The organism is Duganella sp. CF402 (genome assembly GCF_900109645.1).
Lineage (GTDB): Bacteria > Pseudomonadota > Gammaproteobacteria > Burkholderiales > Burkholderiaceae_D > Rugamonas.
Genome location: NZ_FOBG01000002.1, coordinates 849,657 through 906,122, shown reverse-complemented (window position 1 = coordinate 906,122; position 56,466 = coordinate 849,657). Strand labels below are relative to the sequence as shown.

General features: G+C 63.5%; 54 protein-coding genes and 1 pseudogene (2 of these 55 running past the window's edge). 32 read left to right on the top strand and 23 right to left on the bottom strand.

Features of this window, described 5'->3' with window-relative positions; genetic code table 11:
- From gshA to BMZ70_RS22065, 10 genes are all read left to right on the top strand, one after another.
- Positions 1-622: the 3' portion of a glutamate--cysteine ligase gene (gene gshA / locus BMZ70_RS22110; protein ID WP_092279470.1), read on the top strand. The gene continues 680 nt to the left of window position 1, outside the view; the window shows 622 of its 1,302 coding nt (coding positions 681-1,302); the start codon falls outside the window, past its left edge; its stop codon occupies positions 620-622.
- 29 nt (positions 623-651) lie between these two features.
- Positions 652-1,602, top strand: a complete 951-nt coding sequence (gene gshB / locus BMZ70_RS22105) for a glutathione synthase (RefSeq protein ID WP_092279468.1) — start codon at positions 652-654, stop codon at positions 1,600-1,602.
- A gap of 36 nt (positions 1,603-1,638) precedes the next feature.
- Positions 1,639-2,040: a PTS sugar transporter subunit IIA gene (locus BMZ70_RS22100; RefSeq protein WP_092279466.1), complete on the top strand. Its 402-nt coding sequence runs from the start codon at positions 1,639-1,641 to the stop codon at positions 2,038-2,040.
- 51 nt (positions 2,041-2,091) lie between these two features.
- Entirely contained in the window at positions 2,092-2,361 is a 270-nt protein-coding gene (locus BMZ70_RS22095) for an HPr family phosphocarrier protein (protein WP_092279464.1), read from the top strand.
- A 44-nt stretch (positions 2,362-2,405) separates the two neighbouring features.
- Entirely contained in the window at positions 2,406-4,151 is a 1,746-nt protein-coding gene (ptsP, locus tag BMZ70_RS22090; protein WP_092279585.1) for a phosphoenolpyruvate--protein phosphotransferase, read from the top strand.
- 109 nt (positions 4,152-4,260) lie between these two features.
- Positions 4,261-5,376 carry a homoserine O-succinyltransferase MetX gene (locus BMZ70_RS22085; RefSeq protein WP_229205539.1) on the top strand — a complete coding sequence of 372 codons (1,116 nt, stop codon included), beginning with the start codon at positions 4,261-4,263 and terminating at the stop codon, positions 5,374-5,376.
- Entirely contained in the window at positions 5,373-5,975 is a 603-nt protein-coding gene (gene metW, locus BMZ70_RS22080) for a methionine biosynthesis protein MetW (RefSeq protein ID WP_092279460.1), read from the top strand. The genes BMZ70_RS22085 and metW overlap by 4 nt, the downstream gene beginning before the upstream one ends.
- A complete protein-coding gene (locus BMZ70_RS22075) occupies positions 5,975-7,231 on the top strand; it encodes an AmpG family muropeptide MFS transporter (RefSeq protein ID WP_092279458.1) in 1,257 nt (418 codons plus the stop codon). Before metW ends, BMZ70_RS22075 begins: the two co-directional genes overlap by 1 nt.
- Positions 7,218-8,093, top strand: coding sequence for a M48 family metallopeptidase (locus BMZ70_RS22070; protein WP_092279583.1), 876 nt, complete (start codon positions 7,218-7,220; stop codon positions 8,091-8,093). Before BMZ70_RS22075 ends, BMZ70_RS22070 begins: the two co-directional genes overlap by 14 nt.
- A 1-nt stretch (position 8,094) precedes the next feature.
- A complete protein-coding gene (locus tag BMZ70_RS22065) occupies positions 8,095-8,997 on the top strand; it encodes a pseudouridine synthase (protein ID WP_373922539.1) in 903 nt (300 codons plus the stop codon).
- Positions 8,998-9,000: 3 nt separating this feature from the next.
- Here the strand turns inward: BMZ70_RS22065 and BMZ70_RS29240 are convergent, their stop codons facing one another.
- Entirely contained in the window at positions 9,001-11,997 is a 2,997-nt protein-coding gene (locus tag BMZ70_RS29240) for a beta strand repeat-containing protein (protein ID WP_092279456.1), read from the bottom strand.
- Between the two features lie 147 nt (positions 11,998-12,144).
- Positions 12,145-12,918: an exodeoxyribonuclease III gene (locus BMZ70_RS22055; RefSeq protein WP_092279454.1), complete on the bottom strand. Its 774-nt coding sequence runs from the start codon at positions 12,916-12,918 to the stop codon at positions 12,145-12,147.
- Positions 12,919-12,994: 76 nt separating this feature from the next.
- On the opposite strand from BMZ70_RS22055, the gene pyrE reads away from it, so the two are divergent.
- The 3 genes from pyrE (at position 12,995) to BMZ70_RS22040 (ending at position 14,961) form a co-directional block, all read left to right on the top strand.
- Positions 12,995-13,672, top strand: a complete 678-nt coding sequence (gene pyrE / locus BMZ70_RS22050) for an orotate phosphoribosyltransferase (RefSeq protein WP_373922538.1) — start codon at positions 12,995-12,997, stop codon at positions 13,670-13,672.
- A 75-nt stretch (positions 13,673-13,747) separates the two neighbouring features.
- Positions 13,748-14,119, top strand: a complete 372-nt coding sequence (locus tag BMZ70_RS22045) for a hypothetical protein (protein WP_092279450.1) — start codon at positions 13,748-13,750, stop codon at positions 14,117-14,119.
- Complete coding sequence (locus BMZ70_RS22040; RefSeq protein WP_092279448.1) at positions 14,119-14,961, top strand: alpha/beta fold hydrolase; 843 nt, start codon at positions 14,119-14,121, stop codon at positions 14,959-14,961. The genes BMZ70_RS22045 and BMZ70_RS22040 overlap by 1 nt, the downstream gene beginning before the upstream one ends.
- On the opposite strand, the gene BMZ70_RS22035 is transcribed toward BMZ70_RS22040, so the two are convergent.
- Together BMZ70_RS22035 and BMZ70_RS22030 are read right to left on the bottom strand one after the other, a co-directional pair.
- The gene (locus BMZ70_RS22035; protein ID WP_092279446.1) at positions 14,915-16,234 is read right to left on the bottom strand and encodes an ATP-binding protein; all 1,320 of its coding nucleotides are present in this window, start codon (positions 16,232-16,234) and stop codon (positions 14,915-14,917) included. The two genes, BMZ70_RS22040 and BMZ70_RS22035, sit on opposite strands and share 47 nt — an antisense overlap.
- The gene (locus BMZ70_RS22030) at positions 16,231-16,908 is read right to left on the bottom strand and encodes a response regulator (protein WP_092279444.1); all 678 of its coding nucleotides are present in this window, start codon (positions 16,906-16,908) and stop codon (positions 16,231-16,233) included. The genes BMZ70_RS22035 and BMZ70_RS22030 overlap by 4 nt, the downstream gene beginning before the upstream one ends.
- A 193-nt stretch (positions 16,909-17,101) precedes the next feature.
- Between BMZ70_RS22030 and BMZ70_RS22025 the strand changes: the two genes are divergently transcribed.
- From BMZ70_RS22025 to BMZ70_RS22015, 3 genes are read left to right on the top strand one after another with little or no spacing between them, the layout of a single operon-like run.
- Positions 17,102-17,680 (top strand): outer membrane beta-barrel protein, encoded by a 579-nt coding sequence (locus BMZ70_RS22025; protein WP_092279442.1) that lies wholly within the window; start codon positions 17,102-17,104, stop codon positions 17,678-17,680.
- A gap of 7 nt (positions 17,681-17,687) precedes the next feature.
- A complete protein-coding gene (locus BMZ70_RS22020) occupies positions 17,688-18,449 on the top strand; it encodes a MipA/OmpV family protein (RefSeq protein ID WP_092279440.1) in 762 nt (253 codons plus the stop codon).
- A gap of 1 nt (position 18,450) precedes the next feature.
- Positions 18,451-19,134 (top strand): hypothetical protein, encoded by a 684-nt coding sequence (locus BMZ70_RS22015; RefSeq protein WP_092279438.1) that lies wholly within the window; start codon positions 18,451-18,453, stop codon positions 19,132-19,134.
- Positions 19,135-19,206: 72 nt separating this feature from the next.
- Here the strand turns inward: BMZ70_RS22015 and BMZ70_RS22010 are convergent, their stop codons facing one another.
- The 3 genes from BMZ70_RS22010 to BMZ70_RS22000 form a co-directional block, all read right to left on the bottom strand.
- Positions 19,207-20,463, bottom strand: coding sequence for a M56 family metallopeptidase (locus BMZ70_RS22010; protein WP_092279436.1), 1,257 nt, complete (start codon positions 20,461-20,463; stop codon positions 19,207-19,209).
- Positions 20,460-20,831, bottom strand: coding sequence for a BlaI/MecI/CopY family transcriptional regulator (locus BMZ70_RS22005; RefSeq protein WP_092279434.1), 372 nt, complete (start codon positions 20,829-20,831; stop codon positions 20,460-20,462). Before BMZ70_RS22005 ends, BMZ70_RS22010 begins: the two co-directional genes overlap by 4 nt.
- A gap of 63 nt (positions 20,832-20,894) precedes the next feature.
- Positions 20,895-22,469 carry an alpha-amylase family glycosyl hydrolase gene (locus tag BMZ70_RS22000; RefSeq protein ID WP_092279432.1) on the bottom strand — a complete coding sequence of 525 codons (1,575 nt, stop codon included), beginning with the start codon at positions 22,467-22,469 and terminating at the stop codon, positions 20,895-20,897.
- A gap of 62 nt (positions 22,470-22,531) precedes the next feature.
- On the opposite strand from BMZ70_RS22000, the gene BMZ70_RS21995 reads away from it, so the two are divergent.
- Positions 22,532-23,359, top strand: coding sequence for a hypothetical protein (locus BMZ70_RS21995; RefSeq protein ID WP_130301083.1), 828 nt, complete (start codon positions 22,532-22,534; stop codon positions 23,357-23,359).
- Between the two features lie 29 nt (positions 23,360-23,388).
- Here the strand turns inward: BMZ70_RS21995 and gatB are convergent, their stop codons facing one another.
- The 3 genes from gatB to gatC form a co-directional block, all read right to left on the bottom strand.
- Positions 23,389-24,849: an Asp-tRNA(Asn)/Glu-tRNA(Gln) amidotransferase subunit GatB gene (gene gatB / locus BMZ70_RS21990; protein ID WP_092279428.1), complete on the bottom strand. Its 1,461-nt coding sequence runs from the start codon at positions 24,847-24,849 to the stop codon at positions 23,389-23,391.
- Positions 24,850-24,871: 22 nt separating this feature from the next.
- Positions 24,872-26,344, bottom strand: coding sequence for an Asp-tRNA(Asn)/Glu-tRNA(Gln) amidotransferase subunit GatA (gene gatA, locus BMZ70_RS21985; RefSeq protein ID WP_092279426.1), 1,473 nt, complete (start codon positions 26,342-26,344; stop codon positions 24,872-24,874).
- A 118-nt stretch (positions 26,345-26,462) separates the two neighbouring features.
- Positions 26,463-26,765 carry an Asp-tRNA(Asn)/Glu-tRNA(Gln) amidotransferase subunit GatC gene (gene gatC, locus BMZ70_RS21980; protein WP_092279424.1) on the bottom strand — a complete coding sequence of 101 codons (303 nt, stop codon included), beginning with the start codon at positions 26,763-26,765 and terminating at the stop codon, positions 26,463-26,465.
- A gap of 256 nt (positions 26,766-27,021) precedes the next feature.
- Here gatC and BMZ70_RS21975 point away from each other — a divergent pair, with 256 nt between their 5' ends.
- From BMZ70_RS21975 to BMZ70_RS21945, 7 genes are read left to right on the top strand one after another with little or no spacing between them, the layout of a single operon-like run.
- The gene (locus BMZ70_RS21975; protein WP_072789105.1) at positions 27,022-28,065 is read left to right on the top strand and encodes a rod shape-determining protein; all 1,044 of its coding nucleotides are present in this window, start codon (positions 27,022-27,024) and stop codon (positions 28,063-28,065) included.
- Positions 28,066-28,115: 50 nt separating this feature from the next.
- Entirely contained in the window at positions 28,116-29,228 is a 1,113-nt protein-coding gene (gene mreC, locus BMZ70_RS21970; protein ID WP_092279422.1) for a rod shape-determining protein MreC, read from the top strand.
- Entirely contained in the window at positions 29,225-29,737 is a 513-nt protein-coding gene (mreD, locus tag BMZ70_RS21965; protein ID WP_092279420.1) for a rod shape-determining protein MreD, read from the top strand. Before mreC ends, mreD begins: the two co-directional genes overlap by 4 nt.
- Before the next feature lie 12 nt (positions 29,738-29,749).
- A complete protein-coding gene (gene mrdA, locus BMZ70_RS21960; protein WP_092279418.1) occupies positions 29,750-31,798 on the top strand; it encodes a penicillin-binding protein 2 in 2,049 nt (682 codons plus the stop codon).
- Positions 31,799-31,810: 12 nt separating this feature from the next.
- Positions 31,811-32,926, top strand: coding sequence for a rod shape-determining protein RodA (gene rodA, locus BMZ70_RS21955; RefSeq protein WP_092279416.1), 1,116 nt, complete (start codon positions 31,811-31,813; stop codon positions 32,924-32,926).
- Positions 32,926-34,023: a rod shape-determining protein RodA gene (gene rodA / locus BMZ70_RS21950; protein ID WP_092279414.1), complete on the top strand. Its 1,098-nt coding sequence runs from the start codon at positions 32,926-32,928 to the stop codon at positions 34,021-34,023. The genes rodA (BMZ70_RS21955) and rodA (BMZ70_RS21950) overlap by 1 nt, the downstream gene beginning before the upstream one ends.
- A gap of 14 nt (positions 34,024-34,037) precedes the next feature.
- Entirely contained in the window at positions 34,038-35,069 is a 1,032-nt protein-coding gene (locus BMZ70_RS21945) for a septal ring lytic transglycosylase RlpA family protein (RefSeq protein WP_092279412.1), read from the top strand.
- Between the two features lie 13 nt (positions 35,070-35,082).
- Here BMZ70_RS21945 and BMZ70_RS21940 read toward each other — a convergent pair whose 3' ends face one another.
- From BMZ70_RS21940 to argS, 7 genes are read right to left on the bottom strand one after another with little or no spacing between them, the layout of a single operon-like run.
- Positions 35,083-35,757 (bottom strand): SPOR domain-containing protein, encoded by a 675-nt coding sequence (locus tag BMZ70_RS21940; protein ID WP_092279410.1) that lies wholly within the window; start codon positions 35,755-35,757, stop codon positions 35,083-35,085.
- Positions 35,758-35,769: 12 nt separating this feature from the next.
- Positions 35,770-36,522 carry a type III pantothenate kinase gene (locus tag BMZ70_RS21935; protein ID WP_092279408.1) on the bottom strand — a complete coding sequence of 251 codons (753 nt, stop codon included), beginning with the start codon at positions 36,520-36,522 and terminating at the stop codon, positions 35,770-35,772.
- A complete protein-coding gene (locus tag BMZ70_RS21930; RefSeq protein ID WP_092279406.1) occupies positions 36,519-37,307 on the bottom strand; it encodes a biotin--[acetyl-CoA-carboxylase] ligase in 789 nt (262 codons plus the stop codon). The genes BMZ70_RS21935 and BMZ70_RS21930 overlap by 4 nt, the downstream gene beginning before the upstream one ends.
- Positions 37,300-38,082 (bottom strand): SDR family oxidoreductase, encoded by a 783-nt coding sequence (locus BMZ70_RS21925; RefSeq protein WP_092279404.1) that lies wholly within the window; start codon positions 38,080-38,082, stop codon positions 37,300-37,302. Before BMZ70_RS21925 ends, BMZ70_RS21930 begins: the two co-directional genes overlap by 8 nt.
- A 2-nt stretch (positions 38,083-38,084) precedes the next feature.
- A complete protein-coding gene (locus tag BMZ70_RS21920) occupies positions 38,085-38,768 on the bottom strand; it encodes a thiol:disulfide interchange protein DsbA/DsbL (protein WP_092279402.1) in 684 nt (227 codons plus the stop codon).
- A 9-nt stretch (positions 38,769-38,777) separates the two neighbouring features.
- Positions 38,778-39,470 (bottom strand): SPOR domain-containing protein, encoded by a 693-nt coding sequence (locus tag BMZ70_RS21915; RefSeq protein ID WP_092279400.1) that lies wholly within the window; start codon positions 39,468-39,470, stop codon positions 38,778-38,780.
- 21 nt (positions 39,471-39,491) lie between these two features.
- A complete protein-coding gene (gene argS / locus BMZ70_RS21910; RefSeq protein WP_092279399.1) occupies positions 39,492-41,201 on the bottom strand; it encodes an arginine--tRNA ligase in 1,710 nt (569 codons plus the stop codon).
- Between the two features lie 191 nt (positions 41,202-41,392).
- Between argS and rsmB the strand changes: the two genes are divergently transcribed.
- The 8 genes from rsmB to BMZ70_RS21870 all read left to right on the top strand — a co-directional run bounded on the left by rsmB (position 41,393) and on the right by BMZ70_RS21870 (position 49,386).
- Positions 41,393-42,802, top strand: a complete 1,410-nt coding sequence (gene rsmB / locus BMZ70_RS21905; protein WP_092279397.1) for a 16S rRNA (cytosine(967)-C(5))-methyltransferase RsmB — start codon at positions 41,393-41,395, stop codon at positions 42,800-42,802.
- Positions 42,795-43,394, top strand: coding sequence for a DUF4390 domain-containing protein (locus BMZ70_RS21900; protein ID WP_092279396.1), 600 nt, complete (start codon positions 42,795-42,797; stop codon positions 43,392-43,394). Before rsmB ends, BMZ70_RS21900 begins: the two co-directional genes overlap by 8 nt.
- Positions 43,395-45,686, top strand: a complete 2,292-nt coding sequence (locus BMZ70_RS21895) for a sensor histidine kinase (RefSeq protein ID WP_092279394.1) — start codon at positions 43,395-43,397, stop codon at positions 45,684-45,686.
- 60 nt (positions 45,687-45,746) lie between these two features.
- Positions 45,747-46,460, top strand: a complete 714-nt coding sequence (locus BMZ70_RS21890) for a response regulator (protein ID WP_092279392.1) — start codon at positions 45,747-45,749, stop codon at positions 46,458-46,460.
- A 4-nt stretch (positions 46,461-46,464) separates the two neighbouring features.
- The gene (locus tag BMZ70_RS21885) at positions 46,465-46,896 is read left to right on the top strand and encodes a GTPase (protein ID WP_229205538.1); all 432 of its coding nucleotides are present in this window, start codon (positions 46,465-46,467) and stop codon (positions 46,894-46,896) included.
- A gap of 100 nt (positions 46,897-46,996) precedes the next feature.
- The gene (locus BMZ70_RS21880) at positions 46,997-47,254 is read left to right on the top strand and encodes a BTH_I0359 family protein (protein ID WP_092279390.1); all 258 of its coding nucleotides are present in this window, start codon (positions 46,997-46,999) and stop codon (positions 47,252-47,254) included.
- Positions 47,255-47,295: 41 nt separating this feature from the next.
- A complete protein-coding gene (locus tag BMZ70_RS21875) occupies positions 47,296-48,063 on the top strand; it encodes a class II glutamine amidotransferase (RefSeq protein WP_092279388.1) in 768 nt (255 codons plus the stop codon).
- A 42-nt stretch (positions 48,064-48,105) separates the two neighbouring features.
- Complete coding sequence (locus BMZ70_RS21870; RefSeq protein WP_092279386.1) at positions 48,106-49,386, top strand: EAL and HDOD domain-containing protein; 1,281 nt, start codon at positions 48,106-48,108, stop codon at positions 49,384-49,386.
- A 95-nt stretch (positions 49,387-49,481) separates the two neighbouring features.
- On the opposite strand, the gene BMZ70_RS21865 is transcribed toward BMZ70_RS21870, so the two are convergent.
- From BMZ70_RS21865 to BMZ70_RS28935, 6 genes and pseudogenes are all read right to left on the bottom strand, one after another.
- Positions 49,482-49,859, bottom strand: a complete 378-nt coding sequence (locus BMZ70_RS21865; protein ID WP_092279384.1) for an SPW repeat protein — start codon at positions 49,857-49,859, stop codon at positions 49,482-49,484.
- Between the two features lie 82 nt (positions 49,860-49,941).
- Positions 49,942-53,703, bottom strand: a complete 3,762-nt coding sequence (gene metH, locus BMZ70_RS21860; protein WP_092279577.1) for a methionine synthase — start codon at positions 53,701-53,703, stop codon at positions 49,942-49,944.
- Between the two features lie 359 nt (positions 53,704-54,062).
- Positions 54,063-54,650, bottom strand: a complete 588-nt coding sequence (locus tag BMZ70_RS21855; RefSeq protein WP_092279382.1) for a 2-hydroxychromene-2-carboxylate isomerase — start codon at positions 54,648-54,650, stop codon at positions 54,063-54,065.
- A complete protein-coding gene (locus BMZ70_RS29235) occupies positions 54,650-55,513 on the bottom strand; it encodes a methyl-accepting chemotaxis protein (protein WP_373922542.1) in 864 nt (287 codons plus the stop codon). Before BMZ70_RS29235 ends, BMZ70_RS21855 begins: the two co-directional genes overlap by 1 nt.
- Positions 55,508-56,380 (bottom strand): annotated as a pseudogene (locus BMZ70_RS29230) (nitrate- and nitrite sensing domain-containing protein); the annotation flags it as partial. The gene BMZ70_RS29235 and the pseudogene BMZ70_RS29230, both read right to left, overlap by 6 nt.
- Positions 56,381-56,413: 33 nt before the next feature.
- A protein-coding gene (locus BMZ70_RS28935) for a hypothetical protein (protein ID WP_229205536.1) crosses the window boundary here: on the bottom strand, positions 56,414-56,466 show its final stretch. Its footprint extends 196 nt past the window's final position; 53 of the gene's 249 nt are visible here — the last part of the coding sequence; its start codon lies beyond the right edge, outside the window; the stop codon is at positions 56,414-56,416.

Here is a 56,466-nt window from a genome sequence, read left to right as displayed (position 1 = left end):
CGGTGTTGATCCGTGGATGCTGAACCCGTTCCACGCCAAGTGCGATGCGGTGAATTTCCGTACCGGCGAAGGCTACGAATGCCTGGCCGCCAACGTTGACGCGTTGCTGGCCAAGATCAAGAAGAAATACAAGGAATACGGCATCAAGGACCAGAAGCCATTCGTGATCGTCAAGCCGGACGCCGGCACTTACGGCACCAGCATCCTGACCATCAAGGACTCGGCCGAGATCAAGGACCTGACGCAAGCCCAGCGCGACAAGATGACCGTCATCAAGGACGGCAAGGAAGTGACTGACTTCATCATCCAGGAGGGCGTGCCGACCTTCGAAAGCATCGAGCATGCGGTGGCCGAGCCGGTGGTCTACATGATCGACCGCTATGTGGTGGGCGGTTTCTACCGCATCCACGCCGAGCGCGGCATCGACCAGAACCTGAACGCGCCCGGCTCGCAGTACGTGCCGCTGGCGTTCGCGCAGCAGCACGCGGTGCCGGACCTCAAGGCCAAGCCGGGCACGGCCGCGCCGAACCGTTTCTACGTGTACGGCGTGGTGGCGCGCCTGGCGCTGCTGGCGGCGTCGCTGGAAATGGAGCGCACCGATCCGAATCCGGAAGTGTACTAAAATCAGTCATTACCTCAACTGGACGTTCAATGAAAATCGCCTTCCTCGCCGACCCGCTGTCGACCTTTAAAACCTACAAGGATTCCACCTACGCCATGATGGTGGAAGCCGGCAAGCGCGGCCACACCGTCTACGCTTTCGAGCAAAAGGACATGGCGGTGGAGCAGGGCGTGGTGTCGGCCAAGGTGTCCGAGATCATCCTGACCGGCGACAGCAAGGACTGGTACCGCGCCGGCGAGCCGAAGGAAACCAACCTCGGCGAGTTTGACGCCATCATCCAGCGCAAGGACCCGCCGTTCGACATGGAATACGTCTACGGCACCTACCTGCTGGAGCTGGCCGAGCAGCAGGGCGCGCAAGTATTCAACAAACCTTCCGCCATCCGCGACCACAACGAAAAGCTGGCGATCGCCCAGTTCAGCCAGTTCACCTCGCCGACCCTGGTGACTTCGGACGAGCAGCGCATCCGCGCCTTCCAGAAGCAGCACGGCGACATCATCCTCAAACCGCTGGACGGCATGGGCGGCGCCGGCATTTTCCGCGTGACGGCCGACGGCATGAACCTCGGCTCCATCATCGAAACGCTGACCCAGCTGGGCACCCAGACCATCATGGTCCAGCGCTACATCCCGGACATCGTCAAGGGCGACAAGCGCATCCTGGTCATCGGCGGCAAGCCGGTGCCGTTCGCGCTGGCGCGCATTCCGCAGAACGGCGAAGTGCGCGGCAACCTGGCGGCCGGCGGCGTCGGCGTGGCCCAGCCTCTCACCGAGCGCGACTATGAGATCGCCAACACGCTGGGGCCGATACTGGCGGCGCGCGGCCTGTTGCTGGTAGGATTAGACGTTATTGGCGATTACTTAACAGAGGTGAACGTCACCAGCCCGACCTGCTTCCAGGAGATTACGCAGCAAGCCGGCTTCCCGGTGGCGGCAACTTTCATCGATGCGGTCGAGGCGGCGGTCGCCCTGGGCCGATGACAAGAAATTATTCATTCTCACTGGCGGTTTAACAATATGGTAGGCATACTGCTTATGACACACGCACCACTGGGGCAGGCCTTTCTTGCGGCCTGCGCCCACGTGTTTCGTGGTCCGACCGAGCGGCTGGAAGCGATCGACGTGATCGCCGACCAGGACCTCGGCGAAGTCCAGGAACTGGCGGCGGCGGCGATCAAGCGTCTCGACGAAGGCGACGGCGTGCTGGTCATCACCGACGTCAAAGGCGGCACCCCCGCCAACTGCTGCAACCGGCTGGCCGATGCGGGCCGGGTGGAGGTCATCGCGGGCATCAGTTTGCCGATGCTGCTGCGCGCCATCACCTACCGCCGCGACACGCTGGACGTGGTGGTCGAGATGGCTCTGGCAGGCGCGCAAAGTGGAGCAGTGCGCGTCGATAACCGGACACGTGTCGGGTAACCCTGACAAATTTTTTTTAGCAATGCGCACTCTGATTGAGATAAAAGAAAAATGATTCAGCAAGAACTCGAAATTATTAACAAGCTTGGTTTGCATGCGCGCGCTTCCGCCAAATTCACCCAACTGGCAGCAAAATACAAAAGCGATGTCTGGCTGACGCGTAACGCGCGCCGCATCAACGCCAAGTCCATCATGGGCGTGATGATGCTGGCGGCCGGCAAGGGCGCCAAAGTCCTGCTGGAAGCCGACGGCGACGACGAAGGCGATTGCATCGCCGCCCTGAGCGCGCTGGTCAACGACAAGTTCGGCGAAGGCGAGTAATGCCTGCGGAGCGCAGCCGTCCCCGTTTCCCGGCAGGCCAGCCGATGGCCTCCTTCACTTTGCACGGCATTCCGGTCTCGCGCGGTATCGCGATCGGCCGCGCCCACCTGTTGGCGCCGGCGGCGCTGGACGTCAAGCACTACCTGGTGGCGGAAGAGCAGGTCGAGGCCGAGGTCGCGCGCCTGCAGCAGGCGCTGGCCGCCGTGCACAAGGAACTGCAAACCCTGTGGAATGAGCTGCCCAAGGACGCCCCGACGGAACTGGGCGCGTTCATCGACGTGCATGCGCTGATCTTGTCCGACCCGATGATCTCGGAAGCGCCGCTCGACATCATCCGCACCCGCCACTACAACGCCGAATGGGCGCTGCTGACCCAGATCGACGAGCTGTCGGCGCAGTTCGACGAAATCGAAGACGCTTACCTGCGCGAGCGCAAGGCCGACATCCAGCAGGTGGCTGAGCGCGTGCTCAAGGTGCTGATGGGCACCGAGCAAATGCTGCCCAAGGCCGACGGCGGCGAGGACGGATTCCAGCCGCAGATGATCATCGTCGCGCACGATATTTCGCCGGCCGACATGCTGCAGTTCCGCGACCGCTCCTTCATCGGTTTCGTCACCGACGTCGGCGGCCAGAACTCGCACACCGCCATCGTCGCGCGTTCGCTCGACATTCCGGCGGTGGTCGGCATGTCCGGCGCCTCCACCCTGGTCGAACAGGATGACTGGCTGATCATCGACGGCGACGCCGGCGTGGTGATCGCCAATCCGAGCCCGCTGGTGCTGGAGCAGTACCGCGAGCGCCAACTGGCCGCCGCGCGCGTGCGCAAAAAACTCCAGAAGCTCAAGAAGACCCCGGCCATTACCAAGGACGGCACCGAGATCACGCTGCTGGCCAACATCGAACTGCCGGACGATTGCCCGGCCGCGATGGAGGCCGGCGCCAACGGTGTGGGCCTGTTCCGGTCCGAATTCCTGTTCATGGGCCGCAACAGCAAGATCCCGTCGGAGGACGAGCAGTTCGAGCAGTACAAGAAAGCCGTGGTGGCGATGAAGGGCCGCCCGGTGACCATCCGTACTTTGGACATCGGCGCCGACAAGCCGCTGGACCAGAGCGAGCAGACCGCGCTCAATCCGGCGCTGGGCCTGCGGGCGATCCGCTACTGCCTGGCCGAGCCGCAAATTTTCCTGACCCAGCTGCGCGCCATCCTGCGCGCCTCGGCGTTCGGCAAGGTGCGCATCCTGATCCCGATGCTGGCGCATGCGTTCGAGATCGACCAGTCGCTGGCGATGGTGGCGCAGGCCAAGGCCGAGCTGCGCGAAAAGAATATCAAGTTCGATGATGATGTCGATGTCGGCGCCATGATCGAAATCCCGGCGGCGGCGCTGGCGCTGCCGATGTTCGTCAAGCGCATGGACTTCCTGTCGATCGGCACCAATGACCTGATCCAGTACACGCTGGCCATTGACCGGGTTGATTATGAGGTCGCACACCTTTACAATCCGCTGCATCCGGCTGTGCTGCAATTGATCTCGATGACGATTGCGGCCGGGCATAAAGCCGGGATCGACGTCGCCGTGTGCGGCGAAATGGCGGGGGATGTCAAATTGACACGCCTGCTGCTGGGCATGGGATTGCGGGAATTCTCGATGCATCCGGCCCAACTGCTCTCGGTCAAGCAGGAAATCCTGAACAGCGACCTTGCGCGCATCATGCCGCAAACCCGCAAGATCATGCGCTCGATGGAACCCAACGTAATTGCAGACGCGGTCGAACAATTGCAGTTGATGTAAATCGGCGGGACCCATCATTCGCGGTCCCGCCTTGATAGATGGCCCGTGGGGCCGCCCCATAAAAACTAAACCAACAATGTCATCCCTGGGATACGTTAAGCCGCAAACCATGCATTTTGCCGAGCCCCTGCTCCTGCAAAGCGGCGCGTCGCTGCGCGACTATATGCTGATGTACGAAACCTACGGCACCCTGAACGCCGACAAATCCAACGCGGTGCTGGTGTGCCACGCGCTGAACGCTTCGCACCACGTGGCCGGCGAATACGAAGGCCAGCCGAAAAGCACCGGCTGGTGGGACAATATGGTCGGTCCGGGCAAGCCGCTGGATACCGACAAATTCTTTGTGATCGGGATTAACAACCTGGGCTCGTGCTTTGGCTCGACCGGTCCTATGCACGCCAATCCGGCCACCGGCAAACCATACGGCGCCGCCTTCCCTGTCGTGACGGTGGAGGACTGGGTGGCCGCACAGGCGCGCCTGGCCGATGCGCTGGGCATCAGGCAGTTCGCCGCCGTCATGGGCGGTTCGCTGGGCGGCATGCAGGCGCTGTCGTGGTCCATCATGTACCCCGAGCGCTTGCGCCACTGCGTGGTGATCGCCTCGACCGCCAAGCTGTCGGCGCAAAACATCGCCTTCAACGACGTGGCGCGGCAGGCGATTCTGTCGGACCCGGATTACCACGGCGGCGATTTCTATGCACACGGCGTGGTGCCGAAGAACGGCCTGCGCGTGGCGCGCATGGTCGGCCACATCACCTATCTGTCGGACGACGACATGGCCGAGAAGTTCGGCCGCAAGCTGCGCGACGTGGCCGAAAGCGGCGACTACAAATTCGACTTCGGCGTCGATTTCGAAATCGAATCCTACCTGCGCTACCAGGGCGACAAGTTCAGCGAATACTTCGACGCCAACACCTACCTGCTGATCACCAAGGCGCTCGATTACTTCGACCCGGCGCGCCTGCATGGCGGCGATCTGGCCAAGACTTTGGCTGGCACCAAGGCCAAGTTCTTCCTGGCTTCCTTCACCACCGACTGGCGCTTCTCACCGGAGCGCAGCCGCGAGATCGTGCAGGCGCTGGTCAGCAACCGCCGCCAGGTGACCTACGCGGAAATCGATGCGCCGCACGGCCACGACGCGTTCCTGCTGGAGGACCCGCGCTACATGAACATGGTGCGCGCCTATTACGGCCAGGTGTGGAACGAGATCGGGGGCAAGGTATGAACTTTAATGAATTGAGCGCGGAGCGCCCGGACCTGGCGTTTATCGCGCACTGGATCGGCGACAAGTCGCACGTGCTGGACCTTGGTTGCGGCAAGGGCGTGATGATGGACTATCTGCAGAGCGACAAGCAATGCACCGGCTACGGCATCGAGCTGGCCGACGATGAAGTGCTGGCCAGCACCCAGCGCGGCGTGCGCGTGATCCAGCAGGACATGGAAAACGGGCTGGCGCTGTTCGGCGACAACACCTTCGACACGGTGCTGTGCCTGTCCTCGCTGCAGATGATGAAGCACGTCGAAGCGCTGTTGCGCGACATCGTCCGCGTCGGCAAGGAGGCCATCGTCTCGTTCCCCAACTTCGCTTATTGGCCGCACCGCGTGGCTCTGCTCAAGGGCCGCATGCCGGTGTCGGAATCGCTGCCGTACGAATGGTACGACACGCCCAACCTGCGTTGCGCCACCATCACGGATTTCCGTGATCTGGCGGAGGAGTGCGGCCTGGAAGTGATTGAATGTGTAGCGCTGGCAGAGGGGAAGCGTGTATCCTTCCTGCCTAACCTGCGCGGCGACTTGGCCGTATTCCGACTACGAAAAAAATAATGACGCAAAAAACGCCCTGGACCAGCTACATCAACGGACGCACCGTTTCCATCCTGTTCCTGGGCTTTAGCTCCGGGCTTCCGCTGTACACGCTGATCTACCTGATGCAGGCGTGGCTGGCGAAGTCCGGGTTGGATGTCAAAGCGCTCGGCCTGTTCGGGCTGGCGATGTTCCCCTACACCTTCAAGTTCCTGTGGGCGCCGTTCATGGACCGCTACACCGTGCTGCCGCTGGGCCGCCGGCGCGGCTGGATGGCGCTGACCCAGCTGGCGCTGTTCGCCTTCATCGGCGGGCTAGGCATGCTGGACCCGAAACTGGAACTGTCGATGATCGCCGTCACCGTGTTCCTGATCGCCTTCCTGTCGGCCAGCCAGGACGTGGTGATCGACGCCTATCGCCGCGAAATCCTGGCGGATGAAGAGCAGGGCCTGGGCGCAGCCATCATCGTCAATGCCTACAAGGCCGCCGCCCTGATTCCAAGCGCGCTCGGTCTGGTGATGGCGGACAGCCAGCCGTGGCAGATCGTGTTCTGGACCGTGGCCGCGTTCATGTTGCCGGGCCTGGTGTGCACGCTGCTGGCGAAAGAGCCGACGCTGTACGGCCAGCCGCCGAAAAACCTGCAAGAGGCGGTGGTGCTGCCGTTCCAGGAGTTCATCAAGCGCGATGGCATCCAGCAGGCATTGTTGATCATCGCCTTCGTGCTGCTGTACAAAATCGGCGATACCATGTCGACTGCGCTATCGACCAAATTCTTCCTCGATACCGGTTTCACCACCAGGCAAATCGGCCTCGCGGCCAACGCCACCGGCTGGTGGGCGGCGCTGGCCGGCGGCGCGGTGGGCGGCATCTGGATGATCAAGCTCGGTATCAACCGCGCGCTGTGGGTGTTCGGCGTGCTGCAAGCGCTGGCCATCCTCGGTTTCGCGTGGCTGGCCAAGGTTGGCCCGGATCCGGTGCTGCTGAGCGCAGTCTACGGTTTCGAGGCGTTTGCCAGCCCCGGACTGGGCGCGGCCGCGCTGGTGGCTTTCATGTCGCGCGCCACCGATCCGCGCTACACGGCCACCCAGTATGCGCTGTTTTCCAGCCTGGCTGCGGTGCCGCGCACATTCATTAATTCCTCGGTAGGGTATATTGTTGCCGAAACCGGCTGGTTCTGGTTCTTTATCGTATGCTTCATCCTTGCCTTCCCCGCAATGATGATGCTGCCCAAAATCGCCCCGTGGAATAGTGGACATGATGGACATGAAAAACCTTAAATTGAAAGCCGTCCTGCTGGCGCTGCTGGTCAGCGCCGCAGCACTGGCGCAGGACGACGGTATTCCGGTCTCCAAGCTGTCGCGCATGCGCGGCCTGGCCGGCGCCGACGCCGCGCAATTCGACCAGCAGTCGAAGCTGCAGTACAACCAGATGCTGTCCGAGGCGCACAAGAAGGATGCCGTCGCCACCGACACCAATCCGCAACTGATCCGCCTGCGCGCCATCGCCAAGCGCATCATCCCTTTTGCCTCGCGCTGGAATCCGGAAGCGGCCAAATGGGATTGGCAGGTCAACCTGCTGCGCTCCGACACCGTCAACGCCTTCTGCATGCCGGGCGGCCGCATCGCCTTCTACAACGGCATTCTCGTGAAACTGAACCTGACCGACGATGAGGTGGCGATGGTGATGGGCCACGAAATTGCCCACGCGCTGCGCGAGCACGCGCGCGAGCAGGCCGGCAAGAACAATGTCACCTCGCTGCTGGGCCGCGTGGCCGGCGCCGCCGGTGCTGCTTACTTTGGCCTCGATCCGCGACTCGGCGATGCGGTCGGCAACGGCGCCGCCAGGCTGGCGTCGCTGAAGTTCTCGCGTGAGGACGAAACCGAGGCCGACCTGGTCGGCATGGACCTGGCGGCGCGCGCCGGTTTCGATCCGCGCGCCGGCATCGCGCTGTGGCAGAAGATGGGGGCGGTGAACAAGAACCAGCCGATCAGCTTCCTGTCGACCCACCCGGCCGGCAAGGATCGCATCGACGAGATGAACGCCAATATGCATCTGGTGCTGCCGGTGTTCGCGCGCGCCAAGGGCCTCGATCCGAACAAGCTGCCGCCTTACCGCTCGATCGCGCTGCCGAAGTCCTGACATGCCGCGTGCCATGCTACCTGCGCCGCTGCCCATGCGCGACGGCGTCGCGCCCAGCTATCTGTATCTGCCGGAGGGCGACTGGCCCGACTTGATCAGCTTTCTGGTGGTCCGCTTCCCGGACGTGAGCGAGGCCGCGTGGCGCGAGCGCATGGCGCGCGGCGACGTGGTCGATAACGATGGCACGCCGCTCACGCCAACCAGCCGCTTCAAGCGCGGCCTGCGCATGTTCTACTACCGTGAGCTGGAACAGCCGGAGACGCCGATCCCATTCAAGGAAGAGATCCTGCATCTGGATGACCATCTGGTGGTGGTGGACAAGCCGCACTTCCTGCCGGTGATTCCATCCGGCCGCTTCCTGCACGAGACCTTGCTGGTGCGCCTGCGCAAAACGCTGGGCGAGGAGGACCTCGTCCCCATCCATCGGCTGGACAGGGAAACGGCCGGCGTGGTGATCTTCTCGCGCAACGCCGCCAGCCGTGGCGTGTACCAATCGATGTTCCAGAAGCGCGTGATCGACAAGGAGTACGAAGCGCTGGCGCCGCGCCTTGAGGGTGTGACGTTTCCCTTCACCTATCGCAGCCGCATGGTGGAGGGCGACAAGTTCTTCGTCATGAGGGAAGTGGAGGGCGAGCCGAATTCGGAAACCCTGATCGATGTAATCGAACAGCGCGGCGAGCTTACTTTGTACCGGCTGTATCCGCACACCGGCCGCCAGCACCAGCTGCGCGTGCACCTGTCTTCACTCGGCGTGCCGATCGTGAACGACGCCTTCTATCCGGTGGCCCTGCCGTGCAAGCAGGACGACGTGTCGCAGCCCTTGCAGCTGCTGGCGCGCGCCATCAGCTTCATCGATCCCCTGAGCGGCGAATGGCGCGAGTTCCGTTCGCGCCGCAGCTTGTAAGCCTCAGGCGGTGAAGGTATCCAGCGTGACGTCGATGGTGTTGGCGATCAGCACCACGACCGTGCCGTCACCGCCACTCACGGTATTCTTGTAGATTTCGTAGGCGCCGGAAGTGCCCGTGTGCGCCCAAACCAGGCTTTCCAGCGTCATCGTCGTTGCGCCGCCACCGCTGTCGTTGACGGTCAACTGGTCGCTGTCGGTCAGGTTGTGCACCGAGGCGGAAGTGAGGATGTTCATGTGGCCGGTGCCGTCGGAGCCGAAGTCGATAATGTCGATGCCGCTGGAGCTGCCCAACGCTGTTCCCAGCGTGAAGCTGCCGTCGAATTCCAGGATCAGCGTGTCGGTGCCGCTGCCGGCTGCCAGCACGGCGCCGGTCAGCGACGTCAGCGTGATGGAGTCGGTGCCGCTGCCGGTGGTGATGTGGGCATTGCTGTCGGCTTCCACCACGTTGGTGCCGCCGCCGGTGACCACGGTGGAGCTGGCGCGGGTGATGATGGCGGAATTGGCGCCGGTGGTGATGATGTCGCCGTCGCCGCCCGCGACCAATGCGTGCGCGCCGACCGTGATGGTGTCGGCGCCGCTGCCGCCGAATACGGTGGTGTAGTCATCGCTGGCGTGGCTGTAGGTGACGCCGCCGTCGGCCAGGTAATAGACGGGATTGGTCGCGCTGAGGGCGTTGAAGGTCGAGATGTTGCCGGCCGTGTCGGACAGGCGCAGGCCGTAGTTGTTGCCCAGCGAGGCGGAGATGCCGGCCAGGGACCAGGTGGAATAGTCAGCGTTGACGTAGGTGGTCTCGGCCTGGACCCAGGTGACGCCGTGGTCGAAGGTGACTTCAACGAATTCCTCCGCCACGTCGGTCGTGCCCATGACCAGGCCTTCAATGCTGCTGTCGCCGCTGCTGAAGCTTTCCGGTACGCCGTGGGCCACGGCGGTCGGCGCCAGGGTATCGATCACCAGCGTCTTGCCGATGCTGGTGTGGGCGCTGTCGACGCCGTCCACGGTCTGCCATACCTGGATCTGGCCGGCAGTGTAGGTGCCGTCTTCGAGGTCGAAGCCATCGCCGCTGCCCAGATAGGTGGTGCCATTCACGCTGTAGTGCCATTCGGTCAGCGGGGCGCCGGTCACGCTGATGCGGGTGTTGCTGGTGACGCCGTCATTGTGGGCGTCCGAGCCGCTGTCGGTGTCCCAGGCCGGCGCGGTGTCGACGTAGTCCGCCGCCACGCTGTCGGGCGTCGAACCGCCGGCATAGGTGCCTTCGGTGGTGAAGTGCAGCAGCGGCGTGTCGCCGGTGACGCCGTCGTTGCCGGCCAGGTCGGTGACGATGGCGCCGATCACGGTGTACGAGGTGCCGCTGGTGAGTGCGCTGCTCAGGTTGATGGTCAGCTTGTTGCCGCTGGCCGCCGTACTCGACAGCGTGATTTCCTGGGAGTTGGCGCTGTTGTTATCGTCGGTGATGGTGACGATGGTGCCATCCTCGATCGCGATGTTTTCGTTGAAGGTGAAGGTCAGCTTGGTCAGGCCGGTGCTGACGCCGGTGGCGTCCTCCAGCGGCGCCGAGCTCAACATCAGGGGCACTTTGCCGTCGACGGTGACGGCGGTGGTGCCGCTGGCGGCGGCGGTGTTGCCGGCCACGTCGACGATGCGCGCGGCCAGCGTGTGGGCGCCGTCGGCCATCGTGTCGAGGTTGATGTCGACCGTGGTGCGCGCGGTCGGATTGAATTTGCTGATGGTGAAGTAGTCGTCGCCGTAGTACAGGTCGGCGTCCAGGATCACGTAACTGCCCACCACCGCCGAGCTGTGGCTGGTGTCGACGATCTGGATGGTGTCGCCGGCGTGGAAGCCGTGCAGGCCGGCCACGTTCAGCGTGACCTTGCTGGCGCTGCGGGTAATGCCGTCGGTGGCGGACGGGCCGGTGTCGCTGCCTTCCGCCAGCGTCAGCGCATGGCCGGCCAGCGACACGGTGCTGGTGATCAGCTTGTAGTCGGCCGAGGCCACGCCGCTGGTGTTGCCGGCGGTGTCGATCACGCGCGCCTGCACTTCATTGGCGCCGCTCTTCAGGTTGACGGTGCCGGTGGTGTGCCAGCTGCCGGCGCTGGCGCTGGCGTTGATCCAGTTGGCGCCGCCGTCGACCGATACTTGCAGGGTGTAGCCGGCCAGCAGCGAGCCGCTGTAGCTGCCGCTGATGGTCTGGGCGGCGGTCTTGGTGATCAGGTCGGTGCTGCTGGTGCCGGTGTCGGCGGAAAAACTGAAGCTGCTGCTGACGTCGATCTCGACCGCGTGGCTGTTGTACACATAGGTATGGCTGGCGGTGCCGCTGCTGCCGCCGCTGGTGTTGCCGATGCGCGCCAGCAGGGTGCCGTCGAGGGCGTCGCCGGCGCCGTCGGTCAGGTTGTCGAGGTCGATCTCGCCGGTGTAGCTCCAGGTCTTGGCGCTGGCGTTGACGGTGGCCTTGTGCCAGCTGGCGCCGTTGTCCAGCGACACCTGCACGAAGTCGCTGGCGCCCAGGGTGCCGGTGTAGGTGCCGGTCATCACCTGGCTGGCCGAGGCGGTGATGTAGTCGCTGCTGCTGGTGCCGGTGTCGGTGAAGTGGAGCGTGGACCCGATCACCGCCGACGGCGTCGGGACGGTGGCGGCGCTGCCGCTGGCGGTGAATTTGAACAGGTTGGGCGAACTGATGCGGGCAATGCCATCGTCGCTGTCGTCGATCACGGTGCCGCCGCTCATGGTGATGCTGTAGTTGAGGCCGTTCTTCAGCGGCGTGCTCAGGTGGATCGTGATGTTCTGGCCGCTGTAGGTAAGCGCGCTGTCGCTGGCATCGAGCGCACGCTGATCGCTGGCGTTGACGATGCGGGTGCGCAGGCCGCCGTCGCTGAGAAAGGTTTGGCCATAGCCATCGCTGACCACGATGCTGCCATCGCCGGCAAATACATTGCGGTCGAAATGCAGGACGATGGTGGAGTTGTCGGACGAGGAAACGGACAGCAGGGCAGGCGAGGTCATGGCGTTTTCAGGGTTATCCTAAGCGAAGCGCCAATGATAACAATGAAACACAGATATTTCCATTTAGTAAATATCATAAACCCCAATTTGTGCAGCGATACAACGAACTCGCCGCGCCCGGCGGGGCAGGCGCGGCGGAGTGGGGACTTACACCGCGCCGTACTCGATGGTCAGCGGGGCGTGGTCGGAGAACTTTTCGTCCTTGTAGATGGCCACGGCGGTGGCCTTGGCGGCGATGCCGGGGGTGGCCACGTGGTAGTCGATGCGCCAGCCCACGTTCTTGGCGTAGGCCTGGCCGCGGTTGCTCCACCAGGTGTACTGTTCCTCGCGCGGGTCGAGGCCGCGATGGACGTCGACGTAGCCCACTTCGTCGAAGATGCGGGTCATCCACTCGCGCTCTTCCGGCAGGAAGCCGGAATTCTTCTTGTTGCCCTTCCAGTTCTTCAGGTCGATTTCCTTGTGGGCGATGTTCCAGTCGCCGCAGATCACCACTTCGCGGCCTTCGGCGTGCAGCGCCTGCAGGTGCGGCAGGAACAGGTCCATGAAGCGGAACTTGGCTTCCTGGCGCTCCGGGCCGGACGAGCCGGACGGGCAGTAGACCGAAATCACGGTCAGCTTGCCGAAGTCGCAGCGCACGTAGCGGCCTTCCGCGTCGAACTCGGGCGAGCCGAAACCGATCACCACGCGGTCCGGTTCGATCTTGCTGTAGACGCCGGTGCCGGAGTAGCCCTTCTTCTCGGCGTAGTGGAAGTGGCCGTGGTAGCCGCCCGGATTGAGGAATTCCGGCGTCATGTCCGGCGCTTGCGCCTTCAGTTCTTGCACGCAGACGAAGTCGGCGTCCTGCCTGGCCATCCAGGTGAAGAAGCCCTTGGAGGCGGCGGAGCGGATGCCATTCAGGTTGGCGGAGATGATTTTTGGCATAGAAGATTGGGGGCAGAAAATACGGAATGCGCTAGTGTAGCGGTAAAATACCGGCACTTTACAGAAATGAGGCAACATGATGAGCAATACCACTTCCCTGCGCCAGGAATTTATCCAGTTTTCGGTCAACTCCGGTGTGCTGCGCTTCGGCGAATTCACCACCAAGGCGGGCCGCCAGTCGCCGTACTTCTTCAACGCCGGCCTGTTCCATGACGGCGCCACGCTGGCGCAGGTAGCGCAGTTCTACGCGCAAACCCTGCTGGACTCGGGCGTGCAGTTTGACATGCTGTTCGGCCCGGCCTACAAGGGCATCACGCTGGCCTCGGCCACCGCCGTGGCGCTGGCCGGCAAAGGCCGCAACACCTCGTTCGCCTTCAACCGCAAGGAAGCCAAGGACCACGGCGAAGGCGGCACCATCGTCGGCGCCAAGCTGCAGGGCAAGGTGGTGATCATTGACGACGTGATCTCGGCCGGCACCTCGGTGCGCGAATCGGTGGAAATGATCCGCGCCGCCGGCGCCGAGCCTTGCGCCGTGCTGATCGCGCTGGACCGCATGGAGCGCGGCGGCAAGGACGGCCAGATCTCCGACCTGTCGGCGGTGCAGGAGGTGACCCAGAAGTATGGCATTCCGGTCATCTCGATCGGCAACCTGGACGACCTGTTCGGCTTCCTCAACGGCGCCGGCGCCGATCCGCAGCTGGCGCAGCACAAGGATGCGGTGGCCGCTTACCGCACCCGCTACGGGATTGTTTAATTAGCTATATTGCTAGACTTTGAAATTTCTATGGTGTAACCTTATTTTTGGTAGGAGACCCAAAGAAGGTAGACCATGAATATTGCAACACTCAAGGTACACGGCGACGACGACGGTCTGGCAGACATCCGCGATGGCCTGCCGACCGAACCGCACGGCGACTGGCAAAAGGGCGACGTCAAGCCCGATGGCCGCGTGCGCATCGATTCCGGTTTTTATGTGGCCATCGGCACCGAGCAAGACCCCAACGAACTGCTCAAGCAGATCCGTTTCTATCTCGGCGAATGCAGTGCGCGCGGCATCCATTTCGAACGTTCCGATGTCGATGCCGAGCTGCGCATATCCTTCCCTTGCGATCAGGGCGCGTCGACGCCGAGCATCGATTTCTCGCTGGCTGACATGACCATGCTGGTCGAGATGGGCATCAACCTGAGCATCACCGCCTGATGCGTTTTTCCGAGGACCGGCTGACCGAGTTCGCCGCAGCGCAGGGCGTGCTGCGGCGCGTTCACGTGTGGCAGCCGGCCGCGCCGCGCGCGGTGATCCTGGCGATCCACGGCGGCATGGCGCATGGCGGCGACTACGTCACGCCGGCGCTGTATTTCCGCCAGCACGGCATTGCCACCGTGGCCTACGACTTGTGCGGCCACCAGGATGCGCGCCGGGTCGACATCCCCGGCTTTGCCACCTTCCTCGATGACAGCCTGCTGTTCCTGCAGTGGGTCAAGCAGCAGTATCCGGGCTTGCCGATTTACGTGATGGGCCATTCGATGGGCGCGCTGATCGCCACTCATCTGGGCCTGGGCCATTTCGCCGGCGAGACCGCGATCAAGGGCTACATCCTGTCGTCGCCGTACTACGTGAATGCGATCAAAGTATCGCCAGTGCTGCTGGCGCTGGCCGGCGTGCTGGAAGCACTGGCGCCGCGCATGAAAGTGCCGCTGGCGTCGCTGACCGATCAACTGACCCACGACAGCGCCATCACCGCGCGCCATCACGACGACGAACGCGATGGCATCCGCGCCACCGAAATCACAGTCCGTTTCGGCAATGCGCTGACCAAGGCCCAGCAAGGGCTGGCGGCGCGCATGCCGTCGTGGACTGCGCCACTGTTCGCGGTGGTGGCCGGCGCCGACCAACTGGCCGACGCCGATGCGGCTGAAGCGATGCTGAAGTCCGTCCCCGCATCGCTGCTGACCTACCAGCGCTACCCGCAAAACTTCCACGAAAACTTCAACGAGCTCAATCGCGAGCAGATCTTTGCCGACATCCTGCAATGGATGCAGTAAAACGAGCGCCGCCCAGCGGTGACTCATCGATGACAATTTCGCCGCCGTGCAGCGCGATCGCACGCGCGGCAATCGACAGCCCCAATCCATACCCGCCCGCAGCGTGATCGGCTTCGCGCGCGAGACGGTAGAACGGTTCGAACACGCGCGTGCGCGCTTCCGGCGGAATGCCGGGGCCATCATCTTCAATCACGATACGTAGCTGCTCGTCGCGCACGGCGGTCAGCGTGATGCGCGACTGTGCGTACTTGGCGGCGTTGCCCAGCAGGTTGTGGATGGCGCGCGCCAGCAGGCGCGGGTCGCCATGCAGTTCGCCGAGGCCGGGAGCAATGCTGGCGCTGAAGTGCTGCGAACCGGGCGGCGTGCAGGATTGCAGCAGCGGCGCCAGCGCAAAAGGCTGGCGCGGCATGGCGTGCGCATGATCGAGCTGCGTCAGGCTGAGTAGTTCGTCGACCAGCGCTTTCAGTTCGCCGACATCGATTTCCATCGCATCCAGCCGCTTGAGCAGCGCTTCGTCGTTGCCGGTGTGGCGGTCGCGCAGCAGTTCCAGCCCGAACTCCAGCCGCGCAATCGGTGTGCGCAATTCGTGCGAAACCGAATGCAGCAGGTGCTTGCGCGCTTCCAGCAATGCGGCGATGCGTTCGGCCATGTCGTTGATGCGTCCTGCCAGCGGTGCGATGCTGGCGCTAGCTGTGGCAGCGGCGCGCGCAGCGAGGTTGCCGCGTCCGAAATCGTCCGCCACCTGCGACAGCGCCTGCAGGTCGCGCCAGTGCGCGCGCGACCACCATCCGATCGGCACCAGCAGGAACAAGGCGATGACGGCAAAGCGTATCGCCTCCATACGTAGCGCGTCGCCGATGTTGATGGGCAGGTGCTGGGCGTGGATCACATCGTCGTCGCTGCCGATGTAGCGCGCGCCGCTGGTGTCGACGCGGCGGTAGTAGGCCTTGCCAGCAACGTCCATCACCACCTCGCCGCGCAACAGGGCGTCGTGCCGGCCCGAGGGCAGGGCGGACAGCGCCGATTGCAGCGGCAGCAGTTCCAGCGCCACGTCGGATACTTCGCGCACCTTGTTCAGGCGTGCCAGCCATTCGTCGGCGGGGGCCTGGTCGATGTACTGCTCCAGCAGGAAGATCTGGCCTGCAGACTGGCTGCGCGCGATCTGTTCCAGCGGATCGCCGGACAGCAAGCGGAAGGTGAAGTAGATCACGCCGCTGGCCAGTGTCATGGCCAGCAGCACCAGCACCGCGAAGCGCCGGAAGATACGGTTCATTCCCACGCCGACGGGCTGAACAGATAGCCTTCGCCCCATACGGTCTTGATGCGCTCCGTGCCGCCGTCGCCGAACTTGCGGCGCAGGCGCGAGATGCAGTTGTCGATGCTGCGATCCAGGCCGTCGAATTCGATGCCGCGCATCTTCACCAGAATATCGTTACGCGACATGACCTTGCCGGAAGCGTCAGCCAGGATCAGGAACAGTTTGAATTCGGCGCTGTTCATCGGCACCTCCCGTCCGCGCCAGAACACGGCGCGGTTCTCGCGCGAGATGCGCAGCTGGCCGATGACGATGTCGCTGCCGGCGGCACTGGCGCCGCGCCGCTGCAAGGCGCGCAGGCGTGCCAGCAGCACGCGCGGCTGCACCGGCTTGTTGACGTAGTCGTCGGCGCCTTGTTCAAGGCCCGAGACTTCGTCGAAGCTGTCTTCGCGCGCGGTGAGGATGAGGATCGGCACGGCGCTCAGTTGGCGCAGCTGGTGGCATACCACCAGGCCGTCGATGCCGGGCAGCGTCAGGTCGAGGATGACGAGGTCGGGCTGGGTGTCGCGGAAGCGTTCCAGCGCAAGGTCGCCACGGCCGACCACATCGACCTGGTAGTCGTAGCCGTCGAGGTATTCCTTGACCAGCGCGGCCAACCGCGCATCATCTTCCACCAGCATTACACGCTGCATTGCATCTCCTGTTTGGAACGCCATTGTAGTGGAGCGCGCGGCGGATGTGGCATTTTCGACAATCAGGTACATCTGCGTACACTTTTTATACAAATGCGCCCTACAAATTGCGGACAATTCTGCGACAGATCGCGGCGGATTACGGCGAGGGCTTTTCCTAACATGGAGGCTCTTACATCAACCGGAATCCGACATGAACAAATTTTTTTACAGCACACTGATCGCTCTTGCCTCCTGCTCGCTGGCGCGTGCCGAGGATGCCTACATCGGCGTTGACGTCGGCTCGTTCGGCAAAGGAAGCATTACTTATGCTAACGACGGCGTGACTACGGTGCGCAACGGTAACGAGCGCCACGCGGCGATCGGCGTGTTCGCCGGCTATGCGCTGTCGCCGTCGTGGGCGCTGGAAGCTGGTTATCGTGGCATCGGCGACGAAAAGTCGTTTGCGCTGGAGCAGGGCTATGAACTGAAGACGCGCACGCGCATGGGATACATCGCGGCGCGCAATACGTGGCAGCTGAGCGAGGACTGGGCGCTGTATGGCAAGGTGGGCGTGGCGCAGGGCCGTTTCAATGCCGGCATCCACGGCAAGGACGCGCCGGCGGCAGGGACGGTGAAAAAGAATGGCCTGTATCTGGCCTTGGGCGCCGCCTACATGGTCAGCAAGGATGTGTCGCTGCAGCTGGAACTGGAACATACGGACAAACTCAAACAGCAAGGACTGAGTGCATCGATGGATAAAGTATCGCTCGGTGTGCGCGTCGGTTTTTAAGGAAGACATGACCAAGCTATTCCCACTCATATTATTGCCGCTGTGCGGCCTGGCTGCGGGCGGTGACAGCAATCTACCGATGATGCCGGACGGCAGCCGGGATATGTATGTGGGCGTGGCGCTGGCCACCAGCAGCGCCGCGGCCGCCGGCGAGAATCGCCCGGTGTTGCTGCGGCCCTTGCTGCAAGTGGAGTGGAGCAATGGCGTGTTCGTGTCGGCCAGCGGGGTAGTGGGCATCAACTTTTCGCCGACGGCGGCTGTGGAATATGGGCCGCTGCTGGCCGCCAGTAATTCACGCGATCCCGGTGATAACCATCGCCTGCGCGGCTCGCACGCCATCGATGGCACGCTGGATGCAGGCGGTTATTTCAATTACTACCTTGGCGACGATACGCGGCTGACGTCGCGCGTCCTGTACGACACCAGTGCCCACGGCTTGCGCGGCGATGTGGGCGTGCAGAAAAGCTGGAGCGGCCTTGTGCCGCATCACACCTTCGCGCTGTCTGCCGGGGTATCGCTGGCCGGGGCGCCGGTGATGCGCGAGCGGTACCAGGTGTTGCGTGCTGCGGGTGGACCGCGCGACTACACGCCGTCGGGCGGCGTCGCTGCGTTCAATGCAGGCGCCAACTGGAACTGGGCCTTGAGCAGCCAGTGGCTGCTCACCAGCGGCGCGACGGCGATACGGCTGGGCGCAGGGCCGGCGGCCAGCCCGGTGGTCGAGCGCCGCAGTTTCCTCAGCGTGTACAGCGGTCTCGCTTACCGCTTCTGACATGCTGCGCCGCGCCTTCCTCCTCTGTCTTGCATGGTTGCCGTCCCTCGTCCACGCGCAGGAGGATACGGACTGGATCGCGTATCGCGACGCCTATCGCCAGATGATCTGGTTTGAAAAATACGGTAAGCCCAAGCAGTTCCTGCAAAGTCATTTTCGCCTGCGTCCACGCAACAAGAGCGTTGCGATGGAAGGATTGCGGCTCACCCTGAGCAGCAAGACAGCGCAAGTGTCGCTGACGCTCGATGCGCTGGGACGCGCCGTGCTTCCGTTCTCCAAGGCCGCGTATGACGACAACGCGGAGCTGTTGATCAACCGTAAACCGGGCCAGTTGACGGCTGGGCCCTGGGTGTCAATCGTGACGCGGCCAGATGGCGTCTATGCGGCGGCAGACTTGCGTGCCGCCTGCGAGCAGTTGCTGGCCTATCTGCGATTTGGCGGCGAGGCAAGCGGCAAGAACTGCGTCGGCGTCCAGTTCTCTTACCTGAAGACGGACGCGGTGCAGGTGCAGTTCCGCGCCAGCAGCGGTACGGTAAACGCGCTGACGGCGAAGGAAGGGCCAGCGTTTGCGGGAGATGTGATGCAGGGCTTTCGGGTGTTCGTCTATCGCTTCGCGGCGTTGCCGGAGGCGGGGCAGGTGGTCACCAGCGCCACGCCGCTGGCGATCGCCGCGCTGCTGGAATAGCTTTACGCGGCACCGGAACAGCGCCGCCGCCCGACCCGGTATCGGCGGCGCTGGACCGGCGCGCTTGAGGAGTTACTCCAGCGTCCAGACGTACTGCACTTTTTGCTTGGTGTCGATCGGCTTGCCGGCTTTGGTGGCAGGCTTGAACTGGCATTTGCTGATGCCGGTGCGCGCCGCTTCGTCGAGGTCCGGGTGGCCGCTGGTGCGGATCACGCTGGAGTCCTTGACCTTGCCGTCCTTGCCCACCTTGAATTCCAGGCTGACGGTGCCGGTGCGGTTGGCGGCGATGGCGCCGTCGGGCCATACCGGCTTGGCGCAGCTGTTGAAGTCGACCAGCGCTGACTTGTAGTTGGACGCGCTTTTGTCGGCGGCGGTGGCCTGTGCGTAGACCGACAGGCAAGCCACGGCGACGCCCAGCATGGCGACGGCGGCTTTCCAGTTCAGGGCTTGCGGCGCGGGGCGCAGCAGGTGTTGGATGCGTTGCATGAGATTTCCTCCATTGGCCGCTTGGGCCAGTTGATGATGTGAGAACCGGAGCCGCTCCAGTTCTGATAAGGCAAGGGCCAGGCGCCGCGGTTCGCCGAGCTGACTTGCTGCGATTTCGTCTGCGATCAATTCCCGTTCGACGCGGATACGGTTCGACAGCCACCAAACAGCAGGGTGATAGAACAGCAGCGTCTCAATCATGTTTTGCAGCAGGTTGACCAGGTAATCGTGACGCTTGATGTGCGCCATTTCGTGTGCGAGCAGGGCTTGCAGCAGATCGGGCGGCATGCCGCCGATGAGCGCTGCCGGCACCAGTACCACCGGCCGCCACCAGCCTGCGGTGACGGGGCTGGCCAGCGTATCGATCACGCGCAGGCCCACGGCGCGCGTGATGCCGAAGTGGTGGGCCAGTTGCGCCAGTTCGCGCTCCCAGCGCTGCTGGCCGGGATGGCTGGCCGGTTGGCGGCTGACGCGATCTATCCACAGCAGTCCCGCCATCATGCGCAGCGCCAGCGCAGCGGCGCACAGCGCCCACAGGCTGACGATGTAGCGCAGCGCATCGCGCAGGTTGAACCACGCCTCATCGTCGCTGATCTCGCCGGCGGTCCAGGGCAGAACATTGATGCCGCCGCTGGCGGTCGTATCGCCGGCAAGGCGCTGCCACAATTCCAGCGCCGGCCAGCACAGGCAGGCCAGCAGGGCGACGCAGGCGATCAGGTAGCGGTATTCGGCGCGGCTGTTGCGCAGCAGTGCCAGCGCGATGGCGGCGCCGCAGCCCAGCAGCAGGCCTTGCCACAGGAAGTGCATCAGCGTCAGGCCGAGGGCGAAGATGAAGGTGCTCATTTGTTCTCTTCCTTCAGCAGCTTTTCGATTTCGGCGCGCTCTTTTTTCGAGATGCCGTTGCGCAGGGCGGCCAGCACCAGCGCCTTGGCCGAACCGGCGAAGGCTTTCTGCACCAGGTCTTTCAGCAGGGAGGATTGCAGCGCATCCTGCGCTTGCGCCGGCGCGTAGATGTGGGAGCGCTGGCTTTCGTCGCGCGTCAGGATGCCCTTGGTGTGCATGATCTGCATCAGGCGCAGCACCGCGCTGTAGGCGAGGTCCGGTTTATCGGCCTGCATGGCCTCATGGACTTGCTTGGCCGTGGCGGAACCAAGCGGCCATAGGGCTTGCAGCAGTTCGAGTTCTGCGGCGGTCGGCTTCGGAATACTCATGGCGTCTCCCTGGATGCGGTAGACGTAGAATATTCTGTCTAGACATAAATGTCTACATTAATTTTATCGTCCGATTAGCCAGCCGTGTGGCGCCAATGTGGCGTCTTGCGCATGCCAGCCCGACGCGTATAGAGGCTCTACGTGCGACAGCTTGGTGTTGAGCGTTTGCGTGCTGTTGGACAGGTTAGCCAGTACGATGATGTCGTCGCGGGTGAAGCCGATGGCGCCGGGTGGCAGGCCGTCCAGGAAAGCAGTGGCGCCGGTGCGCAGTGCGGCGTGCTGGCGGCGCAGGGCGATCAGGGTTTGGTAGTGCGCATACAGGCTGCTGTCGAAGGCTTGCCATTTCAGCTGCCAGCCGTCGAACAGCACTTGCCAGCCGGTCCATGTCGGCTCACCGAATTCTTGTCCCATCAGGATATGCGGCACGCCGTCCATGCATAGCATCGCTGCGGCGGCGGGGCGGTGTGCGCCGGCGCCGAGGAAGGTGGAGATGCGGCCTTGCTCCTTGTCTTCCAGCCAGCGCATGCGCAACGCGCCGCGCGGGAAGCTGTAGGTCGATTCGTTCCAATAGTCAGCGAAGGCTGCGTTGTCGGCCCGGCGCAGCATTTCGCGCGTGCCGCCTTCGTAGGTCAGGTCGCACGCGGCGAGATGGTGGAACTCGTCGTAGGATTGCGAGATGAGGGCGATGTCGGGCCGCAGCGCCGCCAGCTCGGTGCGGATTTCGTCGAGGAAGTCGCAAGGAGTAATGTCGGAATCGTCGAAGCGCAGGCCGTCGAAATCGAAGCGTTCGATCCAGCTGCGCATGCTGTTGATCAGGTAGCCCCGCAGGTCGCGATCGGCAAAGTTGAAACCGGCGAAGTAGCCGCGATTTGGAACGGCGTAGTAGATGCTGCCGTCGGCGCGCTGCGTGTACCAGTGCGGATGCGTGCGCGTGAACGGATGATCAACGCTGCTGCGGTTGAGTGTCCAGTCCATGATGACGCGCATGCCGCGTGCGTGCGCCGCGCCCACCAGCGCGCGCAGCGAGGCCTCGTCGCCCAGCGCCGGGTCGATGGCGTCGAAATCGCGCACGGCGTAAGGATCGCCCAGTGCACCGCATCGCCCTTCGATGCCGACCGGATGGATCGGCATGATCCACAAAATGTCCGCGCCCAATTCGCTCAGGTAGGGCAGCTTGGCCCGCACGCCATCGAAGTCGCCGCCGAAGGCCGGCACCGACAGCTGGTAGATCACGCCATCGCGCAGCCAGTCCGGGCTGGCCAGCGCCGCACGCGCATGCAGCGGGCCGGGTGCAGCGGCGCTCGTGCCGTGCTGGCGCATCAGCACCGCGCCGCCTTCATCGACCGTGAGGCAGGAGTTGTTCTGGCCATCTTCCGAGATCCACGGATTGGCGGGATCGGGAATCCAGTCGGTGTCGTTGACGACGATTTTGTAGAGATGGCGTCCGGCCGGTATCGGCAGCGTGACCTGCCAGCGCGTCGGCGACACGCGCTCCATCATGCAAACATCGCCCGCCCAGCAATTGAAAGTGCCGGCCAGCGCGACGCAGCGCGCATTGGAATCATCGAAAACAAAACGCACGCCGCCGGCAACGGCGTGGGGCAGCAGTGCCGGGTCGGCGTTGAATTGCAAATTCATCGTAGTCCTTGCGCGAGTGGCTAATATTGGCTATATGATATGACGCAGACAGGGAGGCGTGTTTGATTAAACGATTAATAGCAGGCGGTGTTGTACTCGCCGGTGTTGGATTGCTGGGCGCAGGGCAGACGGGGCGCATTGTGCTGGCGTGGGTGCAGCCAACATCGGATTTCGTGCAGTGCACGTCGGACCCGCGCATCTGGTGCGAGCCGGGAGCGGAGCAAGGGGCGCTTGCCGTCGCACCGTTGATGGCGGAGGCGGTCGCCTTGGTCGAACGGGCGCACTACGGCAGCTTCTCGCAGCCGGTGCGTGTGCAGGTCTATGGTTCGCGCGAGAGCTTTGCACGGCACTCGGCCGTGCAGCCGATCGCGTATGGCGCTACTGGCTTCGGTGCGGTGCATCTGTCACCGCGCCTCGCGGCGGATCCGCCGACGGTGCGCGCAGGCATACTCGCGCACGAGCTATCGCACCTGCACTTGCAGCAGCAGGCCGGCATCATGGCAGTGGCCCGCTTGCCCAACTGGTTCATGGAGGGTTTGCCGACTGCGGTGTCGAACGGCGGAGCAGCCCTACGCGTTTCGCGCGAGGAGGCGGTATTCGCGCTGGTGCACGGCCGCCACTTCGAAGCGGAGGCGGATGGTTCGCTGTTCTTCCCCAAGCGCGCCGATGAATTCAAGCTATCCTGGCCGATGTACTATCGCCAAAGCTCAATGATGGTGGACTACATGAAGCAGCGCGATGGTGTGGCGTTTGAACGCTTGATCAGGGATGTCGCTGCCGGCAAGGCGTTCGGCGCTTCGGTACAGGCGGCGTATGGCCAGCCGTTGTCGGTGCTGTGGCAGGATTTTCGCGCGGATCTTGGCCGCGAAAAAAAAGCCCCGCAAGCGTGAGCCGGCGGGGCGTTCTGGCGTGTGGCTGATTAGCCGGCCAGCTTGGCTTTCAGCAGTTCGGTCAGCTGCGCCGGGTTGGCTTTGCCGCGCGAGGCTTTCATGGCCTGGCCGATCAGGGCGTTGATCGCGGCTTCTTTACCAGCGCGATACTGCTCCACCGACTTCTCGTTGTTGGCGATGACTTCGTTGACGATGGCTTCCAGCGCGCCGGTGTCGGAGATCTGTTTCAGGCCTTTCGATTCGATCAGCGCGTCGACCAGGTTGTCGTCATCCGACTTGGCTGCCCACATGTCGCCGAACAGTTCTTTGGCGGTCTTGTTGTTGATGGTGCCGTCGGCGATACGCTTCAGCATCAGCGCCAGCTGCGCAGGCTTGACCGGCGCGTCGGCGATGTCCACGCCTTCGCGGTTCAGGGTCGACGAGACGTCGCCCATCAGCCAGTTGGCGGCGGCTTTGGCGTTTTCCTTGCCCGCTGCATCCACCACGGCCACGAAGTAGTTGGCCATCGCTTTCGATGCGGTCAGCACCAGCGAGTCATATTCCGGCAGCGCGTATTCGCTGACGAAGCGCGCGCGCATGGCGGCCGGCAGTTCCGGCATCGACGCTTTCACGGTGTCGATCCACGCGTTGGAGATCACCAGCGGCGGCAGGTCCGGGTCCGGGAAGTAGCGGTAATCCTGCGCGTCTTCTTTGCTGCGCATTTCGCGCGTTTCCTTGCGGTCCGGATCGTACAGGCGGGTCGCTTGCACCACTTTGCCGCCGTCTTCAATCAGCTCGATCTGGCGGCGCACTTCGACGTGCACGGCTTCTTCGATGAAGCGGAACGAGTTCAGGTTTTTGATCTCGCAGCGGGTGCCGAATTCCTTCTGGCCTTTCGGACGCACCGAAACGTTGATGTCGCAGCGGAACGAGCCTTCCTGCATGTTGCCGTCGCAGACGCCCAGCCACATCACCAGCGAGTGCAGGGCCTTGCAGTACGCGACTGCTTCAGCGGCGCTGCGGATCTCTGGTTCGGAGACGATTTCCAGCAGCGGCGTGCCGGCGCGATTCAGGTCGATGCCCGACATGCCAGCGTAGTCTTCGTGCAGCGATTTACCGGCGTCTTCTTCCAGGTGGGCGCGGGTCAGGTTGACGGTCTTGGTGACGAATTCGCCATCCTTCTCGTAGCCGAAAGTGACCGCGCCACCCAGCACTACCGGGTCTTCGAATTGGCTGATCTGGTAGCCCTTCGGCAGGTCAGGATAGAAGTAGTTTTTACGGGCGAAGATCGACGCTGGCGCGATCTTGGCGCCGACTGCCAGGCCGAAGCGGATCGCGCGATCCACCGCCTGCTTGTTCATGACCGGCAGCACGCCAGGCAGCGCCAGGTCAACCGGGCTGGCTTGGGTGTTGGCTTCCGCGCCGAAGGCGGTCGGCGAGCCGCTGAAAATTTTTGATGCGGTAGTGAGCTGCACGTGGTTCTCAATACCGATGACGACTTCCCATTCCATATTATTCTCGCTGTGTTCGTGATTAAACGCCTGCTGGGGCGCGGGTGTGCCAGTCGGTGGCTTGCTGGTAGGCGTGTGCCACGTTCAGCAGCCTGGCTTCACCAAAATGTTTACCGATGATCTGCAGGCCGACCGGGCGATTCTTCGCGCCGAAACCAACAGGGATCGACATGCCCGGCAGACCGGCCAGGCTGGTCGACAGGGTGTAGATGTCGGCCAGGTAGGCGGCCACCGGATCGTCCGATTTATCGCCCAGATCCCACGCCACGGTTGGCGCTACTGGGCCCATGATCACATCGCAGACTGCGTCCGGGCCGTTCAGCACTTTTTCGAAGTCCTGCGCGATCAGGCGGCGGATCTTTTGCGCCTTCAGGTAGTAGGCGTCGTAGTAGCCGTGGCACAGCACATAGGTGCCGACCATGATGCGGCGCTTCACTTCATTACCGAAGCCCTGGTCGCGGGTCTTGCGGTACATGTCTTGCAGATCCTTGTAGCCTTCCGCGCGGAAGCCGTAACGCACGCCGTCAAAGCGCGACAGGTTGGATGATGCTTCTGCTGGTGCGATCATGTAGTAGGCAGGGATCGACAGCGCGGTGTTCGGCAGCGAGATGTCGACCAGGGTTGCGCCCAGTTCCACGTACTTGGCCAGCGCAGTGCGCACCGCATCTTCCACGTCTTTCGACAGGCCTTCGCCGAAGTATTCTTTCGGCACGCCGATGCGCAGGCCGGTCAGCGGCTGGCCCAGTTCGCGGGTGAAGTCTTCATCCACGCCGCCCAGTTCCGGCGTCAGCGAGGTCGAGTCGCGTTCGTCGAAGCCGGCCATTGCGTTCAGCAGCAGCGCGCAGTCTTCGGCGGTTTGCGCCATCGGGCCGCCCTGGTCCAGCGACGAGGCAAACGCGATCATGCCGAAGCGCGATACGCGGCCGTAGGTCGGCTTGATGCCGGTGATGCCGCAGAACGAAGCCGGCTGGCGGATCGAGCCGCCGGTGTCGGTGCCGGTGACGGCCGGCGCCAGGCGCGCGGCGACAGCGGCAGCCGAACCGCCCGACGAGCCGCCCGGTACGGCGGTTTTATCCCACGGATTCTTCACCGCGCCGAAGGCCGAGTTTTCATTGGCCGAACCCATCGCGAATTCGTCGCAATTGAGTTTGCCCAGCGTGACCATGCCGGCCTTCTGGAACTTCTCGACCACGGTGGCGTCGAACGGGCTGACGTAGTTGGCCAGCATTTTCGAGCCGGCGGTCGAGCGCCAGCCTTTGGTGACGAAGATATCCTTGTGCGCGATCGGCACGCCGGTCAGCGGGGTGGCGGTGCCGGCGGCGATGCGCGCGTCGGCTTCGGCAGCTTGCGCCAGGGTCAGGGCGCGATCCACGTGCAGGAAGGCGTTCAAGTCGCTCTTCTCGATGCGGTCGAGGAACTGGGTGGCCAGTTCGGTGGCGGTAATCGCTTTGCTTTGCAGGAGGGCGGACAGCTCTTTAATGGTTTTGGTGTGCATGGCGGTTCAGTTTAATTCGTTACGTCCTCAGCGTCATTCCGGCGCAGGCCGGAATCCAATGCAGGGTTTCCAGGCTGGCATTGGATCCCGGCCTTCGCCGGGATGACGGTGGCGGTATTTAGTCGATCACTTTCGGCACCAGGTACAGGCCGTCCTGGGTCTTCGGTGCGACGGTTTGATAGTCGTCGCGGCGATTTGGTTCGCTGGCCACGTCTTCACGCAGACGCAGGGCGATGTTGTTCATGTGCGCCGCCAGCGGATGGCTCAATGGGGCGACGCCGTCGGTATCAACCGCCTGCATCTGCTCGGCCAGCGCAAAAATGCCATTCAGTTGTTCCAAAGCGGTAGCGCTCTGCTGCTCGCTCATCTCAAGTTGGGCCAGTTTGGCAATGCGTGTTACGTCGGATAAGGTCAGGGACATGGCGGGAATAATTGTAATATTGATAAAAAACTTGAATTTCTACCTATTCGCCTGCAAACATCGACGAATGCCGCTTAAATCGCGGTCTCAGGCGCCACACTTTTGCGTGGATTTTCGATAAATCACAGTCAAATTATAAGGTAGAATGGCGGGTTGATGCGTTTGTCGGCGCTGAATCATTGCTGCCGCCGCATTTCGGACAGAATTTTTTACTTAACGGTTTACGCGCACACTGGTAGCGCCACAGGACACTTTAATGTTTGGTTTTTTACGTCGTTACATTTCCTCCGACCTGGCCATTGACTTGGGCACGGCCAACACCCTGATTTACGTTCGCGGCCAGGGCATCGTCCTGGATGAACCGTCGGTCGTCGCCATCCGCCAGGAAGGCGGCCCGAATGGCAAGAAGACCATTCAAGCGGTTGGTAAAGAAGCAAAGCAGATGCTGGGTAAAGTCCCTGGCAACATCGAGGCGATCCGCCCGATGAAAGACGGCGTGATCGCCGACTTCACCGTCACCGAACAAATGCTGAAGCAGTTCATCCGCATGGTGCACGACTCCAAATTCTTCCGCCCGTCGCCGCGCATCATCATCTGCGTGCCTTGCGGCTCGACCCAGGTGGAGCGCCGCGCGATCCGCGAATCGGCGCTGGGCGCCGGCGCCTCGCAGGTGTACCTGATTGAAGAACCAATGGCAGCGGCCATCGGCGCCGGCCTGCCGGTGTCGGATGCAACCGGCTCGATGGTGGTCGACATCGGCGGTGGTACTACCGAAGTGGGCATCATCTCGCTGGGCGGCATGGTCTACAAAGGCTCTGTGCGCGTGGGCGGCGACAAGTTCGACGAAGCCATCGTCAACTACATCCGCCGCAACTACGGCATGCTGATCGGCGAGCAGACCGCCGAGGCGATCAAGAAAGCCATCGGTTCGGCCTTCCCTGGCTCCGAAGTCAAGGAGATGGAAGTCAAGGGCCGCAACCTGTCGGAAGGTATCCCGCGTTCGTTCACCATCTCGTCGAACGAAATCCTGGAAGCGCTGACTGACCCGCTGAACAATATCGTCTCGGCCGTGAAGAACGCGCTCGAACAAACCCCGCCAGAGCTGGGCGCGGACATCGCGGAAAAAGGCATGATGCTGACCGGCGGCGGCGCGCTGCTGCGCGACCTTGATCGCCTGCTGATGGAAGAAACCGGCCTGCCGGTGCTGGTGGCGGAAGATCCGCTGACCTGCGTGGTGCGCGGCTCCGGCATGGCGCTGGAGCGGATGGACCAACTGGGTTCGATCTTCTCCTACGAATGATCTGACGAAACGGGGCCGCGAAACAGCGGCCCCGATGCTTATTGGAAGTCATGGAATACAGTCCTCCGCCACTTTTCAAGCAAGGCGCCTCGGCTCGGGTAAAGATGACGGTGTTCGCGTGCATATCGGTTGCACTGCTGCTGGTTGATTCGCATATGCGAACCCTGACCACGGTGCGCCAGGTAGCCGGCACTGTGCTGTATCCGCTGCAAATGGCGGCCTTGCTGCCGCGCGACGCTATCTACGGCGTCGGCGATTATTTTTCTACCTTGTCGTCGATGGAAAAGCAGGTGCGCGAGTTGCGCCGCCAGCAGATCCTCAGTTCACAGGCTTTGCAGCAGGCCCAGTTGCAGGCTGCCGAGAATGCGCAGCTGCGCAAGCTGCTGGACGCACGCGAGCACTTGCCGGTGAAGTCGATGCTGGCCGATGTGTTGTACGACGCGCGCGACGTCAATAGCCGCAAGATTATTCTCGATCGCGGCACGCGCCATGATGTGACGCTCGGTTTGCCGGTGATCGATAACCAGGGCGTGGTGGGGCAGGTGACGCGGGTGTTCCCGTTCACCTCCGAAGTCACGCTGCTGTCCGATAAGGAGCAGGCGATTCCGGTACAGCTGCTGCGCAACGGCTTGCGCAGCGTGGCCTATGGCCGCGGCAAGGCCGGCAATCTCGAATTGCGCTTTACGGCGCCGAATGCGGATATCCAGGTGGGCGATATCGTGGTGACCTCCGGTCTCGATGGCGTGTACCCGGCCGGTCTGGCGGTGGCGCGCGTGACGCAGGTGGAGAACAGCGCCGGCGGTTCGTTCGGCGGTGTGATCTGCCAGCCATTGGCCGGCATCATGAATAACACGCAGCTGCTGATTTTGATGTCGACGCCGGAAATGCCTGCGCGTCCGGCGGATGAGGAACAGCGCCCGCTGCGCAAGCACAATAACAAGATGGCGCCGATCAAGGACGTGCCGAAAGAGGGCGCGGAAGGCCAGCAGCCTGCCGCCGCTCCGGCCACGCCGCCCGCCGCCGCGCCAGCCGCGAACGCAGCGCCCGGCCTGATGCCGGTGATGCCGCCGCCAGCGCCGAAGCCTGCCGCCACTGCACCGGCTGCCGCTGTACCGGCCGCGCCTGCGCCGGCCGCCACCACCAACAAGGAGCCGGCACGATGAATCGTCCGCACTATATCCTGCTGCCGGTTAGCCCGCTGTTCATTGCCTTCAGCCTGTTCTGCGCTTTCCTGCTGAACCTCCTGCCTTGGGGCCAGTTCATCGGCGTGCCCGATTTCGTGGCGCTGGTGCTGGTGTTCTGGGGCGTGCATCAGCCGCGCAAGGTCGGCATTGGCACCGCCTTCTTCCTCGGCCTGCTGATGGACGTGCATGACGCCACGCTGCTGGGCGAAAACGCGCTGTCGTACACGCTGCTGTCCTACTTCGCCATCATGCTGCATCGACGCATGCTGTGGTTCCCGATCTGGACCCAGGCCATGCACGTGTTCCCGCTGCTGCTGATGGCGCAGTCGGTGCAACTGCTGGTGCGTTTCTTCGTGTCCGGGAAATTCCCCGGCTGGTTCTACTTCATCGAAAGCGTGGTGGCATCGGTCCTGTGGCCGCTGGCGACCTGGCTGCTGCTGGCGCCACAACGCCGCGCAGTAGACCGCGATCACACCCGCCCGATCTAAAGCGCGTTTAGCATGACTGAAATTAAGGACAACCAGCGCGAACTCCAACAGTTCCGCCTGCGCCTGACGGTGCTCGGCGGACTGGTATTTTTCTGCTTTGCCATGCTGCTGCTGCGTTTCATCTGGCTGCAGGTCGTCAAGTACAGCGACTTCGCGGTGAAAGCGGAAGAGAACCGCATCGCCATCGTGCCTATCGTGCCGAATCGCGGCCTGATTTTGGACCGCAACGGCGTGGTCCTGGCGCGCAACTACTCGGCCTTCACGCTGGAGATCACGCCGTCCAAGCTGCACACCACGCTGGACGAAGCCATCGACGAGCTGTCCAAGCTGGTGACGGTCGATATCAAGGACCGCAAGCGCTTCAAGAAACTGCTCGACGAATCCAAAGGCTTTGAGAGCGTGCCGCTGCGCACCCGCCTGACCGACGAGGAAGTGGCGCGCTTTAGTGCGCAGCGCTTCCGCTTCCCCGGTGTGGAAGTGCAGGCGCGCCTGTTCCGCCAGTACCCGCTGGGCGAAACCGCCTCGCACGTGATCGGCTACATCGGCCGCATCAACCAGTCCGAGATCAAGGCCATCGAAGCCACCGACGACGGTCCGAATTACAAGGGCACCGACCATATCGGCAAAGAGGGTCTCGAGAAGAGCTACGAGAAGCAGCTGCACGGCCAGACCGGCTACGAGGAAGTGGAAGTATCGGCCGGCGGCCGCGCTATCCGCACCTTGTCGCGCACCGCCGCCACGCCGGGCAATAACCTGATCCTGTCGATTGATATCGAATTGCAGAAAGTGGTGGAAGAAGCCTTCGGCGAATGGCGCGGCGCCTTCGTCGCCATCGAGCCGGAAACCGGCGACATCCTGGCCTACGTCTCGCGCCCCGGCTACGATCCCAACCTGTTCGTCGACGGCATCGACTCGCAAAGCTGGAACGACCTGAATACCTCGCTGGACCGCCCGATGGTGAACCGTCCGCTGTCCGGCACCTACGCGCCCGGTTCCACCTTCAAGCCATTCATGGCGCTGGCGGCGCTGGAACTGGGCAAGCGCAATGCGGCGCAAGCCTATCCGGATCCCGGCTACTTCTACCTCGGCGGCCACAAATTCCGCGACGATAAAGTGGGCGGCCACGGCAACGTCGACCTGCGCCGTTCGGTCATCGTGTCCTGCAATACCTATTACTACCAGCTTGGTAACGACATGGGGATCGACGCCATCACCAACTTCATGAAGCCGTTCGGCTTCGGCGAGAAAACCGGCATCGACCTCGATAACGAAAAGACCGGCGTGCTGCCGTCGAAAGAATGGAAGCGCAAGCGCTTCAAGGGCAATGCCGGCAAGTGGGTCGGCGGCGACACCATTTCGGTATCCAACGGCTCCGGCTACAACTCGTACACGCCGCTGCAAATCGCCCACGCGATGGCCAACCTGGCCAACAACGGCGTGGTGATGAAGCCGCACCTGGTGAAAATCGTGGAAGACGGCGGCACGCGCGCGCGCAAGCTCACCGTGCCGAGCGAAAGCTACCGCATCCAGCTCAAGCAGGAAAACATCGACATCATCAAGAGCGCGATGGTGGGCGTGAACTCCGAGCCGGGCGGCACCGCCTACCGCGCCTTCGCCAACGCCGCTTATACCTCGGGCGGCAAGACCGGTACGGCGCAGGTGGTGGGCATCAAGGCCAACGAGAAGTACAACGCTTCGGCACTGGCCGAGCGCCTGCGCGACAACGCGCTGTACACCGCCTTCGCACCGGCCGACAAGCCGAAGATCGTGGTGGCGATGGTGGTGGAAAATGCCGGCTGGGGGGCGGAGATCGCCGCGCCGATCGCGCGCAAGGCGCTCGACTTCTACCTGCTGGGCAAGCGTCCGACCGACAAGGAAACCACCAAGGTGCCGAAGGAAGATGCGGCCGAATTCGTGCCGATCGAAGATCCGGAAGCCGCCGAAGCCGCAGCCGCCGCTGCCGAGGCGCGCCGCGAACCAGCGCCCGCGCCGGCGCTGCCGCCAACGCCGGCCGCCACGCCTGCACCGGCGCCGGTGACGCCGGCGCGGAAGAAACAATAAGGAACACCCATCATGCGCATACACGAAAGACGTTCGCTGTGGCGTCGCATGCGACCCTACTTCACAGTCTTTGATGGCCCGCTGACGCTCATCATCCTGATGCTGCTGACGGTCAGCATGATTACGCTGTACTCCGCCAGCATCGGCATTCCGGGCAAGATGGAAGACCAGGTGCGCAACATCTTCCTGGCCTTCTTCGTCATGTGGCTGGTGGCGAATATTTCGCCGCAGATGATGATGCGGATCGCGGTGCCGGCGTATGCCTTCGGCGTGTTCCTATTGGTGTGCGTGGCGCTGTTCGGCACCATCAAGCTGGGTGCGCGGCGCTGGCTGCACATCGGCGTGGTCGATATCCAGCCGTCTGAATTCATGAAGATCGTCACGCCGCTGATGCTGGCCTGGTTCTTCCAGAGCCGCGCCGGCCACCTGACATGGCATTCGTACGCGATTGCCGCAGTGCTGCTGGGGATCCCGGTTGGCCTGATCGTGCGCCAGCCGGACCTCGGCACCGCGCTGCTGGTGGTGGCCGCAGGCTTCTGCGTGATCTTCCTCGCCGGCCTGGCGTGGAAGGCGTTGATAGGCTTGTTCGCCGCCGGCGCGGCGGCGCTGCCGGTGATCTGGTCGGTGCTGCACGACTACCAGCGCGAGCGCGTGATGACGCTGATCGATCCCACCACCGACCCGCTGGGCAAAGGCTTCCACATCATCCAGTCCACCATCGCGGTGGGCTCGGGCGGCATCACCGGCAAGGGCTGGACCCACGGCACGCAGGCCCACCTCGAATTCATCCCCGAGCGCACCACCGACTTTATCTTCGCCGTCTATTCCGAGGAGTTTGGCCTGATCGGTAACCTGATCCTGATGGTGCTGTACCTGATGCTGATCGGCCGCGGCCTGATGATCGCCGGGAATGCGCCGAACTTCTTCACGCGCCTGCTGGCCGGCGCCGTCACCATGATTTACTTCACCTATGCCTTCGTCAACATGGGCATGGTGAGCGGCATCCTGCCGGTGGTGGGCGTGCCGCTGCCGTTCATGAGCTATGGCGGTACCGCGCTGCTGACGCTGGGCCTGGGCGCCGGCATCTTGATGAGCATCCAGCGCCACCGCAAACTGGTGCAGACCTGATGCGCATCGCCGATGGCCGCTCTCTGTGGCAGCGCGTGCAGCCGTACGTGCTGGTGTTCGATCTGCCGCTGGCGCTGATCATCGGCGCGCTGCTGTCGGTTGGTCTGATTACCTTGTACTCGGCCGGCATCGCCATTCCCGGCAAGGTGTGGGACCAGCTGCGCAATATCGCGGCGGCGGTGCTGGTGATGTGGTTCGTGGCGAACATTCCGCCGCAGACCATGATGCGGCTGGCGGTGCCGGCCTACGCGCTGGGCGTGGCCTTGCTGGTGGCGGTGGCGCTGTTCGGCGTGATCAAGGGTGGCTCGCGCCGCTGGCTGTATGTCGGCACGCAGATCCAGCCTTCCGAACTGATGAAAATCGCCATGCCGCTGATGCTGGCGTGGTTCTTCCAGCGTGAGCAGGGACATATGCGCTGGCAGACGTACGCCATCGCGGCGCTGCTGCTGGCGGTACCGGCCGGCTTGATCGCGCGCCAGCCGGACCTCGGTACCGCGCTGCTGGTGACGGCGGCCGGCGCTTACGTGATCTTCCTCGGCGGCCTGTCGTGGCGCGCGCTGGCCGTGCTGGCGGGCCTGGCGGCAGCAGCCTTGCCGGCGCTGTGGGCCGTGATGCACGACTACCAGCGCGACCGCGTGCTGACGCTGATCGATCCTTATCACGACCCGCTGGGCAAGGGCTTCCACATCATCCAGTCGATGATCGCCATCGGTTCCGGCGGCATCACCGGCAAGGGCTGGACCCACGGCACCCAGGCCCACCTTGAATTCATCCCCGAGCGCACCACCGACTTTATCTTCGCCGTGTTCTCCGAGGAGTTCGGCCTGCTCGGCAACCTGGTGCTGATGGTGTTGTACCTGCTGCTGATCTGGCGCGGCATGTCGATCGCGATGAACGCGCCGACGCTGTTCACCCGCCTGCTGGCCGGCGCCGTCACCATGATTTACTTCACCTACGCCTTCGTCAACATGGGCATGGTGAGCGGGATTATTCCGGTGGTGGGCGTGCCGCTGCCGTTCATGAGCTATGGCGGCACGGCGCTGATGACCCTCGGTCTCGGGGGCGGTATATTGATGAGTGTGCAGCGTCATCGGTGATACTATCTCGCCCTATGCGCTTACAACGTCATCACCTTCTTAATCTTTCGGCAATCGCCGCCGCGCTGGCGCTGGTCGGATGCGGCAGCGCGCCAGTGGCGACGCAGCCCGCGCCGCGTAGCGTGCCGCCTTCGATTAAACCGCCGTCCACCAGCAAGCCCGATCCTTCGCTGCCGGTGCTGCCGCCGGCGAACTCGGGTCGCGGCGGCTACTACCAGGACGACGGCCCGGGCGACGCGCCGCCGCCCAACCTGGCCGAGACGCCGGACGCCGAAGTGCGCAACGATCCGCTGCTGCCGCGCTCCAATCGTCCGTATGTGGTGTTCGGTAAAACCTACACGCCGATCACCGACGACAAGCCGTTCACGCAGATCGGCATCGGCAGCTGGTACGGTAAAAAATTCCACGGCCAGCGCACGTCCTCCGGTGAGCCGTACGACATGTACAAGATGACGGCGGCGCATCCCATCCTGCCGATTCCGTCCTACGCCCGCGTAACCAATATGCTGAGCGGCGCCACCGTGGTGGTGCGCATCAATGACCGCGGCCCGTTCCATTCCAACCGCGCCATCGACGTGTCATACACGGCGGCGCTGAAACTGGGCTTGTTGGGCAAGGGCAGCCACGAATTGAAGATCGAACGCATCCTGCCGGATGAAATCGAGCGCATGCTGGCTTCGCGCGATGGCGTATCCAGCAGCACCAAGGCACGCCTGACACCGCAACCGCCGCTGGTGTTGACGCCGGCCGCGCCGCGAGAAATCGAAACGCTGATGCTGGCCGAGCGCGCGCCTGCCGGCTATGTGGCGCCCGTGTCGGCGACGCCGGGCGGTTTCTATCTGCAACTGGGCGCCTACTCGCGCGCTGAAAATGCAGAGTCGGTGCGCGACAAGCTGGTCAGCAAACTGAATGGATTGGAAGTAGTGCAGGGCGGTTCGGTGTTCCGCCTGTTCAGCGGCCCGTTCACCTCGCGCCAGGAAGCGCAGCAGGCGGCGCAAGGGCTGCCGTCATCGCTCGGCCTCAAGCCGATTGTGGTTCAACGCTGAATTTCGGCGCTGGTTATTTGCAGCTGCGCGTCTCCGCGTTCGGGAAGCCGGCGCGGATTTTTTCCAGCCTGGCTTTCAGGTCGGCGTCGACGTCGCGGAACTGGTAGGCCAGCAGCTTGCTGCCGCTCATGCGCGGCGCCACGCGCGCGGTGCGCACGCCTTGCTTCATCAACGCGGCCAGCTGGTTTTGCGCCGCGCCCTCGGTCTTGAATACGCCCAGCGAAATCCCCCAGCGCAGCGGCGAGGCATCGGACATGACGAAGTAATTGCTGATGCCCAGTGCGCGCAGCTCGCCGGCCTTCTTGTCAGCGCCTTCCTTGCTGCCTTGCGGCGGAATATAAACGATGTAGCTCGACACCTCGCTGCCCGGCAGGTTGTGGCGCGACTGGCGGTCGCCCAGTTTCAGCGGTTCCAGCTGGTTTTCGAAACGGCGCGCGTCGGCCAGCACGAAGCTGGCGATTTCCAGGCATGCTTCCGGCTTCACGTCCGGCGCGGCCGGTGCGGCGGCCGCCACGCTGACGGCGTTGGCTTTCTCGGCCGGGATGATGGCCAGCTTGTCGGCGTTCAGCTGGTTGAGCAGGCGTTCCGGTTCGTGCTCGTTGCCGCTGAAGTGGCCCAGGTAGCCGCGTCCATACGCGAACAGCGCAGCGTTCACGGCGAGCAGGGACCAGAAAATAAACTTCAGCACAGGGCTTTCCTCTTATTCGGCGCTGCTTACCGCAGCATGTAATCCGATCAGCACAATATTCTCGACGATACGGTACGGTACTTTCAGCATCGGCGCAATGTAGGGCGCGGCGCCGCCGGAGATGATGCACTCGGCGGCTTGATGCTGGGCGCAGGCGTGCTCGATGGCGCCGCTCTGCGCAGCCAGGATGCCGCTCAGGATAGCGTCGTCGGTGTTGTCCGCAAATCCATCCGGCAGCTTACCGTCTTGGGCGATCTGCGGCAACTGCGCGGTGTTGCGCGCCAGCGAGCTGGCCATCAGGCCGAGGCCCGGCAGGATCATCCCGCCGAGGAATACGCCGTCCGGCGTAATGGCGTCGATGGTGGTGGCGGTGCCGCAGTTGACCACGATGGCGCGCACGCCCGGCGCCAGCGCATGGCCGGCGATGGCGGCGGCGAACCGGTCGCAGCCCAGCTGCGATGGACTGCGGTAGCCGTTGGTGACGCCGGCCAGCACCGGCAGCGAGGCAAACCACTCCACCGCGACGTCGGGCAGGCAGCGCTGCAGCACGTATTCCAGCTGCACGCGCAGCGCGTTGCCGGCCACGTTGGCGATGACGACGCGGCTGACGCCGTGCGTGCTGGCGGTTTCGCACCAGGCCAGTTCCAGCTGCGGCGTGTCCGCGTGGGCGGCGGCGCCGTGCGCGGTCCATTCACCCAGCGGCGCATCCGATGCCGTCAGCGCCCATTTGACGCGGGTGTTGCCGGCGTCGATCAGTAAAATCATGTTGGTGCTCCAGAAAGTCGCAGCGAAACGTCGCCGGACAGGATTTCTACCCGGCCTTGGTCGGTGTCCAGCAGCAGGCGGCCGATGGCGTCCACTCCGGCGGCGCGGCCTTGCTGCAGCACGGCGCCGTCGTCCAGCAGGACCACGTCCTTGCCTTGCCATGCATGCAGCGCGTTCCAGCGTTCGACGAATGGCGCGAAGCCGGTGTCGTCGAATTCTTCCAGCACGGCGGCCAGGCGGCTGAGCAGCGCGGCCATCAGCTGGTTGCGGTCCATTTGCGCCAGCCACGGCGCGCTTGCCACTTCGCGGCCGATGGCCGCTTCCAGTTCGTCCGGCATCAGCAGGTTGATGCCGCAGCCGATGACGGCCCAGATGGCGTCTTCGGTCTTCTGTGTTTCGACCAGGATGCCGGCCAGCTTGGCGCCGTCGCGCAGCAAGTCGTTGGGCCATTTAATCTGCACCGGCACGCCCAGCGAGGTAATGGTTTCGGCCAGCGCCACGCCCACCGCCATCGGCAGGCCGGTCAGCTTGTGCAGCGGGCCTTTGAAGCGCCACGCCAGCGAGAACATCAGCGCGGCGCCGGGCTTGGACAGCCACGAACGGCCGGCGCGGCCACGGCCTGCGGTTTGGTTTTCAGCGATGCGCAGCGTTTGGCCTTGCAACGTGTCGATGCGCGCCAGCAGGTCGGCATTGGTGGAGCCGGTTTCGGCGACGACTTCAATCGCCACGTGGCTGGCGGAGGTGGCGCAGTGCGATGTGATGGCGGATGCCGACAGATTACTCATGGTGCTTCTTGCGTGGTTTGTGCGGCGCCTTGCCGAAGGCCCAGTCGTAGACCACATTCGGCAGCATGCGCAGCACTTTGGCGACGATGCCCATCTGCCACGGGATGACGGCGTAGCTGCGTCCTGCGGCGATCACGCCCGCTGCGGCGGCGGCAAATTTTTCGGGCGCCATCAGGAATGGCATCGGATACGGATTCTTTTGCGTCATCGGCGTGTCGATGTAGCCAGGGCAGATGGTGACCACGCGGATGCCGTGCGGTTTCATCTCCAGCCGCAGCGATTCGCAGTAGCTGATGACGGCGGCCTTGGACGCGCTGTAGGCTTCCGCGCCGGGCAGGCCGCGTATGCCGGCCACGCTGCCGATGCCGACCAGTCGTCCCGGTGTGCGCTGCGCGCGCATGGCGGTGATGAAGGGAGCGAAAGTGGCGGCGGTGGCCACCACATTGGTGGCGATGATGTCGGCGAACACCGGAATGTCTTCGGCATATTCGGTCAGCGTGCCGACCGAGATACCGGCGTTGGCGATCACCACATCGACGCCGCCGGCGTAGTCGAGGAAGGCTTGCGCGGCCACATTGATGGCGGCGTGGTCACGCACATCAACCGCATAGGCGCGGTGCAGTTGTGGGTTGGGGAGCGTGGCGATCAGGGCGGCGAGCGATTCGCCGCGCCGGGCCAGCAAGCCTAGCGTGGCGCCTTGCGCCGCATACTGGCTGGCCAGCGCGGCGCCGATGCCGCTGGAGGCGCCGGTGATGAAGACGCGCAAAGGCGTCATGCTTACTTCTTCTCTGCCTTGGCCTTGACGACCAGTACGTCGAGCACCTGCGTGACTTCGCCGTGCAACTCGGCTTCGTTCTTGGCGGCGTTGACGCCGGCGTCGGCCATCGTTGGGGAGGTCAGGTACTTGCCGTCGACGGCCAGCAGCGGCCACGAATCGACGTTGTAGGCATCCATCATGGCGATCGACTTGCGCACGCGGCCGGCCACGCCGAAACCGCGATAGGTGTCGATGAATTTCTGCTTGTCGATGCCTTGCTTGGCGATGAACTCGAACACCTGGTCGTCGCGGTTCAGGCGATTGCGGTTGACGTGGATTTCGTTGAAGGCCTTGGTGTGCAGTTCAGGCGTCAGGACGCCCATCGCTTCCAGCGTGAAGTACATTTTTTCCTGCGGCAGATCAGTGCCGGGACGCGAGATGTGCATGCGTTTGAAGACGATGTTGTCGCCCTGTTTTCTCACCCATGCGTTGAGCGATTCGTCGAAGGCGGCGCAGTGCGGGCAGGCGTAGTCGAAGAACTCGATGATTTCGACTTTCTTGCCGCTGTCGACCGGCTGCGGCGCGGCCAGCGTCTTGTACTCCACGCCGTTCTTTGGATCGGCAGGGGAGGCCAGGGCGGTCATCGCAGTCAGCGCAGTCACGCTCAGCGCAATAACGGTCAGGGCGGATTTCAGGGAACGCATCGCTACTCCTTATTTTTGATTGCGAACGACGGCAACGTCGATGCCGTTTTCGGACAGTTTGCTGCGGGCCTTGTTCATGGCTTCGACCGAGTTGTAAGGGCCGGTGCGTACACGATGCAGTACGCCGGTGTCGGTCGAGCGGTCCGAGATGTTGGCTTCAAAGCCGAGCAAGGCCAGCTTGGCGCGCGCGCTTTCGGCGTCGGCCACTTCGCGGAAGGCGCCGGCTTGCAGATAGTAGGTGAACTTGTCGTCGCCGGCTGCAGCATCGGCTGCGGCAGGCGCTTTCGCGGCCGGCTGCGGCGTGATGTTGGCGGCGTTCGGCACGGCGGCCGGCTTGGCCGGCGTGCCCTGGATCTTGTCGACCACGGCCTGCAGCTGGTCGGCCGCAGGCTTGGCCGGTGCGGCAGGCGCCGCCGGTGCAGCTGGTGCTGGCGCTGCCTGGTCACGCGCGAAGTCCTTGGCCGCCTCGCGCGCCGCGTCCTTGTTGCCGTACAGCGGCTTGTTAGGATCGGCGACTTGTCCCGCCGTTGGTTCCGCCGCCTTGCCCGGATGGCCCTTGTCCGTGAACGGGGTCGAGCCCTTGGTAATCATCAGCGCCACGACGACAGCGATACTGAGGCCGATGACCAGGCCGATAACGATGCCGATGAAGGTGTTGCCTTGCTGTTGCGTACGCGGTGTAAAGCTGGAGCGGAAATTCATTGTGCGGGATGTCCTTCGCAATTACATTTTGTTGGGAGCCGAAACGCCGATCAGCGCCAGGCCGTTGCGCAGCACCTGGCGGGTGGCGACCATCAGGGCGATACGCGCTGCCTTCAGCGCCTCGTCGTCGACCAGCACGCGCTCGGCGAAGTAGAAGCTGTGCAGGTTGGCGGCCAGGTCGCGCAGGTAGAACGCGATCTGGTGCGGGCCCAGTTCCGTTTGCGCGCGTGCCAGCGTTTCCGGATAAGCGGCCAGCGTTGCCAGCAGGGCCGCTTCGGTCGGCGCGGTCAGCGGCGACAGGTCGACGTTCGCCAGCGACGCTTCGTCGCCGGTCCACTGTTCCAGCATGCGGCAGATACGCGCGTGGGCGTACTGCACGTAATAGACCGGATTCTCGTCCGAGGTTTTCAGCGCGACGTCGACATCGAACACGAATTCGGTGTCGGCTTTGCGCGAGATCAGGAAGAAGCGCACGGCGTCGCGGCCCTTGGTGATGTCGCCGCCGCCCGACCATTCGATCAGGTCGCGCACGGTGACGTAGGAGCCGGCGCGCTTGGAGATCTTGACCTCTTCGCCGCCTTTCATCACGGTGACCATCTTGTGCAGCACGTAGTCCGGGAAGCCTTGCGGAATGCCGACGTTGACCGCCTGCAGACCGGCGCGCACGCGGGCGATGGTGCCGTGGTGGTCGGAGCCCTGCACGTTGATGGCCTGCTGGAAGCCGCGCTGGAACTTGACGATGTGGTAGGCCACGTCCGGCACGAAGTAGGTGTAGGTGCCGTCCTTCTTGCGCATCACGCGGTTCTTGTCGTCGCCGTAGTCCTCGGTGCGCAGCCACAGCGCGCCTTCTTCTTCGTAGGTCTTGCCGGACTTGTTCAGCATGTCGACGGCGGCATCGACCTTGCCGTCCGAGTACAGCGAGGACTCGAGGTAGTAGTTGTCGAACTTGACGCCGAAGGCTTGCAGGTCGATGTCCTGCTCATTGCGCAGGTAGGTCACGGCGAAGGCGCGGATCGATTCGATGTCTTCCACATCGCCCGAGGCGGTGGCTGGCGAACCGTCGGAGGCCGACACGGTCTTTTTGGCTTTGAAGTCTTCGGCGATATCGGCGATGTAGTCGCCGTTGTAGGCCGATTCCGGCCATTCGGCATCGCCTGGCTTGTAGCCGCGCAGGCGCGCTTGCACCGAGTTGGCCAGGGTCTGGATCTGCACGCCGGCGTCGTTGTAGTAGAACTCGCGGGTGACGTCGTAGCCTTGCGAGACGAACAGCGAGGACAGGGCGTCGCCCAGCGCGGCCTGGCGGCCGTGGCCCACGTGCAGCGGACCGGTCGGGTTGGCCGAGACGAATTCGATGATGACTTTCTTGCCGGCGCCGGCGTCGCCGGAGCCGAAGGCGGCGCCCTGCGCCAGCACAGTCTTGACCACGGCCTGTTTCGAGGCGGCGCTGACGCGCAGGTTGATGAAGCCCGGGCCGGCGATGTCGGCGCTGTCGACCAGGCCGTTGCGGGCCGGGTTGGCCAGCACCGCGTCGACCACTTTGGTGGCCAGTTCGCGCGGGTTCATTTTCAGCTGCTTGGCCAGCTGCATGGCGATATTACAAGCCACATCGCCGTGCGACGGGTCGCGTGGTCGCTCCAGCACGACGTTGGCCACCACTTCGGTGCCGGCGAGGATAGGGGCGAGGGCGGCCTGGAACAGGGCGGTAATGTCTTGTTTTTGTTGGGCTAACATGCGCTTAAAAATTCATCAGATAGTGGAAACGGCGGGCGCGTCGGCGCCGGCCAAACAGCGGTAATTATACTGTGTTGACCAGCGAACGGCGCTGGGACGGATACAAGTGTTTACATATGTCGTAATCGCCTTGTCATAGGCGCTGCTGTATACTGCGCGATCACAGCCGTCACCCACTCCGGAATTAGCATATGAACAAGCGTCCAACGCTCTCTTTGAAGTCGCCCGTCAAGTCCAAGCCGGCCGCGCCGAAACTGCGCGCCAGCCATGCGCGCGACCTGAAACCAGCGTTGCAGACCAGTTTCCAGACCAACCTCAAGCCCGATTCGCTGGCTTTCAGCCTGATCGGCGCCGCCAGCGCCGTCGCGCAGGTCAAGACCGGCACTAATTTGCCGCAGGCGCTGGCCCAGGTCTGGGCCCGCCAGGACGCCACGCCGCAGGCGCGCGGCGCCATGCAGGACATCGCCTACCGCGCCATGCGCCAGCTGGGCCAGAGCGAAGCGCTGATCGCCCTGATGGCCCCCAAAGCGCCGGAACCACTGGTCGGCGCGCTGCTGTCCTGCGCGCTGGCGCTGATGACGGCCCCGGACGACACGCCGCCGTATGAAGAATTCACCGTGGTCGACCAGACCGTAACTGCCGCCGACGCCCACCCGGACACCGCCCGCGCCAAGGGCATGGTCAACGCCGTGCTGCGCCGTTTCCTGCGCGAGCGCAAGGCGCTGCTGGACGCAGCCCTGCTGCAACCGGTAGCAAAATGGAACTATCCACAGTGGTGGATCGACGCCGTCAAGAGCGCCTGGCCGCAAGATTGGCAGGGCGTGCTGGCCACCGGTAACACCGCGCCGCCGCTGACCCTGCGCATCAACGCCCGCAAGACCACGATGGAACAGTACCTTGCCAAGCTGGCCGACGCCGGCATGGCCGCCACCCAGATCGGCCCGTACGCCGTGCGGCTGGCCAAGCCGGTCGGCGTGCAGCTGATTCCGGGCTTCGCCGAGGGCCTGGTGTCGGTGCAGGACGCCGGCGCCCAGCTGGCCGCGCCGCTGCTGGACGTAAAAGACGGCATGCGCGTGCTGGACGCCTGCGCCGCGCCGGGCGGCAAGACCTGCCACATCCTGGAGCTGGCCGACGCCCAGGTGATCGCGCTGGACGCCGACGCCAAGCGTCTGGCCCGCGTCGGCGAAAACCTCGAGCGCTTGCAATTGCAAGCCACGCTGAAGCCGGCCGACGCCCAAAACAATGACTGGTGGGATGGTCAACAATTCGACCGCATTCTTGCCGACGTGCCGTGCACCGCCTCCGGCATCGTGCGCCGCCACCCGGATATCCGCTGGCTGCGCCGCAAGGGCGACACGCTCCAACTTGCAACACTTTCCGGCAAAATCCTCGACAACCTTTGGCAGATGCTGGCACCGGGTGGTAAATTGCTATTCGTGACATGTTCCTTGTGGCCGCAGGAATCCGAGGCGCAGGCGGCCGCTTTTGCAGTACGCAACAAGGCTGTCCGACTGGATGCGCCCGGCCAATTGCTCCCCGCCGGCGGCTCCGGGCAGGATCACGATGGTTTGTTCTACGCGCTGTTTGAGAAAAATGCGTAACCTCTTGAGTACCGGCCCACACGTGACATTACGATTTTTTCGACGCCTGATCGGTTCCCTGCTGATGCTGCTGGCCTTGCTGCCGCAGCTGTCGCATGCCGCCGAAGGCGTGGAAATCCGTCGCGCGCTGGTCGAGGCGACCGAGGACGGCTACCGCCTCTCGGCCACTTATGGCTTTGAACTGAGCCACGAGATGGAAGACGCCCTGCAGTACGGCAAGACCCTCTACTTCTATACCGAAATCGAATTCACCCGCCCGCGCTGGTACTGGTTCGATGAAAAAGCCATCACCGCACGCCAGACCGTCAGCCTGTCCTACAACGTGCTGACGCGCCAGTACAACGTGGCCGTCAGCGGCAGCGTGCACCAGAGCTTCTCCTCGCTGGAGGACGCCTTGTTCCTGATCCGCCGCCCCAACCGCTGGCTGGTGGCCGCGCGCGGCGCGCTCAAGCTCGGCGAAACCTACAACGTCAAGCTGAGCATGGGGCTGGATCCCAACTACGTGCCCAAGCCGCTCAAGGTCAATGCCCTGAACAACAACGAGTGGCGCCTGGCGTCCGACAAGAAGTCCTTCCAGTACAGGGCCGAGTAAGTGAAGACGGCCCTGCGGTATTTTTCTGTCGTTGGCGGCGGCATCGTCAGTATCCTGCTGTTCCTGCTGGCCTCGGCCTCCGACAATTCCGGCATTTTCGACCGCTACTATGGCTGGCTGCTGGGCCTGAACGCGGCGGTGGCGGTGGCGCTGCTGCTGCTGGTGGCAGTGTCCCTGTTCCGCCTGTACGCCCGCTTCAAGGCCGGCAAGTTCGGCTCCAAGCTGATGACCCGGCTGGTGCTGCTGTTTGCCGCCATCGGCGTGCTGCCGGGGCTGGTGATCTTCGTGGTCTCGGTGCTGTTCGTTTCCCATTCGATTGACTCGTGGTTCAACGTGCCGGTGGAAGAGGCGCTGGAATCGGGCATCAACCTGAGCCGCGCCGGCCTCGACCGTGCGGTGGGCGAGCTGACCGTGGTGGCCAACCGCACCGTGCAGGAGCTGGCCGACCGCCCGTTCGGCACCGAGCGCGCCACGCTGGCGGCGGTGGTCAAGAGCCAGACCGGCATGCAGAACGCTATCATCGTCGACGCCGAAGGCGGACTGGTGGTGAGCGCCCGCGCCAGCCGCACCAGCAACCTCAGCGCCGACCTGCCGACCCGCGACATGATGGCCAAGGTGCGCAAGGACGACGTCTACGGCGCGCCCGAGGGCGGCAACGAGCTGCACAGCGACCTGGTCAACGCACCGCTGCCGGCCGAGGCGGTCAACAAGCTGCGCCTGCGCGTGCTGGTGGCCATCCCCGACCACGTGCAGCCGAACGGCACCCACCTGGCGCCGCGCTACCTGCAGCTGCTGCAACTGGCGCCGGCCCAGTTGGCGGCCGACGGCGAAACCATCCGCGCCGCCTACGCCGACTACAAGGAGCGCTTCGACGCCCGTCTCGGCCTGCGCAAGATGTACATCGTGACGCTGACGCTGACGCTGCTGCTGGCGGTGTTTGGCGCCATCGCCAGCGCCTTCCTGATTGCCAGCGACCTGGCCCAGCCGCTGCTGCTGCTGGCCGAGGGCACGCGCGCGGTGGCCGAGGGCGATTTGTCGCCGCGTCCTATCGTCGCCACTTCGGACGAGCTGGGCACGCTGACCCAGTCGTTCAACACCATGACGCGCCAGTTGTCGGACGCCCGCAGCGCCGTCGAGCGCAACCGCGCCGCGCTGCAAAACGCCAAGGCCCACCTGGAGTCGGTGCTGGCCAATATGTCGGCCGGGGTGATGGTGCTGGACCATGATTTCCACCTGCTTAGCTGTAACGACTCGGTCGAGCGCATCCTGCAGCAGGCCGGCGTCACCATGATCGGCCAGAAGCTCGACGAAATCGAAGGCTTGCAGGAATTCGGCGGCGCCATCGTAGCCGCGTTTGCGGCGCAGAGTGCGCAATCGGCGGCCGGCCGCAACATCGCGCGCCTGCACTGGCAGCGCCAGATCGAAGTGCCGCGCCAGGCCATCGGCGTCGAGGGCAACGACCTGACCCTGCTGACGCGCGGTTCGCGCCTGCCGGTCGAGGGCGGCAGCGGCTACCTGGTGGTGTTCGACGATATCTCCGACGTGATTTCGGCCCAGCGCTCGATCGCCTGGGGCGAAGTGGCGCGCCGGCTGGCGCACGAGATCAAGAATCCGCTGACGCCGATCCAGCTGTCGGCCGAGCGCATGCAGATGAAGCTCGAGGACAAGCTGATGCCGGCCGACGTCGAGCTGCTCAACAAGGGCACCGCCACCATCGTCAACCAGGTGGCGGCCATGAAGCGCATGGTGGACGACTTCCGCGACTACGCCAAGACCCCGCCGGCCGTGCTGGAACCGCTGGACCTGAACGCGCTGATCGACGAGATCCTGCACCTCTACATGAGCGGCGAAGGAAACGACATTATTCATCCTCAGCTGGGCGCCGGCCTGCCGCTGGTGATGGGCGATCCGACCCAGCTGCGGCAGGTGATTCACAACCTGCTGCAGAATGCGCAGGACGCGATGGCCGAGCTGCCGGCCGGCGCACCGCAAGCACGCATTGACGTTATCACCGAAGCCATTCATTATCAGGGCGCGGACGGCGGCACGCGGACGGCGGTGCGGTTGGCGATCTCGGACAATGGACCGGGCTTTGCGCCGAAAATCCTGGCGCGCGCGTTTGAACCGTACGTCACCTCGAAGGCGCGCGGCACCGGTCTCGGCCTGCCGATGGTGAAAAAAATTATCGAAGAACATGGTGGACGGATCGATATCCAGAACCATGTCGATAGAAGTGGCGCGTCAGTGCTGATTTTGCTGTTAAAGTTAGCACCGGCGTCGCAAAATAGCTAAAGTGCTATGAATTACAAAAATCATTGCTGTCTACAGATGGCGAAATGAGGACAAGGGAAGATGGCAAACATTCTGGTGGTTGACGATGAAATGGGTATCCGCGAGTTGCTCTCGGAAATCTTGAGCGACGAGGGACATGCAATACAGCTGGCCGAAAACGCCCAGCAGGCGCGTGAAGCACGCGCGCAAGGTGCGCCGGACCTGGTGCTGCTCGATATCTGGATGCCGGACACCGATGGCGTCACGCTGCTCAAGGAGTGGCAGCGCGACGGCCTGCTCACCATGCCGGTGATCATGATGTCGGGCCACGCGACGATCGATACCGCGGTCGAAGCCACCCGCATCGGCGCGCTGAATTTCCTTGAAAAACCGATTGCCCTGCAAAAGCTGCTGAAAGCGGTGCAGGCCGGCCTGACCCGTGCACAGGAAACCGTGCGCGCCCCGGCGCTGGCGCCACGCCCGATCGCGGCGGCGCAGCCGGAAGAGTCGGTCTCGCCGGGCTTTGCCCAGCCGGTGGCCTCGGCGCAGATCGCCGTGCGCGGCGGCGCCACCGTGGCCGGTGCGGACAACCACATGTTCAACCTGTCGTTCGACCTGCCGCTGCGCGAGGCGCGCGACGCTTTCGAGCGCATGTACTTCGAACACCATCTGGGGCGCGAAGGCGGCAGCATGACCCGCGTGGCGGAAAAAACCGGGCTGGAACGCACCCACTTGTACCGCAAGCTCAAGCAGCTGGGCGTGGAGCCGGGCAAACTGGCAAAGAAGGGCGCCTGAGTTAGTGTCCGATCGCGTGACCGGCACAGCCGACACCGGGGCCGCCCATCACCGGCCGCCGGTGCCGACCTGGCTGGTCACAGGCCCCCGCGCCGGCGCGCGCGAGGCGGCCATTGCTGCCCATCTCCCATCGGAGGGGGCCAGCGTTATCATTCTCGAGGGTTTGTCGGACGGTGGTTCGGCCTTATCATTTGATCCTGCGGACGGCCCGTTTTCCTACGAAATTGTGCCGCAAGTGTTACGCATCGCACCAGGCTGTCTGCATTGCAGCGGTAATCTGATTTTGCGAGTAACATTAAACCGTGTGCTGCGCCGCCCCCCCGCGCGGCTCTACATCAGCCTGGCCTCCGCCGAGCACCTGGAACTGCTGCGTTCCTGGCTGTCCGAGGCGCCCTACGGGACCTTGCTGGATTTGCAAGACGACATCGCGGCCTAGCCCCAGCCCGCTGATTGGCCTTGAAATGTCCCGTTTTCGGCCCCAACTGGGTTTCGAAGGCGGAAACTCAGGTGTTGCGCCTCTTGTGAAAGGAAGCAAAATGAACCTCATCTACAACAGCGAGCAATACAGTGTTGTCGAATTCGGCGCGGACCGTAACTTGGATGCATTGCGCTTCGGAGGGTATGAAATCGTCGACAAAGGCGGCAAGCGCGAAATCTTTATCGCCGGCATTCTGGCGCAAAACTTCCGCCGCGACGTCAACGAGCTGATCGCCAACGAGCCGACGATGGCGGAAATCGATGAATTTTTGGGCAGCTATGACGCATTGATGAGCCAACCCGTGCTGCTGCATTAAAAGGGGCCAGCACTGGCACATGGTGTGGTTATAATCACGCCATGTGCCAACTTCTAGGAATGAACTGCAATGTCCCGACCGACATTGTGTTCAGCTTTACCGGCTTTGCCATGCGTGGCGGCCAGACCGATACCCACCATGACGGCTGGGGCATCGCCTTTTTCGAGGGCGCCGGCGTGCGCCACTTCGTCGACCACCAGGCCGCCATCAACTCGCCGATCGCCGAGCTGATCAAGCGTTACCCGATCAAATCCACCAACGTCATCGCCCACATCCGCAAAGCGACGCAGGGGCAGGTTGCGCTGGAAAACTGCCATCCCTTCGTGCGCGAACTGTGGGGCCAGTACTGGGTGTTCGCCCACAACGGCGACCTCAAGGAATTCTCGCCGCTGCTGAACGGCGCCTTCCGCCCGGTGGGCACCACCGACAGCGAGCTGGCGTTCTGCTACATCCTGCAACAGCTGCGCGCCCGCTTCGGCGAGCAGCGGCCGCCGCTGGACCAGCTGCGCTCGACGCTGAGTTCGCTGGTGCACGAGATCGCCACCCACGGCACCTTCAACATGATGCTGTCCTCGGGCGGCGAATTGTTTGCCCATTGTTCCACCAATCTGTTCTATCTGGTGCGCCAGCACCCGTTTGATACGGCCAAGCTGTCCGATGAGGATGTCAGCGTCGATTTCGCGCAGGTGACCACGCCGAACGACCGGGTCGCCATCATCGTCACCCAGCCGCTGACCACCAACGAACAATGGACCGCCTTCCTGCCCGGCGAACTGAAGCTGTTCATCGACGGTTGCCCCCAGCCTTAAAATTTTGGCGACACGGCCGCGCATTGCTGTCAAAATAAGCAAATGATCGACCTCACCCTACATGACTCCGGGCCCCGTAGCTTGCGCGTGCGCGAGTTCTACCTGGGCCGCCAGCCGATACTGGACCGTAATCAGGCCCTGTTCGGCTACGAGTTGCTATTTCGCAACGCTCCGGTAGGGCCGGCCCACGTCACCAACGACTTGACGGCCACGGCGGCGGTGATCGCCCACGCTTCGCAGCTGGGCATGGAAAAAACCATCGGCGATGCGCTCGGCTTCGTGAATGTCGACGCCAGCGTCATCATGAGCGACATTTTCCCCTTCCTGCCGCGCGAGAAGGTGGTGCTGGAGATCATCAACACCATGCCGGCCACGCCGGAGGTGATCGCCCGCATCCGCGAGCTGGTGGGCCACGGCTTCCGCTTTGCGCTGGACGACGTCACCGGCGAAAACGCCGACGTGCTGGCGCTGCTGCCGCTGGTCGACTACGTCAAGATGGACATGCGCAATATGCCGCTGTCCACGCTGATGAAGCTGGCGCCGCGCTTCCGCCAGGAGAAGAAAAAGCTGGTGGCGGAAAAGGTGGAGACGCGCGAGGAATTCAAGAATTGCCTCGACCTCGGCTTTGATTACTTCCAGGGCTATTACTTCTCCAAGCCGGTCATCATGAGCGGCAAGAAGCTGTCGCCGTCGCAGCTGGCGGTGATGGAGCTGATGACGCTGGTCACCTCGGATGTCGACAACCAGGAAATCGAACGCGCCATCAAGCGCGACGTGTCGCTGGCGCTCAACCTGCTGCGGCTGGTGAACACGCCGGCCGTGGGCGCGCGCCAGCGCATCGATTCGCTGAGCCAGGCCGTGACTATCCTCGGCCGCCGCCAGTTGCAGCGCTGGCTGCAGATCATGCTGTATGCCGAGCCGGGCAAGCGCGGCCACAGCATGACGCCGCTGCTGATGCTGGCCACCACGCGCGGCCGCCTGCTGGAACTGTTGGCCGGCAAGCTGCGGCCTAGCCAGCGTGAGTCGGCCGACATCGCGTTCACGGTGGGCATCATGTCGCTGATGGATACGCTGTTCGGCATCCAGATGGGCGAGATCCTTGAACAAATTCCGGTCAGCGACGATGTGCGCGCGGCATTGCTGCACCGCGCGGGATTCTTCGGCGACCTGCTCAAGCTGGTCGAGTGCATTGAGCGCATCGAGGAAATGGATGGCCACATCGTGCCCACGCTGCGCGACCTCGCCATGTCCACCGATGAACTGGTGGAGCTGGAAATGGCCGCGTTCGAGTGGAGCGACAACGTGGTGCGCTACGCGCTCTAGGCACGTCATTCCGGCGCAGGCCGGAATCCATAGAACGCATGCGTTACTTTAACGCGAGCGTTCCATAGGTTCCGGCCTTCGCCGGAACGACGTATTCAGGTCGCGTGGCCTGCGCTTGGCCAGTGCTTCACCAACTCCGGATCGGTTCGCATCTCCCATAGCGCCAGCACGGCGACGGCGATGCCGACCACCACCGAATTCCATACCAGCTCGCGGTTGTCCTCGATCCGCAGCACCCACGGCGACACCGCCACCCACACGCCCACCAGCAGGTTGAGCACCACGGCCCAGAAGTAGGTCTTGTACAGGTCGAACACTGCCAACAGCACCACCACCGCGCCCGAGATGAACGCAGTCCACGCCTGTATCGATGGAATCGGATAGTCGAACACCCACGGTGTGATGAAGAACCACAGGCCGAGCAGCAGGATCACCTGATCCTGCCAGCGTTTGACGGATGGATTTTTAGCCATATTGCCTCCCAAGTAGATGCCGCCGGCTGGCGGTGTTCTACTTAGTCTGGCAACGTAGGCGAAAGTTCAACCTCAGGAGAGCTTACGACAGGTTCGGCGCCAGCCAGCGTTCCAGTTCGGCCTTGTCGACGCCACGGCGTTGCGCCATGTCGTTGAGCTGGTCCTCGCCGATCTTGCCGACCACGAAGTACTTCGACTCCGGATGCGCAAAGTAGAAGCCGGACACTGCCGCGCCCGGATACATGGCGTAGGAATCGGTCAGCACCATGCCGATCTCTTCGGCCTGCATGGTGTTGAACATTTCGCGCTTGACGGTGTGCTCAGGGCAGGCCGGGTAGCCCGGCGCCGGGCGGATGCCGAGGTACTTCTCGCCGATCAGCTCCTCGTTGCTGAGCTTCTCGTCGGTGGCATAGCCCCACAGGTCGGTACGCACGCGCTCATGCAGGTATTCGGCAAACGCTTCGGCCAGACGGTCGGCCAGCGATTTCAGCATGATCGACGAGTAGTCGTCGTGCGCGTCTTCGAAGCGCTGCTCGTGGCGTTCGATGCCCAGGCCGGCGGTGACCGCGAACATGCCGATGTAATCCTTGATGCCGCTGTCCTTCGGCGCGATGAAGTCGGACAGGCACTGGTTAGGACGCTGCACGCCGTCCACCACCGGTTTCACGCCTTGCTGGCGCAGGCCGTAGTAGGTGAAGTCCACGGTGCTGCGCGTGTCGTCGGTGTAGATCTCGATATCGTCGTCGTTGACGCTGTTGGCCGGCAGCAGCGAGATGACGCCGTTGGCGGTCAGCCAGCGGCCATCGATCAGCTTCTTCAGCATGGCCTGGCCTTCCTCAAACACCTTGCTGGCCGCTTCACCCACCACCTCGTCGGTCAGGATGGCAGGGAAGGGACCGGCCAGGTCCCAGGTCTGGAAGAACGGACCCCAGTCGATGTACTTGGCGATGGTGCCGAGGTCGACGTTCTTGAATTCGCGGCGGCCGATGAACTTCGGCTTCACCGGCGCGAACGACAGCTTCATCTTGTTGGCGCGCGCATCGGCCAGCGACAGCATCGGCAGCGCTTTCTTGTTGGCGTGCTGTTCGCGGATACGCTCGTAATCCTGTTCCAGTTCGCTGATGTACTGATCGCGCGATTCCGGCGTCAGCAGCGATTGTGCCACCGACACCGAGCGCGATGCATCCGGCACGTACACCACCGGGCCGTCGTAGTTGTGGGCGATCTTCACTGCCGTGTGGGCGCGGCTGGTGGTGGCGCCGCCGATCAGCAGCGGGATCTTCAGCATGCGGAAGTGCTCGTCGCGCTGCATTTCCTTGGCCACGTGGGCCATCTCTTCCAGCGACGGCGTGATCAGGCCGGACAGGCCGATGATGTCGGCGTTCTCCAGCTTGGCCTTGGCCAGGATCTCGGAAGCCGGCACCATCACGCCCATGTTCACCACTTCGAAGTTATTGCATTGCAGGACCACCGAGACGATGTTCTTGCCGATGTCGTGCACATCTCCTTTCACCGTGGCGATGACGATCTTGCCCTTTGGTTTGGCGACGATGCCGGTGCGCTTTTCTTCCGCCAGCTTTTCTTCCTCGATGAACGGGATCAGGTGGGCCACGGCCTGCTTCATCACGCGTGCCGATTTCACCACCTGCGGCAGGAACATCTTGCCCTGACCGAACAGGTCGCCGACGATATTCATGCCATCCATCAGCGGGCCTTCGATCACGTGGATCGGGCGGCCGCCCTTGGCCGCGACGGCAGCGCGCATCTCTTCCGTGTCATCGGTGATGAACTGGGTGATGCCGTGCACCAGCGCGTGTGCCAGGCGCTTCTCGACCGGGGCGTTGCGCCATTCCAGATTGGTGGCGTCCTGCTTGCCTGCGCCGGCCTTCAGCGTGCCAGCGAATTCAATCATGCGTTCGGTGGCGTCTTCGCGGCGATTCAGCACCACGTCTTCCACGCGCTCGCGCAGCTCGGCTGGCAGGTCGTCATACACGCCCACCATGCCGGCGTTGACGATACCCATCGTCATGCCGGCCTTGATGGCGTGGTACAGGAACACGGTGTGGATCGCTTCGCGCGCCGGGTCGTTGCCGCGGAACGAGAACGAGACGTTGGAGACGCCGCCCGAAATCTTCGCGTGCGGCAGGTTGTCCTTGATCCAGCGGGTGGCGTTGATGAAGTCCACCGCGTAGTTGTTGTGTTCTTCGATGCCGGTGGCGACCGCGAAAATGTTCGGGTCGAAGATGATGTCTTCCGGCGGGAAGTTGACTTGCTCGGTCAGCACCTTGTAGGCGCGGGCGCAGATTTCGATCTTGCGCTCGAAGGTATCGGCCTGGCCCTTTTCATCGAAGGCCATGACGATGACGGCGGCGCCGTAAGCGCGGCACAGCTTGGCCTGGCGGATGAACTCTTCCTCGCCTTCCTTCATTGAGATGGAGTTGACGATGGATTTGCCCTGCACGCATTTCAGGCCCGCTTCGATCACCGACCATTTCGACGAGTCGATCATGATCGGTACGCGCGAGATATCGGGTTCGGAGGCGATCAGGTTGAGGAAGCGGGTCATCGCGGCTTGCGAGTCCAGCATTGCCTCGTCCATGTTGATATCGATGACCTGCGCGCCGTTCTCCACCTGCTGGCGTGCCACGCTCAATGCTTCGTCGTACTGCTCGTTCAGGATCATGCGCGCGAAGGCTTTGGAGCCGGTCACGTTGGTGCGTTCGCCGACGTTGACGAACAGCGAGTCGTCGTCGATGGTGAACGGCTCCAGGCCCGACAGGCGCTGCGCGACCGGCACGTGCGGAATGGCGCGTGGCTTGACGGTCGACAGGATCTCGCCAATGGCCTTGATGTGGTCCGGCGTGGTGCCGCAGCAGCCGCCGGCCACGTTGATGAAGCCCGCTTCGGCGAATTCCTTCAGCAGGGCCGAGGTGTCGGCCGGCAGTTCGTCAAAGCCGGTGTCGCTCATCGGGTTGGGCAGGCCGGCGTTCGGGTAGATGCAGACGAAGGTATCGGCGATCTGCGACAGCTCTTCAGCGTACGGGCGCATCAGCGCCGCGCCCAGTGCGCAATTGAGGCCGATAGTCAGCGGCTTGGCGTGGCGCACCGAGTTCCAGAAAGCCGGCACGGTCTGACCGGACAGGATGCGGCCGGAGGCGTCGGTCACGGTGCCGGAGATCATCAGCGGCAGGCGTTCCTGCGCTGGATGGTCTTCGTAGTATTTGTCGATGGCGAACAGCGCGGCCTTGCAGTTCAGCGTGTCGAAGATGGTTTCCACCAGCAGCAGGTCGACGCCGCCGTCGATCAGGCCCTTGGTCTGTTCGTAGTAGGCGTCGACCAGCTGGTCGAAGGTGATGTTGCGCGCGCCGGGGTCGTTCACGTCCGGCGAGATCGAAGCGGTTTTTGGCGTCGGGCCGAGCGCGCCGGCGACAAAGCGCGGCTTGTCGGCGCTGCTGTACTTGGCGGTGGCGGCACGCGCCAGCTTGGCGGCTTGCACATTCATCTCATAGGCCAGTTCGCCCATGTAGTAATCGTCCTGCGCGATCCAGGTGGCGCCGAAGGTGTTGGTCTCGATGATGTCGGCGCCGCCGGCCAGATAGCGCTCGTGGATCTCCTGGATCACGTGTGGCTGGGTCAGCGTCAGCAGCTCGTTGTTACCCTTGACGAACAGCTCGCGTGCGCCGGAGCCAGCGGGGGCGGCGAAATCGATGAACCGGCCATTCGGGCCGCCGCGATAAGCGGTTTCATCGAGCTTGTACTGCTGGATGATCGTGCCCATAGCACCGTCGAGAATCATAATGCGGCGGGCGAGGATCTCGCGCAACTGCGCATCGGTCTTGGACATGACGGTGTGGGACACGGTGTTATTCATTTGTTATCTCTAAGGTCGTGGAAGGCGCAGCCGCAGCAGAGGGCGGTCTGAGATTATACGGCATCCCTGAATAAGCTTCAGCCAACAGAGGCCTCGCCGCAACAATCTGCTACATTCAGGGTCAGCTCTGTCATTTGGACACACGCGCGGGATGTTTGAGTTATATCAAAACGGCTTCGCCAGTCGTGGGTTCCTAAAATCTTTTATCCGGCGGCTGGCAAGCGGTTTCGGCAAAGTTACGGCTAACGGATTTTACTCAAGCGTATTGATATTTCTCAAATTTAGAGCGCGCGTGTCCAAATGACAGAGCTGACCCTGAGTTGGTAAAAAAGCTAGTTTTTTGCCAGAGCGAGGGCGTCGCTGAGGCGGTCGTTGCCCCAGTACATGTCGGGGCCGACGAAGAAGGTGGGGGCGCCGAAGATGTGGAGGGCGCGTGCTTCGTCGGTGCGGGCGTGCAGGCGGACTTTGTTGTCGACGGATTGGGCGGCGGCCAACAGCGCCGGCGCATCGAGGCCGATACTGGTGAGGATGTCGGCAAGCACCGCGTCGCTGCCGATGTCTTCGTCATGCTCGAAGTTGGCCAGCATCACGCGCGCGCAGAATTCGGCCATCCACGGCTGGTGTTCGCCCAGCAGGGCGACGCGGGCGGCCAGTATCGAACGACGTGGGAATTCCGACGGCTGTCGCCACGGCAGGCCGTATTTGGCGCATTCGCGCGGCATGTCCTGCCACACGTAGTCGCCTTTGTCCTTTTGCAGCACGAACGGCGAGTTGTCCCAGCCCTGTTCCTTGAAGATGGGGCCCAGCAGGAACGGCTTCCATTGCACCACCACCTCGTGCTGCCGCGCCAGGCGCAGTACGCTCAGGTAGCTGTAGTTGCTGGCGAAGTCGAACCAGCAGTCGATTACCGGCGCCGTCATCAGCGCGAAGAACTCAGTTGCAGCGGCCGGCTGCCGAGCTTGGCCGGGCGCGGTGGCGTGGATAGTTGCGGGCCGCTGTCGTTATCGAGCTTGAACACGCTCATCGATTGCACCAGCGCCTGCGCCTGCTCTTGCAGGCTGGCCGAGGCGGCGGCGGTTTGCTCGACCAGCGCCGCGTTCTGCTGCGTCATGTCGTCCATCTGGGTGACGGCCTGGTTGACTTGCTCGATGCCCGCGCCTTGCTCGGCCGACGCGGTCGCAATGTCGCTCATGATGTGGGTGATGCGCTCCACACTGGCCACCACTTCGCCGATCGCTTTGCCGGCCTGTTCGGCCAGCGCGTTGCCGGCATCGACTTTCTCGACGCTGGCGCCGATCAGGTCCTTGATCTCTTTGGCCGCCGCCGCCGAGCGCTGCGCCAGGCTCCGCACTTCGCTGGCGACTACCGCAAAGCCGCGCCCCTGTTCGCCGGCGCGCGCCGCTTCCACCGCCGCATTCAAGGCCAGGATGTTGGTCTGGAAGGCGATGCCATCAATCACGCCGATGATATCGACGATACGGTGCGAGCTGGCGTTGATTTCGCCCATCGTCTGCACCACCTGCGCCACCACGTTGCCGCCCTTGCTTGCCACGCTGGACGCGCTACCCACCAGCAGGTTGGCCTGCCGCGCATTTTCGGCATTCTGCTTGACGGTGGAGGTCAGCTCCTCCATTGAGGACGCCGTTTCTTCCAGGTTGGACGCCTGCGATTCCAGTCGTCCCGACACATCCGCATTGCCGCTAGCGATGTCGCGCGTGGCCGCGCCGATGTTGTCGATGCTGGTGCGCACGTCGCGCACGATGGTGCGCAGGCTGTCGTTCATTTCGCGCAGCGCGCGCAGCATCTGGCCCACTTCGTCCGGTGCGCCGACGTCAAAGTCCGACACCAGGTCGCCACGCGCCACGCTCTGCGCCACGGTGATGGCGTTTTGCAGCGGCACGGTGACCGAACGCGAGATCATGCGTGCCACCAGCCCGGCCAGCACCACCAGCCCGAGCATGCTGCCCAGCATGGTCCAGCGCGTGCGGTGGAAGGCGGCGATTTTTTCTTCCAGCATGGATTGCAGCTCGGCGTTGGCTGCGCTGTTGAGCTTGAACTGCAGGTCGATGGTCTGGGTGGCTGCCGCCACATAATCCGACGCCGGATAGTCCGGCGTTTCCTGGTTGAGGATGTGTTCGCCGGCCAGCCGCGTCAGCGCGGTTGCTGCCGCGGTTGCTTCCTGCATCTGCGGCCCCAGCTTGGCCGAGATGTCGGGATTGAAGTGCACCGCTTTGTCGAACGCGGTGCGGGTCTGGTCCAGCCGGTCGTTCACGCGGCCGAGGATGGAGGACAGCGCGATCCGTTCCTCCGGCGTGGCTGCCTTGCGTGCCAGCAGGCCGGCGCCCAGCGCGCGCGTGCGGCCCAGCTCCTCGGTCAGGTAGGGCAGTTGATAGTACATGGACTGGATCAACTGGTAGCTGTCGCGGTCCGGATCGAGGCTGAGGCCGAAGTGGTCGCCGACGCGGTCGTTCAATTTGAGCAGCTGCGGCACCAGCGCGCTGTGGGCGGCAAAGCTCTGCGCCACGGTCAGGCTTTTGCTGCTGACGCCGCTGCGCAGGGTTTCCCAGTCGCCCTTGGCCTTGCGCCAGATCTCGTCGACGGCGGCATCGTGCATCTCCTTCACGAGCGCATCGACCTTGAGGTAGGACTGGTCCGCCTCGGCCTGCTTGGCTGCGCGCTTGTCCTAGGTGCCGGAGACGCCGCCCAGCACCAGCGCCGCAATGCCGCGATGCTGCT

Coding starts and splice junctions, on each gene's coding strand:
- gshB (WP_092279468.1), top strand. CDS start 652: ATGAAAATCGCCTTCCTCGCCGACCCGCTGTCGACCTTTAAAACCTAC.
- BMZ70_RS22100 (WP_092279466.1), top strand. CDS start 1,639: ATGGTAGGCATACTGCTTATGACACACGCACCACTGGGGCAGGCCTTT.
- BMZ70_RS22095 (WP_092279464.1), top strand. CDS start 2,092: ATGATTCAGCAAGAACTCGAAATTATTAACAAGCTTGGTTTGCATGCG.
- ptsP (WP_092279585.1), top strand. CDS start 2,406: ATGGCCTCCTTCACTTTGCACGGCATTCCGGTCTCGCGCGGTATCGCG.
- BMZ70_RS22085 (WP_229205539.1), top strand. CDS start 4,261: ATGCATTTTGCCGAGCCCCTGCTCCTGCAAAGCGGCGCGTCGCTGCGC.
- metW (WP_092279460.1), top strand. CDS start 5,373: ATGAACTTTAATGAATTGAGCGCGGAGCGCCCGGACCTGGCGTTTATC.
- BMZ70_RS22075 (WP_092279458.1), top strand. CDS start 5,975: ATGACGCAAAAAACGCCCTGGACCAGCTACATCAACGGACGCACCGTT.
- BMZ70_RS22070 (WP_092279583.1), top strand. CDS start 7,218: ATGAAAAACCTTAAATTGAAAGCCGTCCTGCTGGCGCTGCTGGTCAGC.
- BMZ70_RS22065 (WP_373922539.1), top strand. CDS start 8,095: ATGCCGCGTGCCATGCTACCTGCGCCGCTGCCCATGCGCGACGGCGTC.
- BMZ70_RS29240 (WP_092279456.1), bottom strand. CDS start 11,997: ATGACCTCGCCTGCCCTGCTGTCCGTTTCCTCGTCCGACAACTCCACC.
- BMZ70_RS22055 (WP_092279454.1), bottom strand. CDS start 12,918: ATGCCAAAAATCATCTCCGCCAACCTGAATGGCATCCGCTCCGCCGCC.
- pyrE (WP_373922538.1), top strand. CDS start 12,995: ATGATGAGCAATACCACTTCCCTGCGCCAGGAATTTATCCAGTTTTCG.
- BMZ70_RS22045 (WP_092279450.1), top strand. CDS start 13,748: ATGAATATTGCAACACTCAAGGTACACGGCGACGACGACGGTCTGGCA.
- BMZ70_RS22040 (WP_092279448.1), top strand. CDS start 14,119: ATGCGTTTTTCCGAGGACCGGCTGACCGAGTTCGCCGCAGCGCAGGGC.
- BMZ70_RS22035 (WP_092279446.1), bottom strand. CDS start 16,234: ATGAACCGTATCTTCCGGCGCTTCGCGGTGCTGGTGCTGCTGGCCATG.
- BMZ70_RS22030 (WP_092279444.1), bottom strand. CDS start 16,908: ATGCAGCGTGTAATGCTGGTGGAAGATGATGCGCGGTTGGCCGCGCTG.
- BMZ70_RS22025 (WP_092279442.1), top strand. CDS start 17,102: ATGAACAAATTTTTTTACAGCACACTGATCGCTCTTGCCTCCTGCTCG.
- BMZ70_RS22020 (WP_092279440.1), top strand. CDS start 17,688: ATGACCAAGCTATTCCCACTCATATTATTGCCGCTGTGCGGCCTGGCT.
- BMZ70_RS22015 (WP_092279438.1), top strand. CDS start 18,451: ATGCTGCGCCGCGCCTTCCTCCTCTGTCTTGCATGGTTGCCGTCCCTC.
- BMZ70_RS22010 (WP_092279436.1), bottom strand. CDS start 20,463: ATGAGCACCTTCATCTTCGCCCTCGGCCTGACGCTGATGCACTTCCTG.
- BMZ70_RS22005 (WP_092279434.1), bottom strand. CDS start 20,831: ATGAGTATTCCGAAGCCGACCGCCGCAGAACTCGAACTGCTGCAAGCC.
- BMZ70_RS22000 (WP_092279432.1), bottom strand. CDS start 22,469: ATGAATTTGCAATTCAACGCCGACCCGGCACTGCTGCCCCACGCCGTT.
- gatB (WP_092279428.1), bottom strand. CDS start 24,849: ATGGAATGGGAAGTCGTCATCGGTATTGAGAACCACGTGCAGCTCACT.
- gatA (WP_092279426.1), bottom strand. CDS start 26,344: ATGCACACCAAAACCATTAAAGAGCTGTCCGCCCTCCTGCAAAGCAAA.
- gatC (WP_092279424.1), bottom strand. CDS start 26,765: ATGTCCCTGACCTTATCCGACGTAACACGCATTGCCAAACTGGCCCAA.
- BMZ70_RS21975 (WP_072789105.1), top strand. CDS start 27,022: ATGTTTGGTTTTTTACGTCGTTACATTTCCTCCGACCTGGCCATTGAC.
- mreC (WP_092279422.1), top strand. CDS start 28,116: ATGGAATACAGTCCTCCGCCACTTTTCAAGCAAGGCGCCTCGGCTCGG.
- mreD (WP_092279420.1), top strand. CDS start 29,225: ATGAATCGTCCGCACTATATCCTGCTGCCGGTTAGCCCGCTGTTCATT.
- mrdA (WP_092279418.1), top strand. CDS start 29,750: ATGACTGAAATTAAGGACAACCAGCGCGAACTCCAACAGTTCCGCCTG.
- rodA (WP_092279416.1), top strand. CDS start 31,811: ATGCGCATACACGAAAGACGTTCGCTGTGGCGTCGCATGCGACCCTAC.
- rodA (WP_092279414.1), top strand. CDS start 32,926: ATGCGCATCGCCGATGGCCGCTCTCTGTGGCAGCGCGTGCAGCCGTAC.
- BMZ70_RS21945 (WP_092279412.1), top strand. CDS start 34,038: ATGCGCTTACAACGTCATCACCTTCTTAATCTTTCGGCAATCGCCGCC.
- BMZ70_RS21935 (WP_092279408.1), bottom strand. CDS start 36,522: ATGATTTTACTGATCGACGCCGGCAACACCCGCGTCAAATGGGCGCTG.
- BMZ70_RS21930 (WP_092279406.1), bottom strand. CDS start 37,307: ATGAGTAATCTGTCGGCATCCGCCATCACATCGCACTGCGCCACCTCC.
- BMZ70_RS21925 (WP_092279404.1), bottom strand. CDS start 38,082: ATGACGCCTTTGCGCGTCTTCATCACCGGCGCCTCCAGCGGCATCGGC.
- BMZ70_RS21920 (WP_092279402.1), bottom strand. CDS start 38,768: ATGCGTTCCCTGAAATCCGCCCTGACCGTTATTGCGCTGAGCGTGACT.
- BMZ70_RS21915 (WP_092279400.1), bottom strand. CDS start 39,470: ATGAATTTCCGCTCCAGCTTTACACCGCGTACGCAACAGCAAGGCAAC.
- argS (WP_092279399.1), bottom strand. CDS start 41,201: ATGTTAGCCCAACAAAAACAAGACATTACCGCCCTGTTCCAGGCCGCC.
- rsmB (WP_092279397.1), top strand. CDS start 41,393: ATGAACAAGCGTCCAACGCTCTCTTTGAAGTCGCCCGTCAAGTCCAAG.
- BMZ70_RS21900 (WP_092279396.1), top strand. CDS start 42,795: ATGCGTAACCTCTTGAGTACCGGCCCACACGTGACATTACGATTTTTT.
- BMZ70_RS21890 (WP_092279392.1), top strand. CDS start 45,747: ATGGCAAACATTCTGGTGGTTGACGATGAAATGGGTATCCGCGAGTTG.
- BMZ70_RS21880 (WP_092279390.1), top strand. CDS start 46,997: ATGAACCTCATCTACAACAGCGAGCAATACAGTGTTGTCGAATTCGGC.
- BMZ70_RS21875 (WP_092279388.1), top strand. CDS start 47,296: ATGTGCCAACTTCTAGGAATGAACTGCAATGTCCCGACCGACATTGTG.
- BMZ70_RS21870 (WP_092279386.1), top strand. CDS start 48,106: ATGATCGACCTCACCCTACATGACTCCGGGCCCCGTAGCTTGCGCGTG.
- BMZ70_RS21865 (WP_092279384.1), bottom strand. CDS start 49,859: ATGGCTAAAAATCCATCCGTCAAACGCTGGCAGGATCAGGTGATCCTG.
- metH (WP_092279577.1), bottom strand. CDS start 53,703: ATGTCCAAGACCGATGCGCAGTTGCGCGAGATCCTCGCCCGCCGCATT.
- BMZ70_RS21855 (WP_092279382.1), bottom strand. CDS start 54,650: ATGACGGCGCCGGTAATCGACTGCTGGTTCGACTTCGCCAGCAACTAC.
- BMZ70_RS29235 (WP_373922542.1), bottom strand. CDS start 55,513: ATGAACGACAGCCTGCGCACCATCGTGCGCGACGTGCGCACCAGCATC.